This is a genomic window from Pseudoalteromonas sp. SR43-3 (assembly GCF_014163875.1).
In the GTDB taxonomy this organism is placed as follows: domain Bacteria; phylum Pseudomonadota; class Gammaproteobacteria; order Enterobacterales; family Alteromonadaceae; genus Pseudoalteromonas; species Pseudoalteromonas distincta.
Map to the genome: position 1 here is coordinate 1 of NZ_JACJEC010000026.1, position 46,546 is coordinate 46,546.

A 46,546-nucleotide genomic window follows, 5' to 3' on the forward strand; every position below is an offset into this window, starting at 1 on the left:
CATGTTTAAAGTACTTATGGCAAACTGATGTCTCAGGCATAGCAGTTGTGACTTATGTGGGTTGTGGTGATTTACATAAGATCATAAATTGCTGTGCCTGTCACGTTTTGGGGATTCGTCAGCCCGAAGGGTTCTGCTTAGGGGCAATTTACTCTTTGTTGCCTACATGGATGTAGGTAAGGGGCGTGAGCAGGACGCGGAAGCTTTGCTCGGTTTTTACTTAGCCCGCTAGGTTACAAACCTCACGCCGCGATTAAATCGCCCCTAGATTGAACAAATTTTAATCCTGAAAGGTCAACAGGCCCTAAGCCAGTAACTTTGTTGCTGGCTTTTTTAATGTCAGCCCTTTTTATATTGCAGATTACGGTTTTTTGATCAGATCACTGCATTACCAACGCGGAATTTTGGGATCACGCATTTACTAACACAGCCTTTTTCGGATCATTACTTTACTAAGCCAAATACACTTTAATGCTATATATGGGTTCTGAGATAATTTGATCGTTATTTATTTGTATAAACAATCAACAACTTATGGCTTTGACTAGGTACAACTCTGATCTGAGGGGGGATCGGCTTGGTAAAAATCTGATCCTTTATTTGGGGCTTAGTAAAATTTAGATCTATTTTTGAACGTATTGTTTGGTACACAGGCGGGTTTGTTGATTTTAAAATGGCTTTAAAGCTACTTTTAAACGATCGATCTGTAAAAATGTCTTGGTTAGTAAAACAATGATCCCAGCTAGTTTAATATTGTTTAGTGGTTTAAATAGCGATACAAAAAAGATAATTTCAAAAAGTTAGCTATTACATAAATTTATCGTAAATCTCTTTTTATTACGTTAAATATTAAAAAGGTTTTAAAAATATGACGTTAATGAGGTTTTTTGTCACTAATTTGTGTTTTTTTTACCACCATTTTAATTTACACGTTACACTTTCATAAAAATGTCATACTTAGTCATAATAATGAAAACTAATTCGATAGCGTAAGAGATAAATTGGAATGTCACGTAAAGTACTAGTCGTAGATGACGAAGCTCCTATCAGGGAGATGTTGGTTTTTGTTTTAGAGCAAAATGGATTTCAAGCAATTGAAGCAGAAGATTACGACTCTGCTATTGCAGCTATGGTTGAACCTTACCCAGATATGGTTTTACTTGATTGGATGTTACCAGGTGGAAGCGGCATTCAAATTGCTAAAAAGTTTAAGCAAAACGAACACACCCGCCAAATCCCAATTATTATGCTTACAGCTCGCGGCGAAGAAGAAGACAAAGTACGCGGTCTTGAAGTAGGTGCAGATGATTACGTCACTAAGCCGTTTTCTCCTAAAGAGCTTATGGCACGTATTAAAGCGGTTATTCGCCGTGTATCGCCAACCTCATTAGAAGAAGCTATTGAAGTACATGGCCTGCGTTTAGACCCTATTTCTCATCGTGTTACCTCAGAAGGTAACGAGCTTGATATGGGGCCAACCGAATTTAGATTACTGCACTTTTTTATGACTCACCCAGAGCGTGTTTATAGCCGTGAACAACTGCTTGATCATGTGTGGGGAACTAACGTTTACGTAGAAGATCGCACTGTTGATGTTCACATTCGTCGCCTGCGTAAAGCAATTGGCCCACTTGGACATGACCGTTTGGTGCAAACAGTACGTGGCGCTGGGTATCGTTTTTCAAGTAAGCTGTGATCAGCTTAAAGCTTAGCTACTGTGTAAAATACGCATGTATTACTACTCTAAGGTAAAGTGAGTGTATGTATCGAGTTGTTAATAAGCAGGCGTTAGTAAAGCGCCTGTTTATCTATTTTTTACCCTTACTATTAATTGGTGTGCTGGTTGGCGCGCCATTTTTGCTTTTATTTTTAGGATCTTTTTCCCTCCTTATTTGGCACTACCATCAACTTTATCGTTTGAGCGATTGGCTACTTAATCAACGCAGCTTTAATCCACCAGAGGGTGAGGGTGCATGGGAGCAAGTGTTTGAAGGTATTTACCATCTCCAGCACCGTAATCGTAAAAAACGTAATGAGCTTGCAGATTTAATTCGTCGCTTTCGCGATGGGGCTGAAGCGGTTCCTGATGCGGTTGTGGTATTACAAAATGATTTAAGTATTGTGTGGTGTAATCAATTAGCCCTTAAAGTGCTTGGTTTGCAGTGGCCTACCGATCATGGTCAGCGCCTTGATAATTTAATTCGCGAACCTAAGTTTGCTAAATACATGCACAAAGGCGAATTTGACGACGCGCTTGAGCTGGATAACGGTCACAGTATTGAGCAGGTGCTTGAGTTTAGGGTAATGCCATATGCAAGTACGCAACTTATGGTTGTGGTACGTGATGTAACGCGCTTAAAACAGCTTGAACAGATGCGTAAAGACTTTGTAGCCAATGTGTCGCATGAACTACGTACACCGCTTACAGTGGTTACAGGGTATCTTGAGATGATGGATGGCGACATGATGCCGCCGCCAGCAATGTGGAACAAAGCGCAAAATACCATGCTTGAACAATGTAAGCGCATGGATAGCTTAGTCAGCCAATTATTATCGCTTTCGCGTATTGAAGGTGCACGGCGCCAAGACAACGATAAAGCTATAAATGTACCGCAATTACTTGGTTATATTCACACTGAAGCAAACTCAATTAATCAAGACAAAGGCCACGAACTTATTTTTGATATTGATAAAACCCTTGATATTAAAGGCTCTGAGGATGAACTGCGTAGTGCGTTTTCTAATTTAGTATTCAACGCGATTCATTACACAAAACCAGGCGGTAAAGTAGAAGTTTGCTGGCAGCGCAAAAACAATAAAGCGTGTTTTAGTGTTACCGATAATGGTGATGGTATTGCGCCTGAGCATATTAACCGATTAACTGAGCGTTTTTATCGTGTTGATAAAGCTCGCAGTAGAACAACAGGTGGCTCAGGCTTAGGGCTCGCTATAACAAAACATGTGTTAACTCGCCATGATAGTAAATTAAATATTCGCAGTGAAGTTAACAAAGGATCGTGTTTTTCTTTTGAATTTTCAATAGATAAGATAGTTTCGCTGACTAAATAATTAAGCTAATAGGTCAAGTCATAAAAGTGTCATCTAAGAGTAATGTAACTGTCATGTACTCACTTTAGAGTGGGCAGCAGTTAGAAAATGGAACGAACAAACCGGAGAACTCTACATGAAATTTAAAAACTTAGTTGCCGCAATGGGTGTGGCTGTTACAACTTTCGTATCTGCACAAGCAGTTGCTCTAGACCAAAATATTCCTGAGTATCAAAAAATTAGTGGTGTTTCAGGCAACTTTTCATCAGTAGGTTCTGACACTTTAGCCAACATGATGACGTTTTGGGCTGAAGAGTACAAACGTATTTACCCAAATGTAAATATTCAGATTCAAGCAGCAGGTTCTTCTACTGCTCCACCGGCACTTACCGAAGGTACAGCTAACCTAGGTCCAATGAGCCGTAAAATGAAATCTAAAGAAATCGAAGCGTTCGAAAAACGTTACGGTTACAAGCCAACAGAAGTTCGCGTAGCTATTGATGCACTTGCTGTATTTGTACATAAAGATAACCCAATTGAAGGTCTTCGTATTGACCAAGTAGATGCTATCTTTTCATCTACTCGTAAATGTGGCGCACCAGAACAAGTTAACCGTTGGAGCGATGTTGGTCTAACAGGTGATTGGGCAGCTAAAGATGTGCAACTTTACGGACGCAACTCAGTATCAGGTACGTATGGTTACTTTAAAAAGAAAGCACTTTGTAAAGGTGATTTCCGTAATAACGTAAATGAGCAACCGGGTTCTGCATCAGTAGTACAGTCAATTTCATCTTCATTAAATGCAATTGGTTACTCAGGTATTGGTTATAAAACATCAGGCGTACGTACAGTACCGCTAGCTAAAAAAGGCGATAACTTTGTTGATGCAACACTTGATAACGTTGCACAAGGTAAATATCCATTATCTCGCTTTTTATACCTTTATGTGAATAAGCACCCAAACAAGCCGTTGTCTCCAATGGAAGCGCAATTCTTAAAAATGGTACTTTCTAAAGATGGTCAGCAAATTGTAGAAAAAGATGGTTATGTACCACTTTCTGCAAAGCTAGTAGAAACAGAACTTAAGAAGCTTGGTTTAAATTAATAAACTATAAGCAATAAAAAACCGCTCATTGAGCGGTTTTTTTGTGCCTAAAACTAAAAACTTTAAGGAATTAAATATTACCTAATTTTTCGGCTTGTGCTTTACATTGATTATAGCTCTCAACACATTTGCCAGAGCATACTTGTTGCTTTAAGCCCTCAGCAGTTGTTTGCTGTTCACAACTACTTTCACACTGGTAGTTTTGTTGAGCACACTGATTCATTTCAGGGTTTTCAACTTGGTTTTGACAACCTGCCAATAGTGCAAAAGTAAGGGCGACTACGCTTGTTTTTATTAAAGTGTGCATGCTTCTTATCCTTAAAATGGAGTCGCAATAATATTAAATTTCGACTTGGATATTGTCGATCAATCTAACACCACCAAAATAGGCTGCGGCTAAAATAACAAATTGAGTATCTTCGATTGTAGCAGTTTTTAATGTATCTCGTTGAGCAATCTCAAAATAGTCTGGTTTTAGGCCTGCTTTCTCTAAACTTTGTTTAGCTAAGCTTTCAAGTTTTACAAAGTCTTTCTCGCCACTTTTAAGTTGCTCAGCGCACGTATTAAGGGCTTTAAATAATACGGTTGCAGTCGCTTTTTGATCATCAGATAAGTAACCATTACGTGAGCTCATAGCAAGGCCAGAAACTTCTCGCATTGTAGGTACACCAATGACTTCAACCGGAATTGATAAGTCGCGTGCCATAGTTTTGATTACTTGTAATTGCTGAAAATCTTTTTCACCAAAGCAGGCGTAATCTGGTTGCACTAAGTTAAATAACTTAGTTACGATTGTTGCAACACCTCTAAAGTGACCTGGACGTGAGCCACCGCAATAGCCTAATGAAATGTCAGGTACATCTACAAAGCTTTGTGCACCCAGTCCGTTAGGGTAGATTGTTTCTACACTTGGGGTAAATACAATATCAGTGCTTAGTTCAGCAAGGCCTTGTTTGTCTTCGTTTAGCGTACGAGGATAGTTATCTAAATCTTCGTTAGCACCAAATTGCATTGGGTTTACAAAAATACTTACAACGACTTTGTCGGCCAAGTTTTTTGCTTTTTCTACTAGCGAAAAATGCCCACGGTGCAAGTTGCCCATTGTTGGCACAAGCGCCACGCTAAGACCTGCTTGGCGCCATGCTTTAATTTGACTACGTAACGATCTGATTTCAGTTATTGATTGCATTATTTAAACTCATGTTCAGCGCTTGGAAATGCGCCACTTTTAACATCTGTACAATACTTTTGAACGGCTGCAGGCATATTGCCTGTTTCGAGCAAAAAGTTTTTAGAAAATTTAGGAATGTAACCTGCCGAAATACCAACCAGGTCATGCATTACCAGTATTTGGCCGTCAGTTAAGCTGCCTGCACCAATACCAATAGTTGGGATACTTAAAGCGTCTGTAATGCGTTTTGCCAGGGCACTTGGAATACACTCAAGTACTAATAATTGCGCGCCAGCAGCTTCAAGTGCTTTCGCGTCATCAATCATTTTTTGTGCTTTATCTTCTTCGCGACCTTGTATTTTAAAGCCACCAAATACATGAACTGACTGTGGTGTAAGGCCTAAATGCCCGCAAACTGGGATACCTTGTTGAGTGAGTGCTTTAATGCTCTCGTAAAGCCACTCTCCGCCTTCAAGTTTAATCATGTTTGCGCCAGCGCGCATAAGCTCAGCTGCATTTTTACAGGTATCACTAACGCTTGAGTAGGTCATAAAAGGTAAGTCAGCAATTACAAATAATTCACGACTACCAGCGCGTACACAGCGGGTATGATATGCAATATCTTGATTTGTTACGCCAAGGGTGTCATCGCCGCCTTGTAGTACCATGCCCAATGAGTCGCCTACTAAAATAACTTCAACGCCGTTATCATGAAATAACTTTGCAAAACTAGCGTCGTAGGCTGTTAATGCAGTAATTTTGTTATTTTCTGCTTTCATTTTATTTAAAGTAGAAACGGTTATTTTAGACATAATATCCTCGCAGGCAAAAGCCTAGGTTAATTACAGAGGTAATTGTTGTAAGTCGTTGAGCGGTAAGTTATTTGCAATGGTTTTTAATGCAATGCCGCTAGGTAAAATAAGTTCAGGTGCAAGCTCTAATAGTGGGTAAACCACAAACTCGCGATCACTCAAACCATAATGAGGCACGGTTAAGCGCGCCGTATTTATAATTTGATCATCAAATAATAGGGTATCGATATCAAGTGTGCGTGGACCCCAACGCTCAGCTTTTCTTACTCGACCATGCTCAAGCTCAATGCTTTGTGTTAAATCAAGTAATTGCTCTGGATCAAGGGTCGTTTTAATACAGGCTACGGCATTGATATAGTCTGGTTGATCTTGTGGGCCCATAGGCTTACTTGCATAGTAATGCGATACGTTTACAAATTCACAATTAGGCAGCTTTTTAAGCGCAATTATCGCGTTATCAAGCTGCTCTTTTGGTGAGTTTAGGTTGGCACCTAAACCCAAATAAACACAATGCATGTTATTACTCAGTTGGCTTTTTAGTAGGGCGACGGCGCTTTCGCGGCTTAGGACCACCTTGATGACCTAAGCTTTTAACCATCTCTTTTTGGCCGTTTATATCTTTACTTAAGTATTGTGTCCACCACTGAGCAAGCTCTGTATGCTGAGTTTCGCCTGCATCTACGCGTAATAATAAAAAGTCGTAAGCGGCTTTAAAGCGAGGCTGTTGCGTTAGCCTATATGCACGTTGGCCAGCACGTTTATCTAAGCGGTGCTGAATATGCCAAATATCGCGAGCACCTAAAGTAAAGCGCTTAGGAACAGCTATATGCTGTGAATTATCGCTTAGTACTTTATTCATTGCTTGTGCGAAAGCATCGTATTCAGATAGTTGCTCTTGGCTTTGAATTTTTTTAGTGCGCTCAAGCAGTGGGAACCAAAGTAGGGCAGCAAAAATAAACGCCGGTGTTACTTTTTTATCGGCATTAATACGCTTGTCGGTATTTTGAAACATTTGCTGAATAAGCGTGTGCTCTAAGCCACTTGGGTTTTTATCTAAAATTTTATCAAGTTCAGGAAAAAGTGAGCGGAATAAGCCGTATTTACGCAGCATTAAAAAGTTAACTTCGGCCTTGCCGTTTAAAAACAGTTTAAGAATTTCTTCAAATAAACGTGCTGGCGGAATGTTATCAAGCAAGCTTGCAAGCTCGCTAATTGGCTTTTCACTTTTAGGCGCAATGCTCATATCAAGCTTAGTGGCAAAACGTACTGCACGTAACATACGAACAGGGTCTTCGCGGTAACGCGTTTCAGGATCGCCAATAAGCTCGATTTGTTTAGCTTTAATTGCCGCTAAGCCGTTGGCGTAATCGTGAATACTAAAATCTTTAATTGAGTAATAAAGTGCGTTGATTGAAAAGTCGCGGCGCTCTGCATCTTCTTCAATACTGCCAAATACGTTATCACGTAGTAGTTGGCCCTCATTGCTTGATTGGCTTATTTGATTTTTGTCTTCTTGCGCTTCGTGGTGGCCACGCATTGTTGCCACTTCGATAATTTCACGACCAAATACAATGTGTGCTAGACGAAAGCGACGACCTATCAGGCGACAGTTTCTAAATAGTTTTTTTACCTGATCTGGAGTTGCATTAGTAACTACGTCAAAATCTTTTGGCTGTTGGCCTAACAATATATCGCGAATACAACCACCAACAAGGTAGGCATCGTAGCCACCGTCTTTTAAGCGGTATAATACTTTGATTGCATTTGGGCTAAATTGTTTGCGAGAAATACCATGCTCACCACGAGTGACAACAATAGGTTCACTGCTTACAGAAGCGCTTTCGGCACTGGTATTCGGGCCGATTATTTGTCGGCAAAATTGAAAAAGCTTGGAAATAATAGTCTGTCTCCTAGAAGGTGTGATTGACTCTGCATCGCAATCAAAAGTTACAGCAAATAGGGCGGTTATAACCCAGTACAAGCTGTTTGACGTAATTAGCATATATTTAGGCGGCTATCATATACCAGCAGGGTTTAAAAATTAAGTTGATGTGTTGAAATTAAGCCGTTTTTAGCTATTTTATTTACTTAAATGTGTAAATTGGACTTTCTGGCTATGTGGATGTTGAGAAATTTGTATTTCGGATACTTGGGGGACCTGTTTTAAGCTAAAGTTTTTAATTCCCCAATCGATTAATTGTTCTATATTTAAGTCGCTTAAATCAGCTATAACAGGTAGCCCTAAAAATTCAAAAGCGCTAATTAAAGCAGGCTTTGGATTTTGCTTACAAATGGCGGGGGCATAATTTTGTTTAGATAGTTTAAAACCGGGTTTGGCAACCGCTAAAGGTAAATGAGCAAATTCAGGTACGGGGCTGTCGAGTTGTTTAAACAAACTAATTTGCCGAGCTGTTGGTTCAATTAAATCTGCGCCTCTTACAATTCGATTTATCCTTTGATCGATATCATCGACGACCACAACAAGTTGATATGCAAATAAACCGTCACTGCGTTTAATTAAGTAATCTTCGTGGGATAATGCACTATTTACCGATATATCACCTTGAATTAAATCACTAAATTGGGTCGTTGGATGTTGCTGAACTAAACGAAGTGCGCCGGATTGAGTATGATGATTAAGTGCTTTGCAATGCCCCTGATAAATACCGCCAATGGCTTTTATTTGCTTTCGAGTACAGGTGCAACCATAAACAAGGTTTTGCTCTAAAAGTGAGTGGGTAATATCTTGATATAAAGACAGACGCTGCGTTTGATATACAACAGGTTCATCCCAGTAAAGGGCGTAGGCTTGTAAAGTATTTAGAATATCGGAGTCGGCGTTTTTAACCACGCGCGTAGTGTCAATGTCTTCAATACGAACTAACCATTTTCCTTGATTAGCTTTTGCATCTAGGTAGCTACCCACAGCCGCTACAAGTGAGCCAAAATGTAATGGCCCAGAAGGAGACGGCGCAAAACGACCGCGATATTTACGCATAGGCGCAGTAACGGCTGTAGGAGACATAACTAACTAATAAGTTTTAATTAGCCGCGTCCAGATTGCTTTTCTTTGATTTCTGCAAGTGTTTTACAGTCTACGCATAAATCGGCAGTAGGACGTGCTTCTAAGCGACGTATGCCAATTTCGATGCCACAAGACTCACAAAAGCCAAAATCATCTTCTTTAATCAAATTAATTGTTTTTTCAATTTTTTTGATTAATTTACGTTCGCGGTCACGAGTACGAAGTTCTAAAGAGAATTCTTCTTCTTGTGCAGCGCGGTCAACTGGGTCAGGAAAGTTAGCAGCTTCGTCTTGCATGTGCGATTTAGTACGATCAACTTCGTTACGTAAATCGTTACGCCAAGTCTCTAAAATTGCTCTAAAATGAGCACGTTGTGCATCATTCATGTACTCTTCGCCTGGTTTTTCTTGGTATGGTTCTAAACCGGCTTGAGCCAATAAACCATGTTTCTTTTGGTCTGGCATAACTCTCTCCTAAATCCTTAATTTAATGCCTCAGCATTAGCCGGCGGTATAAATAACAGAATCTTATACCCTAGGCAAATTTATTTTTAATTAATCGAATTAGCTTCAACCATGCTTACTGAGTAAAAAAGTGTATTAATAGTTTATTTACACTTTTAATTAATTCACATATTCGCTTTCTAAAACTTGCCTTGTTATATGGGCAAAAGCTTCAAAAGCAAGTTAATTTTTATAATTCACTTTTTACCACTTTCTATAATTAGAGTGCTTTGTAAATTACGCTTAGTTCAATCTCTTGGTTTATTACACTATTCTATAAATGCTATTCTTTTATGAAGTAAGACTCCATTAGCTGAAATTTTGGCTTTGTATGCTAATACTTCAACACCGGCTATTATTGCTTGGTTTAATAACGTGGCGTATTTTTTATCAATATGCGCAGCTGCACTTACGGTATTTATTCCTTCATGCAAAACAGCGAACAGTAATACTGCTCGGTGGCCTTGTTCGATCATTTCTATTAGTTCGCGAATATGCTTTTGTCCACGCACTGTTTGCGCATCAGGAAAGTAGCCTTGTCCGCTTTGTGGTGTATCTTCGCTTAATAATGTGACTGATTTAACTTCTACATAGCAATCGGGCTTATTTTCGTCTGTGAGTAAAAAGTCGATACGACTGTTTTCGCTGCCGTACTTAACTTCGCTTTGCAATTGACTGTAGTCGAGTAGCTCGCTTATCACATTATTGTTTATTGCTTCTTCAACTACTTTATTAGCCACCGCTGTATTTACACAAATAAGCTGCGATAAGTTATTTTGCGTAAGTTCTAATGAATGCGGGTATTTTCGTTTTGCGTTATCGCTCGTTGAATAAAAAGCAGTAAAGCCTGGCTCAGCGCATCCCGTCATTTTACCTGTATTTGCACAGTGGGCGGTAAATTCGCTGCCATCACTTAATTGTAAATCAGCTAAAAAGCGTTTGTAGCGCTTTAATAATATGGCTGGTTGCAGCGCTGGCGTGTACTTCATAATAACTTCCAAAGCGTAAACACTGCTCAGCAGTGTGATTTATGTTATTTATCTCAAGCTGTTGGGAACTTAAGCGCTCTATAGTAAACTCGGTGGCACATTTAAGTGCAAGGGAATTCTAACATGAGTGAAAAATTTGTTGTTCAACTAAGCGAACAAGCAGCAGCGAGTCATTGGGGCGATAATGCGTCATTGTCTTTTAACGAGCGCGGTGCAACTGTTCATTTATCTGAGCAAGACACATTAAAAAATGTTCAAAAAGCAGGCCGTACTATTGCAAGCCAAGGCGTTAAAAATGTTGAATTAGCAGGTGATACTTGGTGTACAGAAAGCCAGTGGGCTTTTTACCAAGGCTTTGTAACACCAAAATCATTAAACGGTGTTGAGTTTGTTGATAACGCACAATCAGATATTAAAGAACTTGCTCACTTAAAAACGTCAGCAATTTGGGCACGTGAAATGGTTAACGGTACTGCCGATGACATATACCCAGAAAGCCTAGCTGAAAAAGCAGCTGAGTTTATTCAATCATTAGCGCCTGAACATGTAAGTTACCAAATTATTAAAGGTGATGCGTTACTAGAACAACAGTGGATTGGTATTCATGCAGTTGGTCGCGGTAGTGTTCGCCCACCAGTATTGCTTGAGCTTGATTACAACCCAACAGGCGACGAAAATGCACCAGTAAGTGCTGCGCTTGTAGGTAAAGGTATTACGTTTGACTCAGGTGGTTACTCAATTAAATCAAGCGAAGGTATGCTTGGTATGAAGTGCGACATGGGCGGCGCTGCAACAGTAACAGCAGGTTTAGCATTGGCTATTAACCGTGGTATTGAAAAACGTATTAAGCTGTTTTTATGTTGTGCTGAGAACTTAATTTCGGGTCATGCATACAAATTAGGTGACATTCTTACTTACAAAAATGGCACAACAGTTGAAATTGTAAACACGGATGCTGAAGGTCGCTTAGTACTTGCTGATGGCTTAATGGCAGCAGGAGAGACTGGCGCTCCACTTATCATTGATGCAGCAACACTAACTGGAGCAGCGCTTGTTGCTGTTGGCCAAGAGTACAATGCATTATTTGCACTTGATAAAGAACTTGCACGTGAAGTTGAAAGTTTTGCATCTCAAGAAATGGAAGCTGCTTGGCCACTTCCTCTTGAAAAATGGCATCAACAAAACTGCCCATCTCCTTATGCTGATACGGCAAATAGCCGTGCACAAAAGGGTGGCGGTTACGGCGGTGCATCGAATGCTGCAGGCTTTTTATCACGCTTTGTGCCAAACGATGGCAAAGGCTGGGTGCACATAGATTTAGCTGCTGCTTTTAACATGGGCAGTACAAGCCAATGGGCAGCGGGCGCAACAACTCAAGGTATGCGTACGGTTGCTCGTACCCTACAAGAAAAAGCATAATATTTACTAAATTATGCTTTTTACACTAAAAATAGGCACCTTTGGGTGCCTATTTTTTAATTTACAGGCAAGCAATTTTATTTCATTTGCGGTAAAATCCGTCGCCAATACCTGTTTGAGTTTAATTTTTGCTTAACTCTAAGCTGCGCTCAAATCTTATATCCACCACTGGGGTTTCTAATTATGTCAGATAAGTGCTACATCACAGCTCAACAGCTGCTTGAAGATTCGTTCCGCGTAGCGGCACAAGTATACCAAGATGGCTTTCGTCCTGATTTTATTATTGGTATTTGGCGAGGTGGTGCACCGATCGGTATTGCTGTTCAAGAATATTACGATTATAAAGGCATTGAGACTGACCACATTGCAGTACGTACATCTTCTTATTACGGTATTGGTAAACAATCTAAAGAAATTAAAGTGCACGGTTTGCATTACATCGTTGAGAACGCAAATGCAGGCGACTCATTATTAATTGTTGATGATGTATTTGACTCTGGTCGTAGTATTGTTGCATTAAAAGAAAAGCTTTCAGAGCTTATGCGCTTAAACTTGCCACGTGATATTCGTATTGCATGTCCGTACTACAAGCCAAAAAACTCAAAAGTAGACACTGTTCCAGATTATTATATTCATGAGTCTGAAGAGTGGTTAGTGTTCCCGCATGAACTATCGGGTTTAACACCGGATGAAATTATTGCAGGTAAATCTGATCTTGTGAAAATTCATGACATTTTGCTAGAGAAGTAATCAGTAATTTGTATAAATAAAAAAAGGCCGTTAAGGCCTTTTTTTATTTTAAAGCTGAGCAAAGCTATCTACGTATTCACTTAGCTTTGGTATATCGACTGCTTGTAAGCCATCGTTACTTCTAAGTACCAAGCCTTTTTCTACAAGTTCTGTAACAACACGTCTGTAAGCTCGCTCAGTGGTAGCAAAGCGTTCGGCTTCAGCATTTACAGTTGGATAGGCTCTAAGTAGCGTAGGGTTGTTGTTCTCGGCTCTTAGTAAGCAATCTTTGGCTATGTTGTAGCTCAATGGTAGTAGTAGCTTATCTAAATTGATTTTTTGGTTTTCCTGAAATTTAGCCGCAATAGTTTGTGCGGTGTATAAACTCAGTTCTGGTTTTTCAAGCAGCAGAGCACGCCAATGTCTTAATTCAATAAGATTATAAGTTACATCGCTAAAGCACGTTACCGTATAAATACACGGATTATTATTTAGCGCTTCTATTTCACCAATAAGGGTGTTGTTACAATCCAATTGTCCTAACAGCAGGCGTCGTCCATTACCTACGTCGTAACTAAACGACACAGTGCCACTGCGTACAAGCACAAGCTTGCTTAAAGGCTGATCTTGATGGATCAGAACTTCTTTTTTTGATTGTTGATAGCTACTACCGGCAAAGGTTAAAAGCTGATCAACAAGGTAACTAGAAAAATGGTATTGAAACATCAATGTGCTCTTCGGACATTTGTCCTATTTATTACATCTTAATGACGTTAGCATTAAGACACTAAGAATTTACGCTAACTTGCTACTAATATTATTAGCTTTGCTAATAGTATTATTTTACCTTCATTTCCCGTGTAATGATTTAAGAATTTGCTGGTATTTTCCGGCAAACTTTTTCAGGTTTTTAAGCAAGTTAGCTTTTTTATTTTGTTGTAACTTTGCAATACTTATAAGTGCCACAAGTTAGCAGTACATGTAATGCTAACCTAAAGGCTAGGAGAGAACAATTGAGTTGGGAATATTTAGGCTATATTGCATCAGCTTTATTGGTTGCATCGTTAACAATGACAGATGTAGTAAAACTGCGTTGGTATAACATGTTTGGTTGTATTGTATTTACTGTATACGGTGTTGCCATTGGCGCAGTACCTGTTATTTTTACCAACGGCTTATTGTCGCTTGTAAATTTATACCACATTATAAAAATATATCGCCAACCTAAAGTTGAAGACGCTAAAAGCTAAAATAAGTTATCTGCACAAATAAGTTAATGATTTCAATTAAAATCAAAACTTCAGTTTTTGTGCATTCCGGCTTGAAGTGAATACAGATAATCTCATATCACTCTACATAACTTTCCTTTGAACCTTGCTGTAAGCTCTTACTTGAAAGATGATTACCTTAGGTTTTAATGCGCCGAACGTTAGCTAAATTCTGTTCGCGGATAACAAATATATAAATAAGTGCTTCTAAAAATTCCATTAAAAAATCCGATAGCAGTAAACTGCTATCGGATTTTTGTCTGTTATACCAACCTGCTTATATATGAATCTATTAAATGCTTCAAAGCGCTTAAATATTTATGTAGGTTGTGGTATTTACGCTTTTTCTAAATCTTCAACGTCACCTAAGCCAGCGGTTAGTTCTTCAAGTAATTGCTTTATTTCCTCAGAAGCTAAAATAAAGTCAGCATCAAGTTTTAAAGCCATATCTTCTTTAGGAATATCTGCGTTCTCTTCTTTTAGAGTTTCAGAGTAACTTAAACGCTTGATAGAGCCATCGTTTTGCAGCATAAACTTAAGGCGTTCTTGCCAATCAAGTGCCAGTTTAGTTACGCGTTTACCACTTTCTAAGTGCGATTTAACCTCATCACATGCCAGATCATGGCCTTTTAGTTTTACTTGTGCACCGCTGTCGTCAGCTTCTTCAAGCTCAGCGTCAGAGCCAATAGCAAAGCCTTCTGGTGTACTAAAGTTAGTTAACCAATCAGTTAAAAACACATCTAAATCGTAGTTAGCAAACGCAGGTACAACCGGAAGCGTTCCTAGCGATTTACGAAGTAGTGCTAGTAACTCTTCTGCTTTATTAAAGCTGCCACTATTTACAACAACCCAACCGTTTTCTTGGTCAATAAAGGCAAATTGTAAGCTCGACTTTTTAAATGCTTGAGGTAGAAGAGTATGAAGAATGTTTTCTTTTAATTCGTCTTTTTCTTTCTTTTTAACTGGGCGGTTTTCTTCAGCTTCTATCAGATCAACTTTCTCAGCGACTAGTTCGTTGATAACAGAAGCAGGGAGTACTTTTTCTTCACGTTTAGCGCAAACTAAAATACTTTTTTGAGAAAAGTGAGCTAGCGTTTCGCCGTGTTTTCCAAATGCTTTTGTCCAACCAAATGTTGCAAGCTCTTGACCAGTACATGGGCGAAATAAATCTTGCTCTAATGCTTTATCAAAATCTTCTTGAGTGTATGAAACGTCTTGCTTAAAGCGGTAACAAATAAGGTTACTAAACCACATAGGGGAATTGATCCATTTAAAAATTTGTACAATCATAGCAATAAAAACAGTATCTCGAAATGACTGATTTGTTACCGTTGAATATGAACAAATTTAACGCATGTAGTTTTATTTATTCATATTTATCAAAAATAGGCAGTGGCTTAGCCATGTTCTTCGGAAATTGAATATAGTAACGCAGACCTCTGCCTGGTTCACTCGTTGCATCAATCGATCCACTTAGGGTTTGTTTAACTAAATTAAACATTATATGGGTACCTAATCCGCTTCCGCCCTCATCGCGTTTAGTCGTAAAGAATGGGTCAAACAATTTTTTCAATTGCTCACTGGTAACTCCGTTACCGTCATCTTTGTAATCAATCGTTAAGTTAGTGTCATCTGCGCTTATTTTGATATCCATCACACCGTTGCTTTTACCTTCAAAGCCATGAATGAGTGAATTCATAATTAAGTTAGTAAAAATTTGGCTGATGGCGCCTGCAGGTAAATTTAAAACTAAGTCATCAGGGCATTCTAATTTTATTGTATGGGATGTCTTTTTTAGTTTTGGATGCAGTGAGCGTATTACTTCGTTAGTGTAATCTTTAAAGTTAATAGTTCTTACTGCTTCACTGGCCTGATCGACCGCTATTTGCTTAAAGCTAGCAATAAGCTCTGAGGCTCTATCTAAGTTAGTGGTTAACAAACTTGTACTTTGTTTTGCTTCGTTAATAAATTCTTCTAGTGCTTTTGGTGAAAGTGTTTTTTCACTATAAGCACTTTCGAGTTTATTTAAGCGTTCTTGCAAAAACGATATTGCCGTTACACCTATCCCAATAGGGGTGTTAATATCATGCGTAATACCCGCCACAAGTCCGCCTAGTGCTGCCATCTTCTCTGTGCCTAATAAACGTTCCTGTGCAAGGCTTAATTCTTCTATATAACGCTGAGATTCAGTTTGCTTTGAAATTAGCTCTTGCTCTGTGCTGCGTCGTAAATCTATTTCTTCAGTGAGCACAATTTTTTGCTTTTCAAGTTCGTATTTTTGCTGTTGTAATTCCATCATTGCTTGGCTTAAGTTTGATGTTTTACGGGCTACGTCTTGCTCAAGTTGTATGTTGTGATGATCGAGCTTTTCGTTACTAATAATGAGTTCTTTTTGGGTGTGCTCAAGCTCTTTTCTGTACTGAACCACTTTATCTATTAGTTTGTTAAACGACTGCTCCATTACTTTTAGTTCGTTATGCTCCTCTGTTTCTATTTCGATGTGTTGTCCTTCTAGCTCATCTAATTCTAGGTTTTCTAGTTGCTCAGTAAGCTCAGCTAAGGGATCTGTAAGAAGCTTTCTAAATGCCATTAAAAATAAAATGATTAAAAAGGTAGTTTTAATCATCGCATTACCAATCAAAAAGTAGATTGATACCATAATTCGGCTTAAAACAACTTCTCGGCTAGAGAACAAGGTAACGTCGCCCACTTGGGTAGCACGGCCAGAAAATTCAAAAATAAGTGGAAAGGTGTAACCAAATAGACCGGATTTCGCGTCTTCTAAAATAGCTTCTTCTTGTACTAACTGTTGGTTATATAGCTTATGTATGTCGAGCGAGCGCCCTAACTGTGAAATAATTTCGCCGCTGTCATCTCGAACAATAATCCCTTCAATCATGGGAATGGCGAGTAAACCTTCTGCTGTTGTAATTGTTTGCTTGGTATTAAGCTCCCAAATTGCACGTGTTAAGCTACGACTAAAGGTTTTTTGTAATGTACTTAATTCATCACGTATATAGTCTTTAGTATTGAGATATTCAGCAAGCACCTGTCCGCAAGTCACTACGAAGGTAAGCAAAAAATAAACGGATAAAACGCTTGTTAGCAGCTTCTTAGAAAGGCTTTTTTGTAACATGAGTGACTTGTTCATCCTTTGTTATTTTTGTAACGTTACTATTGTAATTTAAAAGTTAGTCAATAAACCTCTAAAAATAAATAAAAAAGTTAAAATTTAATAAGATAAATCTAATTAAGTAGGTATGTAGTATTAATGTAATTAAACTCAGCTATGAATTAGTAAATTTGTTAGACGTTAAGTTTTGTAAGTTTGATTAGAATTTAGTTTCGTTAATCATATTTAAATGAGTTAATTCTATATTTATCATTGCATTGAATTATTAATGCGCTAAGTATTTAGATGCGTGTTAAAGTGTCCTGAGTGCAAAGAAAGATGGTCTTTTAATAACTTTGATGGTTGTGTAGTAGTAAACATGATGAAATTTTCGATATTAGTCTGTGATGATTCTGCTGTTGCTCGTAAACAAGTCGTGCGGTGTTTAAATGAGTGTATAGACGCAGATATACAACAAGCTATAAATGGAGCAAACGCCCTCGATCTTTTAAGAGCACAAAACTTTGATTTACTGTGCCTAGACCTCACCATGCCAGAGGTTGATGGTATACAAGTACTTGAAACTATAAAAACAGAAAAAATAGAGTGCTTTGTGTTGGTTATTTCTGCTGATATACAGGAGAAAATGAAGCAACGAGTCGCCCAACTTGGCGCAATTGATTTTATTGATAAACCTATTAATAAATCAAGCTTGAATGAAATATTGCATAAATTTGGCATTCATTAGGTTTTTTCATGTTAAAAAAGGCTGTTTTATCTTTTAATTTAGGGTTGACAGCATAGCCTTTGTTAAGGCAGTCTTAACATATGAAAACAATTAATCGCGTACTGACCATTATTATTACAACCATCATTCTTACTGGATAGTGGCATAGGTCGGTGCAACAAATTTAAAGGCCTGTGTTCACTTAGAACACAGGCCTTTTTTCGTTTTATGGGATGAGGAACATAAACAATGCGAGTTTTAAAATTTGGTGGGTCTTCACTTGCCGATTATGCATGCTTACAACAGGTAGCTCAGTTAGTTAAAGCACAGTTAAAAGATGAAATGTTATTGGTGCTTTCTGCTCCAGGTGGAATGACCGATTCGCTAGTTGCACTTGCAAGTGCTGCAGAGCAAGGCTTAGATTTTTCGCAGCAATGGCAAGCATTAGCGAGTCGTTGTGAGGGCTTAAAAGCTGACGTTGAAAAAAGTGGCGTAGTAGTTACAAGCTGGCCAGACCTAGGCGAGCTTAAAAATAAATTAGATGGCGTGTCGCTTATACAGTGTTGCCCTGATCAAGTTCGCGCATTTGTAATTAGCTTTGGAGAGCGCGTTAGCGTTTCTTTAATGCAGGCTTTATTGAGCTCACAAGATGCAAGGTACTTAGAAGCAACAAGCTGTATTGCTTCAACAGGTGGCTACATTGATGCAGAAGCTGATTTAGTGGCAAGTAAAGCTCGCTTTCAAGCTGTGCTTAAAGAAAGCCCTGCAACTATTTATATTATGCCTGGTTTTACGGCGAGTAATGATAAAGGTGAGCTTACAACGCTTGGCCGTAATGGCTCAGATTACTCAGCAGCTATTGCTGCGGCATGTTTAGAAGCTGAGATTTGCCAAATTTGGACTGACGTTGATGGCGTATATAGCGCTGATCCTCGCTATATTAAAAAAGCCACTAAAGTAGATTTTTTATCTTATAAAGAAGCGATGGAGCTTTCTTACTTTGGTGCAAAAGTACTTCACCCAAAAACAATTTTACCGTGTGCTAAAGCAGGCGTGCCATGTGAAATTAAAAATACGCATAACCCAGACGCACAAGGCTCATTAATTGGTAACGATTATTCATCTGATGAGCCCGTAAAAGCGCTTTCTAGCTTACAAGACCTTGCAATGTTAACTGTTTCAGGCCCAGGCATGAAAGGTAAAGTAGGCATGGCGTCTAAGGTATTTAACGCGCTTGCTCACGATAACGTATCAATTGTATTGATCACGCAATCATCATGTGAATTTAGTATTAGTTTTTGTGTGCACGAAACAGACCTAGCACTTGCACTCGATGCGCTACAAACTGCATTTGAGCTTGAATTACAAGCAGGGCTTATTGAGCCTGTACAAGTACAACGTAATTTAGCCATTGTTACTTTAGTGGGCGACAACATGCGCGCACACCGAGGCTTAGCGGCTAAGTTTTTTGCATCGCTTGCACAAGCGCAAGTAAATATTGTGGCAATTGCACAGGATTCTACAGAAAGTGCTATTTCTGCGGTAATTGATGGTGAGTTATGTAATGACGCTGTAAAAATATGCCATGAAAACTTTTTCACGCATGTGCCGTCAATTGATGTGTTTTTACTAGGTTGTGGCTTAGTAGGGCAAGAGCTTATTAATCAGCTTGAACGTCAGCAAGCTTGGCTTGAAAAGCGTAATATTAAACTTAACTTGTATGGTGTTGCTAACTCTCGTCAATTACACCTTGATAACGAAGGCATCGCTTTTAGTGATTGGCAGCAAAAATTGGCCTCATCTGAGCAAGCATTTGATTTAAAATTAGTAGAGCAATTTGTTAAGCAAAACCACTTAGTGAATCCGGTATTAGTAGATTGTACATCTTCAGATGCACTTGCTGCGCAGTATGTAGACTTTTTAAATGCAGGTTTTCATGTGGTTGCAGCTAATAAAAAAGCGACAACAAGCTCATACACGTATTACCAAGATTTAATAGCTGCTACGCAAAAGAATAATCGTAAATTTTTATACGAAACTAACGTTGGTGCAGGTTTACCAGTAATCGATAACTTGCAGTCATTATTTGGTGCCGGTGATGAGTTACTAGAGTTTAGCGGTATTTTATCAGGCTCACTTTCGTATATGTTTGGCGCACTTCAAGATGGTTTATCACTTTCTGAGGCAACTATTAAAGCCAAAGAAAGCGGTTTTACTGAGCCAGATCCTCGTGATGATTTATCGGGTACCGATGTAGCACGTAAGTTACTGATCATTGCTCGCGAAGCCGGTATGAAGTTGGAACTAAGCGATATTGAAGTTGAGTCAGTATTACCACAAGGTTTTGCACAAGGTGATAGCGTTGATGAGTTTATGGCAAAACTACCAAGCCTAGATGCTGATTTTAATGACCGCATTCAAAGTGCTGCGAGCGAAGGAAAGGTACTTCGTTATGTAGGTACAATTAAAGAAGGTCACTGTAAAGTAGGTATTGAGGCTGTTGATGAAAAGCATGCGCTTAATGTAATTCGCGATGGCGAAAACGCGCTTGCTATTTTAAGCCAATACTACCAGCCACGTCCGTTTGTAATTCGTGGTTATGGTGCCGGCTCTGAAGTAACAGCAGCGGGTGTATTTGCTGATATTTTAAAAACACTATCGCGCTAGGAGCTCGTTATGATTGAAGTATATGCTCCGGCGTCTATTGGTAATTTTGCAGTGGGTTTTGATGCACTTGGCGCAGCGCTTGCGCCAATCGATGGTAGTTTATTAGGCGATGTAGCTGTTGTAAGTGCAGCACCAAGTGACGAATTTATTTGTACTGGCGACTACGCTCACAAGTTACCAAGTGATGCGAATGAAAACTTAGCGTACCAGTGTTTAGTACATTTTAGAGCGCATGTCGCGCCTGATATGCCAAGCGTAAAGCTCGAGCTTAAAAAGAATTTACCAATTGGATCTGGACTTGGTTCTAGTGCATGCTCGGTCGTGGCTACCTTTGCTGCCCTTGATAAGTTTGCACAAACTAACTTAAGTCAGGTTGAGCTTATTGAGCTTATGGCTGACTTTGAAGCTGTAGTGAGCGGTGGTCGTCATTACGACAACATCACGCCATGCTATTTAGGTGGTTTGCAATTAACAGGTGATTTAATCCCTGATAAATCGATTGCACTGCCTGTTGATGAAAATTGGTACTACGTTGCTGCGTTCCCTGGTTTTTCACTCAACACTGCAAAAGCGCGCTCGGTTTTACCAAAAGAGTTGAGCATGCATGCAAGTGTTGAGTTTGCACAGCGTTTGTCGGCATTTAGTAGCTTGCTGTTAACTAATCGTTTTGACGATGCACTGAGCATAATGAAAGATGAAATAGCAGAACCTTACCGCGCACCGCTTATTAAAGGTTTTAGTGAAGCCAAAGCAAGCTTACCAGCGTTGGGCGCTGAAATAGTGAGTATTTCGGGCGCAGGACCCACCTTGTTTAGTGTATGTAAAACACTTGAAGCTGCACAGCAATGCGCGCAGTGGTTAGAGGCAAATTACATTAACGAGCAAGGCTTTTGCCACATTTGTAAATTAGATAACGACGGCACGCGTCAATTAACAGTTTTATAGGATAGGTAGTCATGCAATTACATAATTTAAAAGATAGCTCACAAAAAGTGTCGTTCGTTGAAGCCGTAAAAACAGGTTTGGGTCGTAATCAAGGTGTGTTTTTCCCTGAATCCCTTGCCCCACTGTCCGATGTTGATGCATTGCTTGATATGGACTTTGTTACACGCAGTGGCAAAATATTATCTCACCTAATTGGTGATGAGCTGCCAAGCGAGACTGTGGCACAAATGGTTAAAAATGCATTTAACTTTCCAGTTAAGCTGGTGGAAGTTGAAGAGAATACGTACTGCTTAGAGTTGTTTCATGGTCCTACGCTTGCGTTTAAAGACTTTGGTGGTCGCTTTATGGCTGAGTGTTTAGCGCAATTTAATAAAGATGAAAAAGTAACTATTTTAACCGCAACATCGGGCGATACTGGTGCAGCCGTTGCACATGCTTTTTATAACAAGCCGAATATCGATGTTGTCATCTTATATCCTAAAGGCAAAATTTCACTTGCTCAGCAAAAGCTATTTACTACGTTAGGTAACAATATTCATTGTTATGCAGTTGATGGCAGTTTTGATGATTGCCAAGAGTTGGTTAAAAATGCCTTTTTAGATGAAGAAGTTAAATCAACACTTGGGCTTAATTCTGCTAATTCAATTAATATTAGCCGTTTAGTTGCTCAGGTTTGTTATTACTTTGAGGCCATTGCACAACTACCAAAAGAAAAACGCGCAACAGCGCATATATCAGTGCCAAGTGGCAACTTTGGTAATGTATGTGCTGCAATGATTGGTGCGGTTATTGGCTTACCTGTAGGTAAATTAAGTGCAACAACCAACCAAAATGATACTGTGCCGCGCTTTATGCTTGATAAAACCTGGACGCCAAACACAACACTTGAGTCGCTTTCAAATGCAATGGATGTAAGTAAGCCAAACAACTGGCCGCGTGTGCAAACAATGTTAGATAATAACTGGTTTAGCTACGATAACTTTTATTCAACTAGCGTAAACGAGGAAGACACGCAATCGGTGATGAAAAAAATTCAACAAACGGGTTATGTTGCAGAGCCTCACACTGCTATTGCGTACCAAGGTCTTGTTGAAAATCGAGCGCCTGGTGCAGCGGGTATCTTTTTAGCAACCGCTCATCCTGCTAAGTTTAAAGAAAGCGTAGAGGGTATTTTAAATATTGAATTAGGTATGCCAAAACCACTTAGCGACGCACTAGCAAAACCATGCCTAGCAAGCGATATAAAGGCCGATTACGACGCATTACGTACAGAAATACTTGCTAAACTTGGCTAAGTTAATTAATTCAAAAAGGCGGTTAAGCCGCCTTTTTTTATAACTTTAGGCTATTAAATCTAGTGAGTTGTATTTACTAATTAAATATAAGAAATAGCATTCATTTAAAATCGTTATGGTTTTATAAGAAAATATCATCTTAAAAAGTCTGTGAAATAGTTTCAATCCCTGTTTAAATATCCTCAACTTAAGAGCGTAGGCAAAGAGTCGTTTAAAGCGTACAATAAAGCCTCTAAAAAACACCATACACGTTGCCCTAGGAGACCCCAATGTTAGAACGTAGCATGAATATTTCGGATTTTGATCCAGAGTTATTTGACGCGATAAACAAAGAAACTGCTCGCCAAGAAGAGCACATTGAACTAATCGCTTCAGAAAACTACTGTAGCCCACGCGTACTAGAAGCGCAGGGTTCACAGCTTACAAATAAATACGCAGAAGGTTACCCTGGCAAACGTTATTATGGCGGTTGTGAGCACGTTGATGTTGTTGAGCAATTAGCAATTGACCGTGCTAACGAGTTATTTGGTTCTGACTACGCAAACGTACAACCACATGCTGGTTCGCAAGCTAATGCTGCTGTTTTTCTAGCGCTATTAGAAGCAGGCGACACTGTACTTGGTATGAGCTTAGCTCATGGTGGTCACTTAACTCACGGATCACACGTAAGCTTCTCTGGTAAGCTTTACAATGCAATTCAATACGGACTAGATGAAACAACGGGCGAAATTGATTACGCACAGGTTGAAGCACTAGCACTTGAGCATAAACCAAAAATGATTATTGGTGGTTTCTCAGCGTACTCAGGTATTGTTGATTGGGCTAAATTCCGTGAAATTGCTGACAAAGTAGGTGCTTACCTGTTTGTTGATATGGCTCACGTTGCAGGTTTAATTGCGGCAGGCGTTTATCCAAGCCCAGTTCCTCATGCACATGTTGTAACTACAACTACGCATAAAACACTTGCTGGTCCTCGTGGTGGTTTAATTATCTCTGCATGTGGCGATGAAGCAATCTATAAAAAGCTTAACAGCGCAGTTTTCCCTGGTGGCCAAGGTGGTCCTTTATGTCATGTTATTGCAGCAAAAGCAGTGGCATTTAAAGAAGCGCTTCAACCAGAATTTAAAGTATACCAAACACAAGTTGTTAAAAACGCAAAAGCAATGGTTGCTGTAATGCAAGAGCGCGGCTACAAAATCGTATCTGACAAAACTGAAAACCACTTATTCCTACTCGATTTAATCGATAAAGATATTACTGGTAAAGATGCAGACGCAGCCCTTGGTAACGCTAACATCACAGTTAATAAAAACTCAGTGCCAAACGATCCACGTTCTCCGTTTGTAACATCTGGTTTGCGTATTGGTTCTCCTGCAATCACTCGTCGTGGTTTCAAAGAAGAAGAATCAAAAGAGCTTGCTGGCTGGATTTGTGACGTACTAGATAACATCACTGATGAATCTGTACAGGCGCAAGTTAAAGAAAAAGTAAAAGCAATTTGTGCAAAATTACCTGTTTACGCTTAATTGCATAAGCAGCAGTAATTTAGATCACATAGGCTAGGGGCCTGTTTATCTTTCGAGGTTTAATTTGCAGTAGCATGTTTGGTTTTTAGGCAAGGCAGAGTCTATGTAGTGTGGTTACTCCACACAAATAGGCGATAACGCAGCATAAATGCCAAACATGCACTGCCCTCGGGTTCGTCCTAGGGGCGATTTACTCTTTGTTGCCTACATGGATGTAGGTAAGGGGCGTGAGCAGGACGCGGAAGCTTTGCTCGGTTTTTACTTAGCCCACTAGGTTACAAACCTCGCGCCGCGATTAAATCACCCATAGATAGAACAAATTTAATCCTGAAAGGTCAACAGGCCCTATTTTTTGCTAAGATAAAAGACCGCTATTTAGCGGTCTTTTTTGTTTTAAAACGGAAGTACCAAGCTATGCATTGCCCATTTTGTACCGCAAAAGATACTAAAGTTATTGATTCTCGCCTAGTCGGCGGAGGCCACCAAGTTCGAAGGCGCCGTGAGTGCAACGACTGCCATGAGCGCTTTACTACATTTGAAGGCGCTGAACTGGTTATGCCTCGTGTTATTAAACAAGACGGCAGCCGCGAACCATTTAACGAAGATAAATTATTAAATGGCTTAAATCGCGCACTCGAAAAACGCCCAGTGAGCACAGAGCAAGTAGACGAAGTAGTGAATATAATAAAATCGCAGTTGCGTGCTACAGGCGAGCGAGAAATTTCAAGCCATTTGGTTGGTGAATGCATTATGGAAGCCCTCAAAAAGCTCGATAAAGTAGCGTATGTAAGATTTGCCTCTGTTTATCGCTCGTTTGAAGATATACGCGAATTTGGCGAAGAAATTGCCCGCTTAGGGGAGTAACAATGCAAAGCCAAGTTCCTTTTACTGAACATGATGAAATGTATATGGCACGCGCCATAGAACTTGCCAAAAAAGGCCGGTTTACTACCACACCTAACCCTAATGTTGGCTGTGTTTTAGTTAAAAATAATCAAATAATTGGTGAGGGTTTTCATCAATTAGCAGGTCAAGGCCATGCAGAAGTAAATGCACTGGCTGTCGCTGGAAAAAATGCACAAGGTGCAACGGCTTATGTAACGCTTGAACCGTGTAGTCATTATGGCCGTACGCCACCGTGCGCCGAAGGCTTAAAAGCTGCCGGTGTGGTAAAAGTAATTGCTGCTATGGTTGATACAAATCCACAAGTTGCTGGCAAAGGCCTTAAAATACTGAGCGACGCGGGTATTGACGTTGCTTACGGGTTACTCGAATCACAAGCTCGCGCACTTAACGTTGGCTTTTTTAAGCGTATGGAACAAGGCTTACCTTATGTGATTTGCAAAATGGCAGCGAGTATTGATGGTAAAACGGCGCTTAAAAATGGGCAAAGTAAGTGGATCACAAGTCCTGCTGCTCGACAAGACGTACAATTATACCGAGCGAAAAGCTGCGCTATTTTAACCGGTGCCGATACAGTGCTAGTAGACGATGCTAAACTTAATGTGCGACTAAGTGAGCTGCCTTGCACACTGCCTACTGATTTGCCGCTTCGCCAGCCCGTGCGTGTTATAATTGACTCTCAAAACCGTTTAACACCTGACCTTGCTTTATTTGAAATCCAAAGTGATGTAATAATATTTACGACTAAGGTTGATAAATCATTGCAATGGCCGCATTTTGTAAAGCATATTGAAGTTAGTGAAAGTAACGGTAAAGTTGATTTACAAGCCGTTTTAGAAAAACTTGGGCAACTGCAGTTTAATAATGTTTGGCTTGAAGCTGGCGCAACACTTGCTGGTAAAATGACAGAGCTTAATTTAGTTGACGAGTTTGTTTTTTATTTAGCGCCTAAACTAATGGGCCATGATGCAAAAAGTTTAGTTAATTTTCCTGAATTGACGAGTATGCAGAACACCGTTGATTTAACATTTAATGAATGTGCGCGTATTGGTGACGATTTACGTATCACCGCGTCAAAACTCATTAAAATCACTTAATAAAAAGAGTAGTGCTATGTTTACTGGGATAATAGAAGCCACAGGCAAAATTGCTTTATTACAAAAAAAACAAGGCGACTTAGCCATTCGTATCCAAAGTGCTGATCTTGATATGACAGACGTAAAGTTAGGTGACAGCATTGCAACTAATGGTGTTTGCTTAACTGTAGTTGATAAACATATTGATGGTTTTAGTGCGGATTTATCTAATGAGACGATTAGTTTGACCGGTTTTGCTCACTATGCTTTAGGACAAACGGTGAATCTTGAAAAAGCCATGCAACCTGTTTCTCGTTTAGGCGGTCATTTAGTGTCTGGCCATGTTGATGGTATCGCAACAATTACAAGTATTACAGCAAACGCCAGAGCAACAGAATATTGGCTTACAACTGACGAAAATTTAATGAAATACATTCCTTACAAAGGTTCGGTATGTATTGATGGTATAAGCCTGACAGTAAACGCTGTAGAGGGTAATAAATTCAAATTAACAATTGTCCCACACACGAGTGAGCAAACCACAATTGCTCATTTTAAAGTAGGTACCCAAGTTAATTTAGAAGTCGATCAAATTGCACGTTATTTAGAGCGCCTTATAAAGGGTGCAGAGCAACCAACGGGCTCTGATATTTCGATGAGCTTACTCGCTAAAGCGGGTTTTATTAAATAACGAAACTGACAACTTACACGAGCAAATTTATGAATTTACACAGTGCGCAAGAAATCATCGACGATATTAAAGCCGGTAAAATGGTTATTTTAATGGATGATGAAGATAGAGAAAATGAAGGCGATTTAATAATAGCTGCTGAGCATATTAGCGCAGAAGCGATTAATTTCATGGCTACCCATGGCCGTGGTTTAATTTGTTTAACCATGACGCAAGAGCGTTGCGAGCAACTTGATTTACCGTTAATGGTTAAAAACAATGGTGCAGCATTTTCGACTAACTTTACAATGTCGATAGAAGCATCAAAAGGTGTTACAACCGGTATTTCAGCAGCAGATAGAGCGCGTACAGTGCAAGCGGCTATAGCTAAAGGCGCAGTCCCAAGTGATATTGTTCAGCCTGGACATATTTTTCCTATTATGGCGCAACCTGGTGGCGTATTAACTCGCGCAGGACACACTGAAGCTGGCTGTGATTTAGCGCGTTTAGCTGGACTTGAAGCATCATCTGTTATTGTTGAAATACTTAATGCTGACGGCACTATGGCACGTCGCCCTGATTTAGAAGTTTTTGCGAAAGAGCACGATATTAAAATTGGCACCATTGCTGATTTAATCGAATACCGCAACTTAAACGAAACAACAATTGAGCAAGTAGCAAAATGTAAGTTACCAACTGTTCATGGTGAATTTGATTTAGTTACTTACAAAGACACAATTGACGGCCAATTACATTACGTATTGCTCAAAGGCGATATAAAAGATCAAGAGCCGACAAATGTACGTGTACATTTGCAAAGTACCTTTAACGATATTCTACTTTCAGACAGAAGTGCTGACCGTAGCTGGGGCCTTTCTGAAGCAATGGCTTATATCGCTAAAAATGAAGGTGCTTTAGTTATTTTAGGTAAGCAAGAAAGCACTGAAGAGTTAGAGGCAACTGTGAAAGCATTTGCAGCAGCTGATGCTGGCGAAAGCGTTACGCCACGTAAATTCAAAGGTACATCTCGTACTGTTGGCGTAGGTTCGCAAATACTTGCCGATCTTGGAATTAAACAAATGCGATTAATGAGTCGCCCTAAAAAGTACCATGCACTTTCGGGCTTTCATTTAGAAGTTGTTGATTACGTTGAGCCACAATAAGCATCACGCTTAAACTAGGCTATTATTTTATTTTTATGGTATGATGCGCAGCAATTTTTGCGCAATCGCAACCGCTTGAACTTATTTTTAGGGTTATCAAATGAAAATTATTGAAGGTAATAAGTACGCTCCAGGCAAAAAATTTGCCATTGTCATTTCTCGTTTTAATGACTTTATTGGTAGCAGCCTCCTTGCAGGTGCTGTTGATGAGCTAAAACGCACAGGTGGCGTATCAGATGACGACATTACCGTTATTTATGTGCCAGGCGCGGTAGAATTACCTTTAGCGGCTAAACGCGTTGCGGCAAAAAAAGAGTATGATGCAATCATCGCATTAGGCGTAGTGATCAGAGGTGGTACACCACACTTTGACCTAGTTGCTGGCGAATCAAACAAAGGTCTTGCGCAAGTATCACTTGAGTATGATATCCCGGTTGCATTTGGCGTATTAACCACAGAAAGCATTGAACAAGCAATTGAGCGTGCTGGCACCAAAATGGGCAATAAAGGCGGCGAAGCTGCTTTAGGCGCGCTTGAAATGGTTAATGTGTTAGATAAAATTTAAGTTTAAGGAATTTTTGTGAAACCAGCAGCAAGACGTAAAGCACGTATCTTAGCACTCCAAGCCGTTTATTCTTGGCAAATAAGTGGCAATTTAATTGCCGATATCGAACAACAAATGTTGATCGAAACAGACGTTACTAAAATTGATGTTGAATACTTTAAAGATCTAGCGACGGGTGTTGCTGTAAATTACAAGCAACTAGACGAAGCTGTATCACCACATTTAACACGTCCGTTTGATGACTTAGATATGGTTGAGCGTGCAATTTTACGTTTAAGCAGCTATGAGCTTAAGTTCCGTGAAGACGTACCTTATAAAGTTGCTATTAACGAAGGTATTGAGCTGGCCAAAATTTTTGGCGCTGAAGACAGCCATAAATTTGTAAACGGTGTACTTGATAAAGCTGTTAAGCATTTACGCAAGTAAGTAAACCGTTAAAGAGGGGAGCCGGCATAGGCCGGCTTTTTTGTGTATGAAGGAATTTGAATTAATTAACCGCTACTTTAAAGGTCGCGGTATCACCCGTCGTGATGTAAACCTAGGTATAGGGGATGATTGCGCTTTAGTAACCGTTCCACAAAACTGCCAACTTGCCGTTACAACAGACACTCTTGTTGCTGGCGTACACTTTTTTGATGATATTTCCCCTCGTGCATTAGGTCACAGAGCGCTTGCTGTTAATTTAAGTGATTTAGCGGCCATGGGCGCTGAGCCGACTTGGGTTTCAGTTGCGTTAACTTTGCCAAGTATTGACCCACAGTGGATTGAAGAGTTTACTGATGGCATGCATGAAATTGCTGAATATTTTAATGTGCAGATTATAGGAGGCGATACAACTCAGGGCCCACTAACCATCACTATTTGTGCGAAAGGGACTGTACCCGAAGGTACTGCACTTCGTCGTAGTGGCGCAAAAGTGGGTGATTGGATTTATGTTACGGGTCCGCTAGGTGACGCTGGACTTGCAATTGAGTCTCGCAAACAAGGTATAAGTATTGAGCCAGAGCATTTAAAGTACGTAAATAAACGCTTTGACTTTCCAACCCCACGTGTTGCTGCAGGGCAGGTATTACGAGGCCTTGCATCATCGGCTATCGATGTGTCGGACGGCTTAATCGCTGATTTAAGTCATATACTCGATATGTCACAAGTAAGTGCAGTGGTGAATATTGAAAGTATTCCAACTTCAGATGCGATGCAAGCAAGCCTTGATTTTAATCAGCAGCTGCCATTTATTCTCAGTTACGGTGATGATTACGAATTAATTTTTACGGTCCCTGATAGCAATAAAAGTATGTTAGAAATAAAGCTACGCCAGTATGGTGTAGATGCAACATGCATTGGCCAAGTTAAAAGTGGCGATGGCCAAATTGAGCTTTTACACAACGGTGAAAAGTTTGATTTTGAACCGCAGGGTTTTGAGCACTTTGCAAAGGAGCTGGTTTGAACAATAACCGCAAGTTTAATTTAAAGCGTCCACATCAGTTTTTTGGTCTGGGCTTTGGGACTGGGCTTGCCCCTAAAGCGCCCGGTACATTTGGTACGTTTGCTGCCTTGCCATTCATTTTTATGACCATGTATTATCCGTTATGGCTGCAAATTGTATTTGCCGTTGTGATCAGTATATTTGGTATATGGGCGTGCGGTAAAACGGCTGATGATTTAGGCGTGCACGATCATCCTGCTATTGTATGGGATGAAGTGGCGGGTTATTACATCACTATGATTGGCGCAGCACTTAGCTGGCAAACATTACTCGTAGGTTTTTTGTTATTTCGCTTTTTTGATATAGCAAAACCCGGCCCAATCCGTATGCTAGACAAACGAGTACATGGCGGTTTAGGTATAATGGCCGACGATATACTTGCGGGTATTTTTTCGCTTATATGTTTACAAGCGTTAATAAAAGTGGGTTTACTGCCCTTTTAATTTTTATATTTGATTTGTTTAACTAGGTGGCAGCAATATGATGCGATTTTTACTGGTTTGTGTACTTATGTTGTGCGCGACGCCAAGTTGGGCTTCAATTACTGATTACGTAGTTAAGCAATGGAATATAAAAGATGGCCTACCGTCGCAATCACTTAAAAGTGTTGTGCAAGATCAGCAAGGCTATATGTGGCTTGGTACGCAATTTGGTTTAAGCCGTTTTGATGGTACAACATTTACAAATTATAACACGCAAAATAGTCCATTCTTGCCTAGTAATGGTGTTAATAAGCTTTTAGTCGATTCTAGTGGTTTGCTATGGGTAGGCACTAAAAGTGGCTTGGTAGTTATTAACCCAGCCACATTTGCAGCACAAGAATTTAATATTAAAGGTCCAGTAAGGGATATTCTTGAGGACTCTAAAGGTAGCATATGGATTGCGGCCAACGGCTTATACTATGTAGATAGAGGGCAAGTTGATTTACGCACTGAAGTAAATGGTCCTCTACCTATTGTTAATGCTACTGTGATCACACAAATAGTTGGCTCTGTTAGCCAAATGGCACTCTCTCCTGAAGGCATTTGGCTGGTTAATGATCGTCATTTATTACGCCTTACAAAAAACTCATCAGATTTTTCTAAACTACGTTTAGAGCTTACCGCAAAAATATCTTTACCAGAGCGCTTAGCGCAAACCATAGTGCACGATTTATCATTTTTAAATGGTAATTTGTATATAGCTTCTGAGCTAGGTGCATACTTTTTAGATTTAGATGACGAGCTAAGACCTTTTCCTCTACCTAATGCAAATAACTCAGCCGTTTATAAGTTTATGAGTGATACCGATGGTGGCTTGTGGGTTTCGACCTATGGACGCTTATTATTCAGAGATAAAACCGGTGAGTGGCAATGGGTAGAGCCTAGCCAACTCGATCAAAGTATATGGTTTGCTGATATTTTTAGAGATGATAAAAATAACGTTTGGTTAGCAAGCTTTAGTGAAGGCTTGTGGCTTGCTCATGAAGGGCGAGTCGAAAGGCATTCAGCAGTTTCAAATATGACCGAATCTGTTATGGCTATTAGCCAAGCACCCGATGGTAAACTGTGGGTTGCGAATAAAAGCGGCATTGGTTATTTCGATTTAGATAAAAGTTTTATTAATTTAGTCCCAAGTAGTAAATATGGATACGCATCAGTACACGATCTACAATTTGATGGTGAGCGATTATATATAGCCACAGGGCGCGGCTTATTTGTTTTTGAAAACAAGACACTTTACACCGTCCCTGGTCGAGCACTTCGCGATAATCCGGTATTTGCAATAAGTCGCTCTAGTAAAGGCGGCTTTTGGATTGGTACCGGACGCGGTTTATATCGATTAAATTATGCTGGTTTAACGCCTTTTGCCTATAACGCTTTTTTAGGTAGTAAGTTTATTACCTACGTATTAGATAAAACAAACTTTGGTGTGATTGGTACTAGTAAGGGCGCATATTACTTTACAGACCGTGGCATTGAAAAAATTGGCGACCAAACAACACTTGAAAGCGCATACGTAACTAGCGTGCTACATATAGATGGCGTGGGTATTTTAATAGGCTCTCTTAACGATGGGCTTTTTTACAGAAGTACGCAAGGGCAATGGCGTCAGCTCGATGCGGCTAATGGTTTACCGTATGGTTCTATATTTAGCCTAGAATATGATGAAAAGTTAAAGCATGTTTGGGTAAGCACCATGAAAGGTGTTTACAGAATGCCTGTAGAGCAATTTAAAACAGAAATAAAAAGCTTAAAAGTTGAAGAAGTAATTTCATCTTTTGACCGTCAACTTGATGGTAAAGCGAATCAATGTTGTAGTGGACTTGGGCATGATGCGGTAGCAGACACCGGAAATTCTATTTGGTACCCAAGCTTACAAGGTGTTGTTGAAATACCTAAAAATGTAGAGCTATTTGGTGTGCTTGCATTAAAGCCAACAATAGAGACAATAACAACGCCACTTCGTCATTTAACTACCGCTGCGCTTGGTAAAAAACCATCATTAGAAACAGACGAGCGTGATATAACGCTAACTTACACAGCTATTGATTACTATGCACCAAACAGCATTGAATTTAGATATAAACTAAGTGGCTTAGATAGTGACTGGCGCTATGCAAATACGCGACGTGAAGCTATTTATACTAACTTGCCTCCTGGCTCGTTTTTGTTTCAATTAGAAGCTAAGCGCCAAGGTGAAGACTGGGCTAAAGCGCAAGATGTAGAATACGGTTTTGTAGTGCCTGAGCGCTTTGACGAAACAATTTACTTTAGGCTTTTAATTACCAGTGGTTTTATTTTGCTTTTTTATCTCATTTTTTGGGTGTTTAGAGCACAAGAGCGCAGAAAACAAGAAGCATTAGAGGGCTTAATCACTGAGCGTACCTTAGAGCTTCGCCAAGCTAATGATAAATTAGGCCAAGTGAATTCACAGCTTAAATTAGTGAGTCACTCAGATGAGCTAACAGGGCTACGTAGTCGCCGCTTTTTGTTTGATCAACTCCCTAAAGATATTGAGCACTTTCAACGTAATTCACAGTCGCTGCAGGCACAAGGTAAGTCACTGGTGCTGGTAATTATTAACTTTGATAACTTCAGCCGTATTAACGATGCGTATGGCCCAATTGCAGGTGATAGCTGCTTACAGCAAATGGCTGCATTGTTAAATTCGCGTACGCAGGGCTCTGACTATGTGGCACGTTGGAGTGGTGATGAGTTTTTATTATTATTACGTGACTTTAAATGCAATAAAATAGATAGCTATGCCTCAGAACTTTGTAAAGTAATAGCGGCTAATTCGTTCCAATTACCAAATGGAAAAACAACTAATATCACGGCATCAATTGGTTGGTCATTTTATCCATTACCTTTACTAGGCGGACAGGTAATTAGCTGGGAAACCTCTATTAACTTAGCAGATATAGCACTGCATCAAGTTAAAAAGCGCGGTGGTGATGGTGTGGCTAATATTACGTTTGATGATCAGCTCGATGCATTTGAGTTTGAACAAAACTCTAATGTTGATCAGCAATTAGGTATTTTACAAAGTAATGGCTTGGCAGATATAAAAGTGTGGATGCGATAATGCCCGACCAAGGTTATTGGTCAGGCATGGTGAGGTTAACTCTATTTGTTAAGCCAAGCTGGTAATATTGCAATCGACTCAGGGGCTGTAAATGCCGTACTGGTATCGGCGCTTATATCACCGCCTGCACTGCTTAAAATATTATTAAATCGCATAACCACATTATTTGACTTCTCAGCTACGTATAAATCTGTTCCGGTATACATAATATCAACAGGGTTACCCAGTAGGGTATTTGGACCGCTAATAGTGGTACTTATGTTTACCAAGCCCGATGCAGTTGCTACGTTATTCAATACGTATATTTTGCCATCGTCAGCAACTGCTGCGCTACCAACATCAGAGAGTATTAGCGAGCCACTTAGCGAGTCGAAGTCGATGCCGTGCATGTTGCTTGGTGCTGCTACTGCTGTACCTGCATTTGCTGGCGTTATAAGCCTATCCTCAACTGCAATATTAGTACTACCAGCCATTAGTTTGCTTTTAACTTCGTCAAATACAGCAACGGTTCCATTTGTTAGTGCTACAAAAGCTCGATCAGTGTTTGCATCGTAATCAACATCCCAAGGGCGAGCATCGTTTGCAAACGTAAGCGTCATTAATGGGCTTGCATCCCCTGTGGTGCAAGTTGAAAATATTGAAATGCTTGGAGTATCTGCATTATTTTCTGCAACTAAAATCATACCGCTATCAGAAGCCACATCAAGACCTTTAGGAGATATAAGGCCTGTATTCGAACCAGTAATAATGCTGTCTTGGTTAGTATTATAAGTTTGCCCATCTCTGTTTATTGCCACTTTATTTGAAATAACAATACCGCCAATTGAGGTTGTACTGTTATCGAACGTTGTATAACTATTACCCGCTTTATCAAAAGTTACACTTTCGATAGTTTGACTTGCATTATAGTTGCCAATTTCTGTGTTAAGTTGTGAACTTAATCGACTAATTTGCCCAGTTGTTTCACCTGCAGTGCCCGGATTACTACTTACAGCAACACCTAGCAGCGCCATATTAGCGGTATCACTATCTGAAATATCAGCCATCTCATTTTGTATACCCAGTTTAGTAATTGACTCAGGTTTAATTGTTGAGGTAACTAAATCAGGAGTGATATCGCCGCTCTCACCTGAAAATATATTGCTGAACACAAGAACAGCATCATTTGATTTTTCAGCTACACGTAAGTCACTACCTTCAAGGCTAATATCAACTGGGTTACCAAGCATTGTTGCTGGACCGGCAATACTTCGTGCAACGCTTACTAAGCCCTCTGCAGTTGAAGCATTATTAATTACAAATAACGAACCATCGGTTGCGTCTGAGGCACTGCCTACATCAGACAAAACAAGTTTATTAGTATTTGAGTCATAAACAATGCCGTGAATATTTACAGATATTTGCGTGCCATCATTATTACTTGGAGTAATTGTGCGGCTTGGCATTGCGGCAAATTCACCACCAACAAAATTATCATAAACGGCTACATCACCATTTGTTAGTGCTACATAAAGGCGGTCGTTAGATTCATCATAATCAACATCCCACGGCGCCGCTTCTGTAATAGTTGTGCCTAAAGGCGCTGCATCGCCCGCGGCTGTAGCGCCAAAAGTCGTTACTTGCATAGCGCCAAAGTCAGCAATAAAAACAAGGCCACTCTTTTGTGCTACAGCTATTCCTTTAGGGTTTACCAGTGTTGTGTTAGTACCTGTTATTTCGCGATCTGTATTAGCTGTATAGGTTGCGCCGTCACTACGATTTGCAAGCTGGCAAATAGTTTTAATACTGCCATTTTCGCTGTCGCTTGCTTGCAATAAATTACCTAAGCTATCAAATGCAACGCCTTCGTTAGCTGTTGTATTAAAGGTTTTTAGTTTAGAGGCATTTTGGTTAATTAAATCGATAGTGCCTGTATTGCTCTCGCCATTGTTTGCCAAAATTAATGTGGCTGATGCAAAACCAGGGTTGCCATTTGTACCGTCGGTACCGTTTTGTCCATCGGTGCCTGCAATACCATCTACGCCGTTTTCACCATCGTCTGAGCTACAGCCTGTAATGCCGATTAATACTGCAAGTGTTAAAGCTGAAAAACTAAGCGTGTGTTTAAGTGTGTTTTTTTGTGTTGAATGAGTTGTTAAATTAGCTTTATTCATCATTTTTACCTTTTAAATATTCCATCAAATGTAGGTAAATAACGCGCTTGCTCATAAGGCATAGACTAAGCGGCACTGATTATTTACATGTTAACCTCATATCAATAACGGCTATAAAATGAAACTGGATGCAAAAAAGTTAAAATTAAAAACAAAAAAAGGAGCCTTGAGGCTCCTTTTTAATAAACTAAGTAAATAGCTTAAGCGATAAACGCCTTAATAGCGTTTAATATTCCTTGCTCGCCTAATCCCATTTCATCGTGCATTTCATCTTGCGTGCCGTGTTTAATAAACTCATCAGGAATACCTAAGTTAAGGATATTAATATCAGCTTTTTGCGTTGCCAAGTATTCATTAACTGCAGAGCCGGCACCGCCAGCAATCGCGTTATCTTCAAGCGTAACAAAGGTATCGTGGCTAGTAGCAAGCTCATTTAAAAGTGCAGTATCAAGTGGTTTAATAAAACGCATATTAACAAGCGTTGCATCTAATTCGTTAGCTGAAAGCTGGGCGTTTTCAAGTAATGTACCGAACGATAAAATGGCAATTTTACTGCCTTTCTTAATTGTATCTGCCTTACCTATTTCGAGCAGTTGCATAGTGCTTTCAATGTCTGCAGTACCTGCGCTACCTCGAGGGTAACGAACTGCAACAGGGCAGTTTTCTTTATAACCGGTGTATAGCATTTGGCGGCATTCGTTGGTGTCGCTTGGTGCCATAATTACCATATTTGGAATACAGCGCATAAAGCTTAAATCGTACGCACCTTGGTGAGTTTCACCATCGGCTCCAACAATACCAGCGCGGTCAATGGCAAATAATACAGGTAAGTTTTGCAGTGCAACATCATGTATTAATTGGTCATACGCACGTTGTAAAAAGCTCGAGTAAATAGCAACAACAGGTTTTAAACCTTCACAAGCAAAACCAGCCGCTAAAGTAACAGCATGCTGCTCTGCAATGGCCACATCAAAGTATTGATCTGGAAACTCTTTAGAAAAACGTACCATGCCAGAGCCTTCGCGCATTGCTGGCGTAATAGCCATTAACTTGCTGTCTTGCTTTGCCATGTCGCATAACCAATCGCCGAAAACTTTTGAAAAAGTAGCAGCGCTAGGTTTAGATTTAGGCAGGCTAGTTGTGCTCGGATCGAATTTTGGTACACCATGGTAGCCAATAGGATCGGCTTCAGCCGGTTTGTAGCCCTTACCTTTTTGCGTTTTTATATGTAAAAGCTGTGGGCCTTTTAAATTACGCATATTACGCAATGTATCTACAAGCATGTTTACATCGTGACCATCAATTGGGCCTATGTAATTTAGGCCTAATTCTTCAAAGAAGGTCCCCGGGATCATCATGCCCTTAATGTGCTCTTCCATTTTACTGGCAAGTTGCTTTACCGGAGGCACACCTGAGAGTAACTTTTTACTGCCTTCACGAATGTTAGTATAAAAGCTACCTGATAAAATTCGGGCAAAGTGATTTGTTAATGCGCCAACATTTTCTGAAATCGACATTTCGTTATCATTTAAAATAATAAGCATGTCTGATTTTACATCGCCTAAATGATTCATCGCTTCAAATGCCATGCCTGCGGTGATAGCTCCGTCACCAATAATGGCTACAGATTTTCGACCTTTGCCTTCTTTTTGGGCGGCAATAGACATACCTAAGGCAGCTGAAATAGAGGTGCTTGAATGACCTACGCTAAACGTATCGTATTGGCTTTCATCGCGAAAAGGAAAAGGGTGCAAACCGTCTTTTTGGCGAATAGTGTGCATTTGGTCGCGACGACCTGTAAGGATTTTATGTGGATAAGCTTGGTGACCCACATCCCAAACTAGGCGATCGTCTGGAGTGTTATAAACATAATGTAGCGCAACGGTTAGTTCAACCGTCCCTAAACCAGACGCTAGATGACCGCTACTTTGCGATACTGAGTTGAGTAAATAATCGCGCAGCTCATTGCTAAATGCAGGGAGTTTGTCTTGCGCTAAGTCACGCAATTGGGCTGGCTCGTCAACCAAATTAAGTAATGGATACTTGCTACTATCAAGTGTCATGGTTTTATATATATCCTTCGCTAACATTAATTCATTCAAAGCTTTTACGAATAATTAATGTTGAGTAATAATGTCAGTGCTAATTGCAATACGTATGAGCAAAAATTAGTGGTCACGCTCAATTAGGTAATTTGCTAGCGACGCAAGAAGTGTTGTGTCAGCATCTATATTTGCCAACGCTTCATGGGCTTGTTGTATTAAATTTTGCGCCTTTTCTTTAGCGCCTAGCATACCTAATAACGCCGGATATGTCGCTTTATTCGCGGCAATATCGGAGCCTTGTGGTTTACCTAAAGTAACCGTATCGCCTTCAACATCTAAAATGTCGTCGTGTACTTGAAACGCCAGCCCTATAGCATACCCAAAAATGCTTAAATTTTCTAAGGTTTGTTGATCTGCCTTTTCACTGCACAGTGCACCAAGTGTAATTGCACAATTAATTAAAGCTCCGGTTTTTAGCTTATGTATTCGCTCAAGCTCTTGTACGGTAATTACTTTATCTGTTGCTGCTATGTCAAGACCTTGTCCGCCTACCATGCCCTCAAGGCCTGATGCGTGGGCAAGCGTAGCAATCATTTTTACTTGTGTTTGCGACGAGCATGTGAATTTGTGATTCGCAATAAGCTCAAAGGCGAGTGTTTGTAGGGCATCACCGGCTAAAATTGCATTTGCCTCGCCAAATTCTATATGGCAAGTAGGGCGGCCACGGCGTAAGTCGTCATCGTCCATTGCGGGCAAATCATCATGAACTAACGAATAGCTATGGATACACTCAATTGCAGCTGCAAGTACATGTAAGTCTTGCTGGTTTGCACCGAGCATTTTACCTGTGGCATAAACTAAAAATGGACGTAATCTTTTACCGCCATTAAATAATCCATACTGGGTGGCGTTCTTGACTGTTTCTTCAGTATCGAGAGGCTGTTTAAAATGCTGTTGTAAGGTCGCTACTACATCTTTTTGAGCACGTTCGATATAATTATTTATGCTCACAGCTATTCCATATCATTATCAAAATTCGTAAGAACTGACTTTTCGCCATTCCCCATCAAAATTGATACTTTTTGTTCTGCTTGCTGTAATTTACCTGATGAAGCACTTGCTAATGCAATTCCACGCTCAAATTGCTTTAACGATTGCTCAAGCGATAAGTCACCTTGTTCCATGTCACTAACGATTGTAGATAATTCTTCTAGTGCTTGTTCGAAACTTAAGTTTTCAGGTTTTTTAGTCGCCATCTTTATTTCAGCTTACATAATAAATTTAGGGGTCAATTTTAGGGGGAATGCTAAACTAGGTCAAAGGATGATATTGGTTTTTTACCTTTATAACGTTAAATTATATTTCAAGTGTATTAATAAAGCCTTAATAGCGGTCTGTTAGTTTAATAAATCAATTGATAATTAGGTAGCCCTTATAACTTGATCTAAAATAGTGCTAAAGGCTGCTTTTTATGTTTATTTATAAAAATGGCTTAAGCAATTCAATATGTTGCCGATAAGCAGTTAATAATAAAAGTTTATGATAAGGCCATTAAGCATGAAACTTCTGGAGGAAATGTGGATTTAGCAACCATAATCGGGATCCTAGGCGCAATTGGCTTAATTGTCATGTCTATGTTTATGAGTAGTAGCGGTGAAATGGCTATGTTTGCCGATGCTCCTTCTAGTGTAATTGTATTTGGTGGTTCACTTTTCATTGTTTTATCAAATTTCACCATGTCGCAGTTTTTGGGTATAGGTAAAGTTGTTGCTAAAGCGTTTATGTTTAAAATTGAAACGCCAGAAGAACTTATTGAAAAAGCAGTAGAACTTGCTGATTCAGCTCGTAAAGGGGGCTTTTTAGCACTCGAAGAAGCTGAAATCCCAAATCCATTTATGCGCAAAGGCGTCGACATGCTTGTTGATGGCCATGACGCAGATGTTGTTCGCGCCACACTTCAAAAAGACATCTCTTTAACCACTACTCGACATGAAATGGGTGCAGGCTTATTTAAGTCATTAGCCGATATTGCACCAGCAATGGGAATGATTGGTACTCTAATTGGCTTAGTTGCAATGTTATCTAACATGGATGACCCAAAAGCAATTGGCCCGGCAATGGCGGTAGCGCTTTTAACAACTTTATATGGTGCGTTTTTAGCCAATGTTGTGGCAATTCCTATTCAGGTAAAACTTGAACTACGTAAAGACGAAGAAGCTATGAATCAGCGTTTAATTTTAGATGCTATTTTAGGTATACAAGATGGCCAAAATCCAAAAGTTATCGAAGGTATTTTGAAAAATTACTTAGCTGAATCTAAACGCAAAGTAGATACCGAGGAGTAATTATGTCTGATCAAGAGTGCAAATGCCCACCACCAGGCCTACCAGCATGGATGGGAACGTTTGCCGATTTAATGTCACTGTTAATGTGCTTTTTTGTACTCTTGCTTGCGTTTTCAGAAATGGATGTACTTAAGTTTAAACAAATTGCGGGCTCTATGAAGTTTGCTTTTGGTGTGCAGAATAAAATTGAAGTAAAAGATATCCCTAAAGGTACCTCTGTTATTGCTATGGAGTTTACCCCAGGCAAACCAGAACCCACTCCAATAGAAACTATTCAACAACAAACAGTAGAAATGACTCAACAAATGTTAGAGTTTCAGGCTGGAGATGAAAGCTCAGCTGGCGGCAGGCAAGAACAGCGCGGGGACAAACGTGGTGGCGAATCTCGTAGTACTTCTCAAGAGCAATCGTCAGAGCAAGCAACTTCAGCGGCCGATCAGGAACAAACTAACGAGCTCGTTAAAAAAATCGCGCAGCAGCTTGAAAAGCAAATAATAGATGGCGCAATTGAGCTTGAATCTTTAGGGCAGCAAATAATTATTCGTATTAGAGAGAATGGTTCATTTCCTTCGGGTAGTGCATTTTTACAACCTAAGTTTAAACCCATAATTCAAGATATTGGTGTACTGTTAAAAGATGTACCTGGCGAAATAACTGTATCTGGCCATACCGACGATTTTCAGGTATCGAATGAGCTATATATTAATAATTGGGACTTATCGTCAAAGCGAGCTGTAGCTGTAGCAAGCGAGCTGCAAACGGTGCAAGGGTTTGATAAAAACCGCATGATGGTAGTGGGGCGAGCTGATACTCGTCCACTTGTTCCAAACGATTCAAATGAAGATCGCCGAAGAAACCGTCGAGTAGAAATATCAATCCTGCAAGGTAAGGCTAAAGAGTCTGCTCCTATTGATGTGCGCTAAGTTATTGCTTGTGTTATATTTCACTATGTTTGTTTTGATTTAAGGTACTTAATTGCCTTAAGTATCTTGGTAATTTCGTCATTTTAGCTTACAGTACATTTCCTTAACATATGTAATGGAGTGCCTGTGAAAATAATCAATAAATATTGCGACATGCCGGGTAATGGTGATGGTACTGATGACGATAAAAAAACAAAATAGGGCAGAGTATTTTGCCTGAATGGTTTTTATATATTGTTAGTATTTTAAGCAAAAGCTGGGTTTTAATGCTAAGTCCGGCTATTTTTATATTTTTTGTATTTAAAGATCGCCTAGCCTTTCGATTTGTATTACTTACCGCAGCTTTTTTCCTCTTTGGTAACCTAACTGCTTCAAGCCTACGAGCGTTTGATGACATTTATATTTATCGTTATTTAGTTTGGGCGATCACAGATATTATTTGGATGGCACTTATCGCTTACTGGGGTATAAAGGATAAAGTTTATTTATGGCAATGTGTTATTGGGCAACTAGTTGTTATTGGCGCACCTATATTACAACTATTCCGATTAGTTGACCGCCATTTGTGGGATTTAGCTTACAGTACCGTTATTTATCAGACCCTAATGCCATTTATCAATATTGCCACGGTGGTTGTATGCTATTTACCTTTAATTATCCTTTTCACTAAGCAAGGTAGTGTAAAGTCAAAAATAGAAAACTCCCCACCTTCAAAATAGCTGTGCTAAACTACTGTTTATATGAACAGTGAGTGAGCGACTCCCATGAAACTCTACATTGCAGAAAAACCTTCACTAGGACGCGCTATTGCTGATGCGTTACCAAAACCACATAAAAAACACGATGGCTATATAGAAGTCGCTAATGGCGATTGTGTATCGTGGTGTATTGGGCATTTGCTAGAACAAGCAGAACCCGATGACTATGATGAGCGCTTTAAAAAATGGCAGTTTGAACACTTACCTATAATACCTGAACAGTGGAAGTTAAAAGCCAAAACCAAAACTCGCAAACAGCTCACTGTTTTAAAAAAATTAATTAAACAGGCCTCGCAACTTATTCACGCTGGCGATCCAGACCGTGAAGGCCAGCTACTAGTCGATCAAGTAATAGAAGAAGCCAAAATAAGTCAGGCTAAAAAGCAGAGTACGCAACGTTTACTCATTAGTGATTTAAACTTATCGGCGGTAAAGAAATCATTGGGCGCAATGCGTTCTAATCGAGATTTTATTCCGTTAAGTGTATCTGCTTTAGCGCGCTCTCGTGCTGATTGGCTATTTGGTATGAATTTAACACGTGCATACACACTAGCTGGGCAAAAAGCAGGGTTTGGTAATGTGCTTTCGGTAGGGCGAGTGCAAACCCCTATTTTAGGTCTTGTTGTTAATAGAGATAACGAAATAGCGAACTTTGTATCTAAGCCTTTTTACGATGTATTGGCGCATTTGCTTACTCCAGATAATCAACCATTCATAGCTAAGTGGGTTCCAAGCAAAGCATGTGAGCCACATCAAGATGAAGAAGGGCGAATACTTAACAAAGCTCTTGCAGAAAATGTTGCTTCACGTATTACAAGGCAAAGTGCTGAGCTTATTTCACTCGACCAAAAACAAAAAAAGCAAAGTGCTCCATTACCTTATAATTTATCTGCTCTGCAAATAGATGCCGCTAAAGCATTTGGTATGCCAGCTCAAAAAGTATTGGATATTTGCCAAATACTTTACGAACGTCATAAACTAATTACTTACCCACGCTCAGATAATCGTTATTTACCCAAAGATCACCATCAAGAAGCATCTGCTATTTTAAAGGCAATAAGTGCAAATGGGGGGCAAAGCAGTGAATTAGTAAACGGGGCTGATGTAAAAAAGCGTAGTAAATGTTTTAACGATTCAAAAGTAGCTGCCCATCATGCCATTGTGCCTACGGCTAAGCAGTTAAAGTCAGCGAGTTTGAGCGGTGACGAAGCAAAGGTATATCAATTAATAAGCCGTCATTACTTAATTCAGTTTTATCCCGACTATATATATAACGAAACTAAAGCTGAGGTAATTATTGCTGGTGGGCTTTTTAAGGCAAATGCAAAGCAAGATGTAAGCTTGGGTTTTAAGGTGTTAATGGGTAAATCTGAATTAAAAGATGAAGCCTCGCTACCTCCTTTAACAAAAGGTATGCCTCTTTTTTGTGATAAAGGCGAAGTAGTCGAAAAGCATACATCACCCCCAGCTTATTTTACCGATGCCACATTATTGGCTGCGATGACGGGCATTAGCCGTTATGTTAAAGATCCACAAATTAAAAAAGTATTAAAAGACACTGATGGTTTAGGTACGGAGGCAACACGTGCGGGAATAATCGAGTTGCTATTTAAGCGGCGTTTTTTAAAACGTGAAGGTAAGTCAATTAGAGCGACCGAAACGGGACTTGCTCTTATTAGCGTATTACCACAAGGTTTAGCGAGTCCTGATTTAACCGCAAAGTGGGAGTCGAGCTTAGGTGATATTGCACAGCAGGCAATGAGTTATCAGCAATTTTTACAGCCTTTACTTGCTGACCTAAATGGGTTTGTTCAATTAGCAGCAAACTGCGATAGCAATGCATTTGCGAAGTTACCAAAAAGCTCACCTAAAAAACGTTTTGCTAAACGAGGTGGAAAAGCGACCTTTAAAAAGTCGAGTTATAAAAAAAGCTCTGTTGCTAGTTAGCAACAGAGCCATTTTATTAAACCATGTTGCTTAATGTTGAATTGGTATTACTTAACCTAAACTCAGGTTACTTATTAAATAAGGCAACAGCAGCGTTACTCATTGCTTTTATTCCAGTAGGAATAGCAACTTTATAATCTGGTGCAAATTTACTAGAGTGTAGAGAAGGGAGTACCTCACCTGTTTTTATTGAATCTGCATATTGTGCTTGGTTTACGCCTCCTAGCCAAAAGAGGGTGATAGGGATATTTTCATCGGTGCGACCGTATAGGCCAAAATCTTCACCCGCCATTACAGCTTGTGTTTCAAGTACATTAGTATCGCCAATTGCGCTGGCAATAGAGTTTCTAACAATGTCTGTTTGTGCAGGGTTATTATAAGTAGATGGAATAGATTCATCTTCATGTACATATATTACAGGGTAGTTAGATTCATTTAAGCCAGCACTTTGTGCAATACCTGCGGTGATTCGTTTTATTGCTGCTATTTGAGCGCTTCTTACATCGGGGTTGTAGCTTCTAAGAGTGAGTTGTAGTTTTACTTCATCCGAAATCACATTATGTTTTGAACCACCATGAATAGACCCCACTGTAATAACAGAAGGCTCAAGCGGTGAAAGCTCTCGGCTTGTGATTGTTTGCAAAGCAAGTACAGTGCGTGCAGCTATAACCACTGGGTCTATAGTTGTATGCGGATAAGCACCATGACCACCTTTACCTTTAATTGTAATATCGACAGAATCTACACTTGCCATCGTGTATTCATTTTTCATTGATACCTTACCAGCGGGGACGCTAGCGCTTACATGTAAAGCAATTATATGATCAGGTTTTGCATATTTACTAAATAGTCCTTCGCTTAACATCGCTTTAGCACCCCCACCTACTTCTTCTGCAGGCTGTGCAACCATCATTAATGTACCTTGCCACTGTTTTTTATGAGCAATTAACTGCTCTGCAGTTCCAATAAAAGAGCTCATGTGGATATCGTGGCCACAGCCGTGCATTACACCTACTTTTGCACCGTGCTCGTCAATTACTTTGACTTTTGAGGCATAGGATTTTCCTGTTTGCTCAATAATAGGTAAGCCATCAGTATCAGTGCGGATCATTACTGTCGGCCCTTCACCATTTTTATAAATACCAACTACACCAAAGCCACCTACATTACTTGTTACTTTAAAACCCAGCTGAGTTAATCTATCTGCTATCTTTTTACCTGTTTTTTGTTCGTGATAAGAGAGCTCTGGGGATTGGTGTAAGTCGAGGTAAAACTTTTCAATAGCTGGCATGGCTTTGCTTAAATTCAAATCGAGTCCATTTGCTTGTACTAATGGGCTTGCTAATAAAAGTATTGCACTTAGGTAAGTTAATTTCATATTTTCCCTTATTGTTGAATATGTATACCGAGTGATTTAGGTATATGACTTGTAATTATTATGTTCACCACCATATAAAAACCTAAATAGACGAATATGGCAATCAATTCAATGAGCAACATAGTTAGTATTAATGCGCAAAACCTTCAACAAGTACTCGGTGAAACATCACAACAAAAATTGGTGTTGCTTAACTTTTTCTCTCCTCAAAGTCCTGACTGCATTGGACAGGCTGCAATTTTAGATAAAGTAGCAGCAGAATATGCAAGCTATATAGTAGTAGCAAACCTAGATTGCGATGCAGAACAAGCACTCGCTTCTCAACTTGCGCAACAAGTTGGTCTGCAAACACTGCCTACGCTTGTATTATTAAAAGACTCCGCACCGGTAGATTTACTTGCAGGTGTTCAAAGCGAAGCGCAAATACGCGAAGCCCTAGCAAAGCATTTACCTGCGCAACAAGACTTACTGTTAGAACAAGCAAAGCAAGCGTTATTAAAGTCAGATTTAAATGCTGCATTTAATTATGCAAAGCAAGCTTATGAAATAGACAGCGGTAATGCACGTATCAAATTAGTGCTAGCAGATATATGTATTCAAATTCACAAGGTAGATGAAGCACAAGCGCTTATAAATACAATAGATGCACAAGAGCAAGATGCTTACTTTAATAATATAAAAGCAAAATGCGAAGCCGCGCTTGAAGCAAAAGATTCACCAGAGATTAAAGAAAAGCAACAACAAGTAGAAAAGTATCCAAATGACTTAGAACTAAAAGAAGAGCTCAGTATTTTACTTAATGAAGCGGGCAGAAAAGAAGAAGCATTGGATGTACTGTTTACAGTTCTACAAAAAGATCTGAACTTCAACGAAGCAAAACCAAGCTTTTTAGCCATTATTGCCTCTTTACCTGATGGCGACGCACTCGCAGCTAAGTATCGTCGCAAGTTATATAGTATTTTATACTAGGGTCTGTTGCTCTTTGCGGATTAAAATTTGTTCAAACTAGGGGGTGTTTAATCGCGGCGCGAGATTTGTAACCTAGTGGGCTAAGTAAAAACCGAGTAACAAAGAGTAAATAGCCCCTAGGAAGAACCCTTTGGGCTGACGAATCCCCAAAACGTGACAGGCACAGCAATTTATGATCTTATGTAAATCACCACAACCCACATAAGTCACAACTGCTATGCCTGAGACATCAGTTTGCCATAAGTACTTTAAACATG

Annotated in this window: 41 protein-coding genes; 25 read left to right on the forward strand and 16 right to left on the reverse strand. The window is 39.7% G+C overall.

What is annotated here, in order from left to right:
* Positions 1-1,006: 1,006 nt before the first annotated feature.
* From phoB to H5088_RS18630, 3 genes are all read left to right on the forward strand, one after another.
* Positions 1,007-1,696 (forward strand): phosphate regulon transcriptional regulator PhoB, encoded by a 690-nt coding sequence (phoB, locus tag H5088_RS18620; protein WP_006791869.1) that lies wholly within the window; start codon positions 1,007-1,009, stop codon positions 1,694-1,696.
* 65 nt (positions 1,697-1,761) lie between these two features.
* Positions 1,762-3,069, forward strand: a complete 1,308-nt coding sequence (gene phoR / locus H5088_RS18625) for a phosphate regulon sensor histidine kinase PhoR (RefSeq protein ID WP_002962688.1) — start codon at positions 1,762-1,764, stop codon at positions 3,067-3,069.
* Positions 3,070-3,184: 115 nt separating this feature from the next.
* Complete coding sequence (locus tag H5088_RS18630) at positions 3,185-4,153, forward strand: PstS family phosphate ABC transporter substrate-binding protein (RefSeq protein ID WP_002962686.1); 969 nt, start codon at positions 3,185-3,187, stop codon at positions 4,151-4,153.
* A 70-nt stretch (positions 4,154-4,223) separates the two neighbouring features.
* Here the strand turns inward: H5088_RS18630 and H5088_RS18635 are convergent, their stop codons facing one another.
* From H5088_RS18635 to sfsA, 8 genes are all read right to left on the reverse strand, one after another.
* Positions 4,224-4,460: a hypothetical protein gene (locus H5088_RS18635; protein WP_024597166.1), complete on the reverse strand. Its 237-nt coding sequence runs from the start codon at positions 4,458-4,460 to the stop codon at positions 4,224-4,226.
* A 33-nt stretch (positions 4,461-4,493) separates the two neighbouring features.
* On the reverse strand, positions 4,494-5,342 hold the full coding sequence (panC, locus tag H5088_RS18640) for a pantoate--beta-alanine ligase (RefSeq protein ID WP_182754117.1): 849 nt from the start codon (positions 5,340-5,342) through the stop codon (positions 4,494-4,496).
* Positions 5,342-6,136, reverse strand: coding sequence for a 3-methyl-2-oxobutanoate hydroxymethyltransferase (gene panB / locus H5088_RS18645; protein WP_002962679.1), 795 nt, complete (start codon positions 6,134-6,136; stop codon positions 5,342-5,344). Before panB ends, panC begins: the two co-directional genes overlap by 1 nt.
* A 30-nt stretch (positions 6,137-6,166) precedes the next feature.
* Positions 6,167-6,652 carry a 2-amino-4-hydroxy-6-hydroxymethyldihydropteridine diphosphokinase gene (gene folK / locus H5088_RS18650; protein ID WP_002962677.1) on the reverse strand — a complete coding sequence of 162 codons (486 nt, stop codon included), beginning with the start codon at positions 6,650-6,652 and terminating at the stop codon, positions 6,167-6,169.
* Between the two features lie 4 nt (positions 6,653-6,656).
* Entirely contained in the window at positions 6,657-8,138 is a 1,482-nt protein-coding gene (pcnB, locus tag H5088_RS18655) for a polynucleotide adenylyltransferase PcnB (protein ID WP_220488901.1), read from the reverse strand.
* A 78-nt stretch (positions 8,139-8,216) separates the two neighbouring features.
* Positions 8,217-9,161 carry a tRNA glutamyl-Q(34) synthetase GluQRS gene (gene gluQRS / locus H5088_RS18660; protein WP_002962673.1) on the reverse strand — a complete coding sequence of 315 codons (945 nt, stop codon included), beginning with the start codon at positions 9,159-9,161 and terminating at the stop codon, positions 8,217-8,219.
* A gap of 20 nt (positions 9,162-9,181) precedes the next feature.
* Positions 9,182-9,625, reverse strand: coding sequence for an RNA polymerase-binding protein DksA (gene dksA, locus H5088_RS18665; RefSeq protein WP_002962671.1), 444 nt, complete (start codon positions 9,623-9,625; stop codon positions 9,182-9,184).
* A 308-nt stretch (positions 9,626-9,933) separates the two neighbouring features.
* Positions 9,934-10,653, reverse strand: a complete 720-nt coding sequence (gene sfsA, locus H5088_RS18670; protein WP_182693105.1) for a DNA/RNA nuclease SfsA — start codon at positions 10,651-10,653, stop codon at positions 9,934-9,936.
* A gap of 123 nt (positions 10,654-10,776) precedes the next feature.
* Between sfsA and pepB the strand changes: the two genes are divergently transcribed.
* Positions 10,777-12,072 (forward strand): aminopeptidase PepB, encoded by a 1,296-nt coding sequence (gene pepB / locus H5088_RS18675; protein ID WP_002962668.1) that lies wholly within the window; start codon positions 10,777-10,779, stop codon positions 12,070-12,072.
* A 183-nt stretch (positions 12,073-12,255) separates the two neighbouring features.
* Positions 12,256-12,822, forward strand: coding sequence for a phosphoribosyltransferase (locus H5088_RS18680; protein ID WP_002962666.1), 567 nt, complete (start codon positions 12,256-12,258; stop codon positions 12,820-12,822).
* Between the two features lie 48 nt (positions 12,823-12,870).
* Here H5088_RS18680 and H5088_RS18685 read toward each other — a convergent pair whose 3' ends face one another.
* Positions 12,871-13,527 carry a Crp/Fnr family transcriptional regulator gene (locus H5088_RS18685; protein ID WP_002962665.1) on the reverse strand — a complete coding sequence of 219 codons (657 nt, stop codon included), beginning with the start codon at positions 13,525-13,527 and terminating at the stop codon, positions 12,871-12,873.
* A gap of 287 nt (positions 13,528-13,814) precedes the next feature.
* Here H5088_RS18685 and H5088_RS18690 point away from each other — a divergent pair, with 287 nt between their 5' ends.
* Entirely contained in the window at positions 13,815-14,051 is a 237-nt protein-coding gene (locus tag H5088_RS18690; protein WP_024603839.1) for a YgjV family protein, read from the forward strand.
* Between the two features lie 354 nt (positions 14,052-14,405).
* Here H5088_RS18690 and rdgC read toward each other — a convergent pair whose 3' ends face one another.
* Both rdgC and H5088_RS18700 read right to left on the reverse strand, forming a co-directional pair.
* Positions 14,406-15,323, reverse strand: coding sequence for a recombination-associated protein RdgC (rdgC, locus tag H5088_RS18695; RefSeq protein ID WP_182754120.1), 918 nt, complete (start codon positions 15,321-15,323; stop codon positions 14,406-14,408).
* 112 nt (positions 15,324-15,435) lie between these two features.
* Complete coding sequence (locus H5088_RS18700; RefSeq protein ID WP_182754123.1) at positions 15,436-17,205, reverse strand: sensor histidine kinase; 1,770 nt, start codon at positions 17,203-17,205, stop codon at positions 15,436-15,438.
* A gap of 355 nt (positions 17,206-17,560) precedes the next feature.
* Here H5088_RS18700 and H5088_RS18705 point away from each other — a divergent pair, with 355 nt between their 5' ends.
* From H5088_RS18705 to H5088_RS18770, 14 genes are all read left to right on the forward strand, one after another.
* Positions 17,561-17,929, forward strand: a complete 369-nt coding sequence (locus H5088_RS18705; RefSeq protein ID WP_024596295.1) for a response regulator — start codon at positions 17,561-17,563, stop codon at positions 17,927-17,929.
* 228 nt (positions 17,930-18,157) lie between these two features.
* Positions 18,158-20,575 carry a bifunctional aspartate kinase/homoserine dehydrogenase I gene (gene thrA, locus H5088_RS18710; protein ID WP_182754126.1) on the forward strand — a complete coding sequence of 806 codons (2,418 nt, stop codon included), beginning with the start codon at positions 18,158-18,160 and terminating at the stop codon, positions 20,573-20,575.
* Between the two features lie 9 nt (positions 20,576-20,584).
* Entirely contained in the window at positions 20,585-21,520 is a 936-nt protein-coding gene (gene thrB / locus H5088_RS18715; protein WP_039490420.1) for a homoserine kinase, read from the forward strand.
* 11 nt (positions 21,521-21,531) lie between these two features.
* Positions 21,532-22,815: a threonine synthase gene (thrC, locus tag H5088_RS18720; protein WP_182754129.1), complete on the forward strand. Its 1,284-nt coding sequence runs from the start codon at positions 21,532-21,534 to the stop codon at positions 22,813-22,815.
* 269 nt (positions 22,816-23,084) lie between these two features.
* Positions 23,085-24,341, forward strand: a complete 1,257-nt coding sequence (gene glyA / locus H5088_RS18725; RefSeq protein WP_002961763.1) for a serine hydroxymethyltransferase — start codon at positions 23,085-23,087, stop codon at positions 24,339-24,341.
* Positions 24,342-24,755: 414 nt separating this feature from the next.
* Entirely contained in the window at positions 24,756-25,205 is a 450-nt protein-coding gene (gene nrdR, locus H5088_RS18730) for a transcriptional regulator NrdR (protein ID WP_002961761.1), read from the forward strand.
* Between the two features lie 2 nt (positions 25,206-25,207).
* The gene (ribD, locus tag H5088_RS18735; RefSeq protein WP_024596292.1) at positions 25,208-26,341 is read left to right on the forward strand and encodes a bifunctional diaminohydroxyphosphoribosylaminopyrimidine deaminase/5-amino-6-(5-phosphoribosylamino)uracil reductase RibD; all 1,134 of its coding nucleotides are present in this window, start codon (positions 25,208-25,210) and stop codon (positions 26,339-26,341) included.
* Between the two features lie 16 nt (positions 26,342-26,357).
* Positions 26,358-27,011, forward strand: a complete 654-nt coding sequence (locus H5088_RS18740; protein WP_002961757.1) for a riboflavin synthase — start codon at positions 26,358-26,360, stop codon at positions 27,009-27,011.
* 29 nt (positions 27,012-27,040) lie between these two features.
* Entirely contained in the window at positions 27,041-28,153 is a 1,113-nt protein-coding gene (ribBA, locus tag H5088_RS18745; RefSeq protein WP_024603846.1) for a bifunctional 3,4-dihydroxy-2-butanone-4-phosphate synthase/GTP cyclohydrolase II, read from the forward strand.
* Positions 28,154-28,253: 100 nt separating this feature from the next.
* Positions 28,254-28,718, forward strand: a complete 465-nt coding sequence (gene ribE / locus H5088_RS18750) for a 6,7-dimethyl-8-ribityllumazine synthase (RefSeq protein ID WP_002961753.1) — start codon at positions 28,254-28,256, stop codon at positions 28,716-28,718.
* 15 nt (positions 28,719-28,733) lie between these two features.
* A complete protein-coding gene (nusB, locus tag H5088_RS18755; RefSeq protein WP_002961751.1) occupies positions 28,734-29,144 on the forward strand; it encodes a transcription antitermination factor NusB in 411 nt (136 codons plus the stop codon).
* A gap of 46 nt (positions 29,145-29,190) precedes the next feature.
* Positions 29,191-30,165: a thiamine-phosphate kinase gene (thiL, locus tag H5088_RS18760; protein ID WP_024596289.1), complete on the forward strand. Its 975-nt coding sequence runs from the start codon at positions 29,191-29,193 to the stop codon at positions 30,163-30,165.
* Entirely contained in the window at positions 30,162-30,647 is a 486-nt protein-coding gene (locus H5088_RS18765; RefSeq protein ID WP_024596288.1) for a phosphatidylglycerophosphatase A, read from the forward strand. The genes thiL and H5088_RS18765 overlap by 4 nt, the downstream gene beginning before the upstream one ends.
* Positions 30,648-30,684: 37 nt before the next feature.
* On the forward strand, positions 30,685-33,771 hold the full coding sequence (locus H5088_RS18770) for a ligand-binding sensor domain-containing diguanylate cyclase (RefSeq protein WP_002961745.1): 3,087 nt from the start codon (positions 30,685-30,687) through the stop codon (positions 33,769-33,771).
* Between the two features lie 41 nt (positions 33,772-33,812).
* Here H5088_RS18770 and H5088_RS18775 read toward each other — a convergent pair whose 3' ends face one another.
* From H5088_RS18775 to H5088_RS18790, 4 genes are all read right to left on the reverse strand, one after another.
* On the reverse strand, positions 33,813-35,924 hold the full coding sequence (locus tag H5088_RS18775) for a hypothetical protein (protein WP_182754135.1): 2,112 nt from the start codon (positions 35,922-35,924) through the stop codon (positions 33,813-33,815).
* A gap of 200 nt (positions 35,925-36,124) precedes the next feature.
* Positions 36,125-37,987, reverse strand: coding sequence for a 1-deoxy-D-xylulose-5-phosphate synthase (gene dxs, locus H5088_RS18780; RefSeq protein ID WP_182754132.1), 1,863 nt, complete (start codon positions 37,985-37,987; stop codon positions 36,125-36,127).
* 105 nt (positions 37,988-38,092) lie between these two features.
* Complete coding sequence (gene ispA / locus H5088_RS18785) at positions 38,093-38,980, reverse strand: (2E,6E)-farnesyl diphosphate synthase (RefSeq protein ID WP_039490432.1); 888 nt, start codon at positions 38,978-38,980, stop codon at positions 38,093-38,095.
* A 2-nt stretch (positions 38,981-38,982) separates the two neighbouring features.
* Positions 38,983-39,225 (reverse strand): exodeoxyribonuclease VII small subunit, encoded by a 243-nt coding sequence (locus H5088_RS18790; RefSeq protein ID WP_002961738.1) that lies wholly within the window; start codon positions 39,223-39,225, stop codon positions 38,983-38,985.
* Positions 39,226-39,546: 321 nt separating this feature from the next.
* Here H5088_RS18790 and pomA point away from each other — a divergent pair, with 321 nt between their 5' ends.
* From pomA to H5088_RS18810, 4 genes are all read left to right on the forward strand, one after another.
* Entirely contained in the window at positions 39,547-40,314 is a 768-nt protein-coding gene (gene pomA, locus H5088_RS18795) for a flagellar motor protein PomA (RefSeq protein WP_024597197.1), read from the forward strand.
* 2 nt (positions 40,315-40,316) lie between these two features.
* Entirely contained in the window at positions 40,317-41,237 is a 921-nt protein-coding gene (locus H5088_RS18800) for a flagellar motor protein MotB (protein ID WP_024597196.1), read from the forward strand.
* 212 nt (positions 41,238-41,449) lie between these two features.
* On the forward strand, positions 41,450-41,956 hold the full coding sequence (locus H5088_RS18805; protein WP_182696310.1) for a hypothetical protein: 507 nt from the start codon (positions 41,450-41,452) through the stop codon (positions 41,954-41,956).
* A 45-nt stretch (positions 41,957-42,001) separates the two neighbouring features.
* A complete protein-coding gene (locus H5088_RS18810; RefSeq protein WP_182734008.1) occupies positions 42,002-43,942 on the forward strand; it encodes a DNA topoisomerase III in 1,941 nt (646 codons plus the stop codon).
* 67 nt (positions 43,943-44,009) lie between these two features.
* Here H5088_RS18810 and H5088_RS18815 read toward each other — a convergent pair whose 3' ends face one another.
* Positions 44,010-45,320 (reverse strand): M20 family metallopeptidase, encoded by a 1,311-nt coding sequence (locus H5088_RS18815; protein WP_149606414.1) that lies wholly within the window; start codon positions 45,318-45,320, stop codon positions 44,010-44,012.
* Positions 45,321-45,431: 111 nt separating this feature from the next.
* Between H5088_RS18815 and H5088_RS18820 the strand changes: the two genes are divergently transcribed.
* On the forward strand, positions 45,432-46,289 hold the full coding sequence (locus tag H5088_RS18820) for a tetratricopeptide repeat protein (RefSeq protein ID WP_024597192.1): 858 nt from the start codon (positions 45,432-45,434) through the stop codon (positions 46,287-46,289).
* Positions 46,290-46,546: the final 257 nt, after the last annotated feature.

Excerpts from the sequence above, each read along its gene's own strand:
- H5088_RS18775 (WP_182754135.1), bottom strand. The coding sequence starts at position 35,924 with ATGAATAAAGCTAATTTAACAACTCATTCAACACAAAAAAACACACTT.
- H5088_RS18700 (WP_182754123.1), bottom strand. The coding sequence starts at position 17,205 with ATGTTACAAAAAAGCCTTTCTAAGAAGCTGCTAACAAGCGTTTTATCC.
- panC (WP_182754117.1), bottom strand. The coding sequence starts at position 5,342 with ATGCAATCAATAACTGAAATCAGATCGTTACGTAGTCAAATTAAAGCA.
- panB (WP_002962679.1), bottom strand. The coding sequence starts at position 6,136 with ATGTCTAAAATAACCGTTTCTACTTTAAATAAAATGAAAGCAGAAAAT.
- nrdR (WP_002961761.1), top strand. The coding sequence starts at position 24,756 with ATGCATTGCCCATTTTGTACCGCAAAAGATACTAAAGTTATTGATTCT.
- glyA (WP_002961763.1), top strand. The coding sequence starts at position 23,085 with ATGTTAGAACGTAGCATGAATATTTCGGATTTTGATCCAGAGTTATTT.
- phoR (WP_002962688.1), top strand. The coding sequence starts at position 1,762 with ATGTATCGAGTTGTTAATAAGCAGGCGTTAGTAAAGCGCCTGTTTATC.
- ribBA (WP_024603846.1), top strand. The coding sequence starts at position 27,041 with ATGAATTTACACAGTGCGCAAGAAATCATCGACGATATTAAAGCCGGT.
- H5088_RS18630 (WP_002962686.1), top strand. The coding sequence starts at position 3,185 with ATGAAATTTAAAAACTTAGTTGCCGCAATGGGTGTGGCTGTTACAACT.
- ribE (WP_002961753.1), top strand. The coding sequence starts at position 28,254 with ATGAAAATTATTGAAGGTAATAAGTACGCTCCAGGCAAAAAATTTGCC.
- thrA (WP_182754126.1), top strand. The coding sequence starts at position 18,158 with ATGCGAGTTTTAAAATTTGGTGGGTCTTCACTTGCCGATTATGCATGC.
- thrB (WP_039490420.1), top strand. The coding sequence starts at position 20,585 with ATGATTGAAGTATATGCTCCGGCGTCTATTGGTAATTTTGCAGTGGGT.
- thiL (WP_024596289.1), top strand. The coding sequence starts at position 29,191 with ATGAAGGAATTTGAATTAATTAACCGCTACTTTAAAGGTCGCGGTATC.
- H5088_RS18815 (WP_149606414.1), bottom strand. The coding sequence starts at position 45,320 with ATGAAATTAACTTACCTAAGTGCAATACTTTTATTAGCAAGCCCATTA.
- dxs (WP_182754132.1), bottom strand. The coding sequence starts at position 37,987 with ATGACACTTGATAGTAGCAAGTATCCATTACTTAATTTGGTTGACGAG.
- H5088_RS18705 (WP_024596295.1), top strand. The coding sequence starts at position 17,561 with ATGATGAAATTTTCGATATTAGTCTGTGATGATTCTGCTGTTGCTCGT.
- dksA (WP_002962671.1), bottom strand. The coding sequence starts at position 9,625 with ATGCCAGACCAAAAGAAACATGGTTTATTGGCTCAAGCCGGTTTAGAA.
- pepB (WP_002962668.1), top strand. The coding sequence starts at position 10,777 with ATGAGTGAAAAATTTGTTGTTCAACTAAGCGAACAAGCAGCAGCGAGT.
- sfsA (WP_182693105.1), bottom strand. The coding sequence starts at position 10,653 with ATGAAGTACACGCCAGCGCTGCAACCAGCCATATTATTAAAGCGCTAC.
- H5088_RS18810 (WP_182734008.1), top strand. The coding sequence starts at position 42,002 with ATGAAACTCTACATTGCAGAAAAACCTTCACTAGGACGCGCTATTGCT.
- H5088_RS18800 (WP_024597196.1), top strand. The coding sequence starts at position 40,317 with ATGTCTGATCAAGAGTGCAAATGCCCACCACCAGGCCTACCAGCATGG.
- H5088_RS18685 (WP_002962665.1), bottom strand. The coding sequence starts at position 13,527 with ATGTTTCAATACCATTTTTCTAGTTACCTTGTTGATCAGCTTTTAACC.
- H5088_RS18770 (WP_002961745.1), top strand. The coding sequence starts at position 30,685 with ATGATGCGATTTTTACTGGTTTGTGTACTTATGTTGTGCGCGACGCCA.
- folK (WP_002962677.1), bottom strand. The coding sequence starts at position 6,652 with ATGCATTGTGTTTATTTGGGTTTAGGTGCCAACCTAAACTCACCAAAA.
- H5088_RS18740 (WP_002961757.1), top strand. The coding sequence starts at position 26,358 with ATGTTTACTGGGATAATAGAAGCCACAGGCAAAATTGCTTTATTACAA.
- H5088_RS18635 (WP_024597166.1), bottom strand. The coding sequence starts at position 4,460 with ATGCACACTTTAATAAAAACAAGCGTAGTCGCCCTTACTTTTGCACTA.
- pcnB (WP_220488901.1), bottom strand. The coding sequence starts at position 8,138 with ATGCTAATTACGTCAAACAGCTTGTACTGGGTTATAACCGCCCTATTT.
- H5088_RS18790 (WP_002961738.1), bottom strand. The coding sequence starts at position 39,225 with ATGGCGACTAAAAAACCTGAAAACTTAAGTTTCGAACAAGCACTAGAA.
- phoB (WP_006791869.1), top strand. The coding sequence starts at position 1,007 with ATGTCACGTAAAGTACTAGTCGTAGATGACGAAGCTCCTATCAGGGAG.
- gluQRS (WP_002962673.1), bottom strand. The coding sequence starts at position 9,161 with ATGTCTCCTACAGCCGTTACTGCGCCTATGCGTAAATATCGCGGTCGT.
- rdgC (WP_182754120.1), bottom strand. The coding sequence starts at position 15,323 with ATGTGGTTTAGTAACCTTATTTGTTACCGCTTTAAGCAAGACGTTTCA.
- H5088_RS18820 (WP_024597192.1), top strand. The coding sequence starts at position 45,432 with ATGAGCAACATAGTTAGTATTAATGCGCAAAACCTTCAACAAGTACTC.
- thrC (WP_182754129.1), top strand. The coding sequence starts at position 21,532 with ATGCAATTACATAATTTAAAAGATAGCTCACAAAAAGTGTCGTTCGTT.
- ribD (WP_024596292.1), top strand. The coding sequence starts at position 25,208 with ATGCAAAGCCAAGTTCCTTTTACTGAACATGATGAAATGTATATGGCA.
- H5088_RS18680 (WP_002962666.1), top strand. The coding sequence starts at position 12,256 with ATGTCAGATAAGTGCTACATCACAGCTCAACAGCTGCTTGAAGATTCG.